Source organism: Mycobacterium sp. (assembly GCF_965277065.1).
Lineage (GTDB): Bacteria > Actinomycetota > Actinomycetes > Mycobacteriales > Mycobacteriaceae > Mycobacterium.
Window position 1 is genome coordinate 228,342 of record NZ_CBDIBT010000014.1, and the last position, 57,423, is coordinate 285,764.

51 protein-coding genes and 4 pseudogenes (1 of these 55 cut by a window edge) are annotated in these 57,423 nt (G+C 65.7%); 24 read left to right on the plus strand and 31 right to left on the minus strand.

The window, feature by feature from the left end; genetic code table 11:
- Nucleotides 1–87: 87 nt before the first annotated feature.
- A complete protein-coding gene (locus ACQY5A_RS03800; RefSeq protein ID WP_428339045.1) occupies nt 88–1,203 on the plus strand; it encodes an adenylate cyclase regulatory domain-containing protein in 1,116 nt (371 codons plus the stop codon).
- Nucleotides 1,204–1,914: 711 nt separating this feature from the next.
- Here ACQY5A_RS03800 and ACQY5A_RS03805 read toward each other — a convergent pair.
- A pseudogene (locus ACQY5A_RS03805) lies at nt 1,915–2,025 on the minus strand (CAP domain-containing protein); the annotation flags it as partial.
- 71 nt (nt 2,026–2,096) lie between these two features.
- Nucleotides 2,097–2,993, minus strand: a complete 897-nt coding sequence (locus ACQY5A_RS03810) for an alpha/beta hydrolase-fold protein (RefSeq protein ID WP_428339046.1) — start codon at nt 2,991–2,993, stop codon at nt 2,097–2,099.
- Nucleotides 2,994–4,189: 1,196 nt separating this feature from the next.
- Between ACQY5A_RS03810 and ACQY5A_RS03815 the strand changes: the two are divergent.
- The 7 genes and pseudogenes from ACQY5A_RS03815 to ACQY5A_RS03845 all read left to right on the plus strand — a co-directional run.
- Nucleotides 4,190–5,188 (plus strand): annotated as a pseudogene (locus tag ACQY5A_RS03815) (lytic transglycosylase domain-containing protein); the annotation flags it as partial.
- A gap of 117 nt (nt 5,189–5,305) precedes the next feature.
- Entirely contained in the window at nt 5,306–5,722 is a 417-nt protein-coding gene (locus ACQY5A_RS03820; RefSeq protein WP_428339047.1) for a hypothetical protein, read from the plus strand.
- Entirely contained in the window at nt 5,719–6,414 is a 696-nt protein-coding gene (locus ACQY5A_RS03825) for a TetR/AcrR family transcriptional regulator (RefSeq protein WP_428339048.1), read from the plus strand. The genes ACQY5A_RS03820 and ACQY5A_RS03825 overlap by 4 nt, the downstream gene beginning before the upstream one ends.
- A gap of 358 nt (nt 6,415–6,772) precedes the next feature.
- Nucleotides 6,773–7,081: a DUF732 domain-containing protein gene (locus tag ACQY5A_RS03830; protein WP_428339049.1), complete on the plus strand. Its 309-nt coding sequence runs from the start codon at nt 6,773–6,775 to the stop codon at nt 7,079–7,081.
- A gap of 173 nt (nt 7,082–7,254) precedes the next feature.
- A complete protein-coding gene (locus ACQY5A_RS03835; RefSeq protein WP_428339050.1) occupies nt 7,255–8,010 on the plus strand; it encodes an alpha/beta hydrolase family protein in 756 nt (251 codons plus the stop codon).
- Between the two features lie 515 nt (nt 8,011–8,525).
- The gene (locus ACQY5A_RS03840) at nt 8,526–8,918 is read left to right on the plus strand and encodes a hypothetical protein (protein WP_428339051.1); all 393 of its coding nucleotides are present in this window, start codon (nt 8,526–8,528) and stop codon (nt 8,916–8,918) included.
- 151 nt (nt 8,919–9,069) lie between these two features.
- A complete protein-coding gene (locus ACQY5A_RS03845) occupies nt 9,070–9,213 on the plus strand; it encodes a hypothetical protein (protein ID WP_428339052.1) in 144 nt (47 codons plus the stop codon).
- 144 nt (nt 9,214–9,357) lie between these two features.
- Here the strand turns inward: ACQY5A_RS03845 and ACQY5A_RS03850 are convergent, their stop codons facing one another.
- On the minus strand, nt 9,358–9,918 hold the full coding sequence (locus tag ACQY5A_RS03850; RefSeq protein ID WP_428339053.1) for a hypothetical protein: 561 nt from the start codon (nt 9,916–9,918) through the stop codon (nt 9,358–9,360).
- 102 nt (nt 9,919–10,020) lie between these two features.
- A complete protein-coding gene (locus ACQY5A_RS03855; protein ID WP_428339054.1) occupies nt 10,021–10,623 on the minus strand; it encodes a hypothetical protein in 603 nt (200 codons plus the stop codon).
- 191 nt (nt 10,624–10,814) lie between these two features.
- Between ACQY5A_RS03855 and ACQY5A_RS03860 the strand changes: the two genes are divergently transcribed.
- The 9 genes from ACQY5A_RS03860 to ACQY5A_RS03900 all read left to right on the plus strand — a co-directional run bounded on the left by ACQY5A_RS03860 (nt 10,815) and on the right by ACQY5A_RS03900 (nt 20,843).
- Entirely contained in the window at nt 10,815–11,486 is a 672-nt protein-coding gene (locus ACQY5A_RS03860; protein ID WP_428339055.1) for a hypothetical protein, read from the plus strand.
- Nucleotides 11,487–11,580: 94 nt separating this feature from the next.
- Nucleotides 11,581–11,913, plus strand: coding sequence for a hypothetical protein (locus tag ACQY5A_RS03865; RefSeq protein ID WP_428339056.1), 333 nt, complete (start codon nt 11,581–11,583; stop codon nt 11,911–11,913).
- On the plus strand, nt 11,900–12,904 hold the full coding sequence (locus ACQY5A_RS03870) for a hypothetical protein (RefSeq protein WP_428339057.1): 1,005 nt from the start codon (nt 11,900–11,902) through the stop codon (nt 12,902–12,904). Before ACQY5A_RS03865 ends, ACQY5A_RS03870 begins: the two co-directional genes overlap by 14 nt.
- An 8-nt stretch (nt 12,905–12,912) precedes the next feature.
- On the plus strand, nt 12,913–13,845 hold the full coding sequence (locus tag ACQY5A_RS03875) for a conjugal transfer protein (RefSeq protein ID WP_428339058.1): 933 nt from the start codon (nt 12,913–12,915) through the stop codon (nt 13,843–13,845).
- Nucleotides 13,846–13,861: 16 nt separating this feature from the next.
- Nucleotides 13,862–14,158, plus strand: a complete 297-nt coding sequence (locus ACQY5A_RS03880; protein ID WP_428339059.1) for a hypothetical protein — start codon at nt 13,862–13,864, stop codon at nt 14,156–14,158.
- Nucleotides 14,158–14,499 carry a hypothetical protein gene (locus tag ACQY5A_RS03885; RefSeq protein WP_428339060.1) on the plus strand — a complete coding sequence of 114 codons (342 nt, stop codon included), beginning with the start codon at nt 14,158–14,160 and terminating at the stop codon, nt 14,497–14,499. Before ACQY5A_RS03880 ends, ACQY5A_RS03885 begins: the two co-directional genes overlap by 1 nt.
- Nucleotides 14,500–14,515: 16 nt before the next feature.
- Nucleotides 14,516–17,101 (plus strand): ATP-binding protein, encoded by a 2,586-nt coding sequence (locus tag ACQY5A_RS03890; protein ID WP_428339061.1) that lies wholly within the window; start codon nt 14,516–14,518, stop codon nt 17,099–17,101.
- Nucleotides 17,098–19,050: a hypothetical protein gene (locus tag ACQY5A_RS03895; protein ID WP_428339062.1), complete on the plus strand. Its 1,953-nt coding sequence runs from the start codon at nt 17,098–17,100 to the stop codon at nt 19,048–19,050. The genes ACQY5A_RS03890 and ACQY5A_RS03895 overlap by 4 nt, the downstream gene beginning before the upstream one ends.
- Nucleotides 19,051–19,064: 14 nt before the next feature.
- Nucleotides 19,065–20,843 carry an AAA family ATPase gene (locus tag ACQY5A_RS03900; RefSeq protein WP_428339063.1) on the plus strand — a complete coding sequence of 593 codons (1,779 nt, stop codon included), beginning with the start codon at nt 19,065–19,067 and terminating at the stop codon, nt 20,841–20,843.
- A gap of 545 nt (nt 20,844–21,388) precedes the next feature.
- Here the strand turns inward: ACQY5A_RS03900 and ACQY5A_RS03905 are convergent.
- Nucleotides 21,389–21,715: a hypothetical protein gene (locus tag ACQY5A_RS03905; RefSeq protein WP_428339064.1), complete on the minus strand. Its 327-nt coding sequence runs from the start codon at nt 21,713–21,715 to the stop codon at nt 21,389–21,391.
- A gap of 129 nt (nt 21,716–21,844) precedes the next feature.
- On the opposite strand from ACQY5A_RS03905, the gene ACQY5A_RS03910 reads away from it, so the two are divergent.
- Genes ACQY5A_RS03910 through ACQY5A_RS03920 form a run of 3 tightly spaced genes read left to right on the plus strand, consistent with a single transcriptional unit; the run spans nt 21,845 to nt 23,485 of the window.
- Nucleotides 21,845–22,069 (plus strand): hypothetical protein, encoded by a 225-nt coding sequence (locus ACQY5A_RS03910; protein ID WP_428339065.1) that lies wholly within the window; start codon nt 21,845–21,847, stop codon nt 22,067–22,069.
- Nucleotides 22,066–22,752 (plus strand): DNA-processing protein DprA, encoded by a 687-nt coding sequence (locus tag ACQY5A_RS03915; RefSeq protein ID WP_428339066.1) that lies wholly within the window; start codon nt 22,066–22,068, stop codon nt 22,750–22,752. The genes ACQY5A_RS03910 and ACQY5A_RS03915 overlap by 4 nt, the downstream gene beginning before the upstream one ends.
- Nucleotides 22,733–23,485, plus strand: coding sequence for a phosphoribosyltransferase (locus ACQY5A_RS03920; RefSeq protein WP_428339067.1), 753 nt, complete (start codon nt 22,733–22,735; stop codon nt 23,483–23,485). The genes ACQY5A_RS03915 and ACQY5A_RS03920 overlap by 20 nt, the downstream gene beginning before the upstream one ends.
- A gap of 7 nt (nt 23,486–23,492) precedes the next feature.
- On the opposite strand, the pseudogene mobF reads toward ACQY5A_RS03920, so the two are convergent.
- From mobF to ACQY5A_RS04010, 18 genes and pseudogenes are all read right to left on the minus strand, one after another.
- Nucleotides 23,493–26,349: pseudogene (gene mobF / locus ACQY5A_RS03925) on the minus strand (MobF family relaxase).
- A 507-nt stretch (nt 26,350–26,856) separates the two neighbouring features.
- The gene (locus tag ACQY5A_RS03930; RefSeq protein WP_428339068.1) at nt 26,857–27,102 is read right to left on the minus strand and encodes a hypothetical protein; all 246 of its coding nucleotides are present in this window, start codon (nt 27,100–27,102) and stop codon (nt 26,857–26,859) included.
- Between the two features lie 405 nt (nt 27,103–27,507).
- Nucleotides 27,508–28,545 (minus strand): DUF932 domain-containing protein, encoded by a 1,038-nt coding sequence (locus ACQY5A_RS03935; protein WP_428339069.1) that lies wholly within the window; start codon nt 28,543–28,545, stop codon nt 27,508–27,510.
- A 343-nt stretch (nt 28,546–28,888) separates the two neighbouring features.
- Nucleotides 28,889–29,569 (minus strand): hypothetical protein, encoded by a 681-nt coding sequence (locus ACQY5A_RS03940; protein WP_428339070.1) that lies wholly within the window; start codon nt 29,567–29,569, stop codon nt 28,889–28,891.
- A 130-nt stretch (nt 29,570–29,699) separates the two neighbouring features.
- Nucleotides 29,700–30,305: a hypothetical protein gene (locus ACQY5A_RS03945; RefSeq protein ID WP_428339071.1), complete on the minus strand. Its 606-nt coding sequence runs from the start codon at nt 30,303–30,305 to the stop codon at nt 29,700–29,702.
- Nucleotides 30,306–30,776: 471 nt separating this feature from the next.
- Complete coding sequence (locus ACQY5A_RS03950; RefSeq protein WP_428339072.1) at nt 30,777–31,091, minus strand: hypothetical protein; 315 nt, start codon at nt 31,089–31,091, stop codon at nt 30,777–30,779.
- Between the two features lie 36 nt (nt 31,092–31,127).
- On the minus strand, nt 31,128–32,030 hold the full coding sequence (locus tag ACQY5A_RS03955; protein ID WP_428339073.1) for a hypothetical protein: 903 nt from the start codon (nt 32,028–32,030) through the stop codon (nt 31,128–31,130).
- 408 nt (nt 32,031–32,438) lie between these two features.
- Nucleotides 32,439–33,089: an HD domain-containing protein gene (locus tag ACQY5A_RS03960; protein WP_428339074.1), complete on the minus strand. Its 651-nt coding sequence runs from the start codon at nt 33,087–33,089 to the stop codon at nt 32,439–32,441.
- A gap of 4 nt (nt 33,090–33,093) precedes the next feature.
- Nucleotides 33,094–33,234, minus strand: coding sequence for a DUF7161 family protein (locus ACQY5A_RS03965; protein ID WP_428339123.1), 141 nt, complete (start codon nt 33,232–33,234; stop codon nt 33,094–33,096).
- The gene (locus ACQY5A_RS03970; RefSeq protein ID WP_428339075.1) at nt 33,231–33,359 is read right to left on the minus strand and encodes a DUF7161 family protein; all 129 of its coding nucleotides are present in this window, start codon (nt 33,357–33,359) and stop codon (nt 33,231–33,233) included. Before ACQY5A_RS03970 ends, ACQY5A_RS03965 begins: the two co-directional genes overlap by 4 nt.
- A gap of 24 nt (nt 33,360–33,383) precedes the next feature.
- Nucleotides 33,384–33,791 (minus strand): hypothetical protein, encoded by a 408-nt coding sequence (locus ACQY5A_RS03975; protein ID WP_428339076.1) that lies wholly within the window; start codon nt 33,789–33,791, stop codon nt 33,384–33,386.
- Between the two features lie 64 nt (nt 33,792–33,855).
- Nucleotides 33,856–34,488, minus strand: a complete 633-nt coding sequence (locus tag ACQY5A_RS03980) for a hypothetical protein (RefSeq protein WP_428339077.1) — start codon at nt 34,486–34,488, stop codon at nt 33,856–33,858.
- Nucleotides 34,488–35,714: a hypothetical protein gene (locus ACQY5A_RS03985; RefSeq protein WP_428339078.1), complete on the minus strand. Its 1,227-nt coding sequence runs from the start codon at nt 35,712–35,714 to the stop codon at nt 34,488–34,490. The genes ACQY5A_RS03980 and ACQY5A_RS03985 overlap by 1 nt, the downstream gene beginning before the upstream one ends.
- Before the next feature lie 76 nt (nt 35,715–35,790).
- Nucleotides 35,791–36,261 carry a hypothetical protein gene (locus ACQY5A_RS03990; protein ID WP_428339079.1) on the minus strand — a complete coding sequence of 157 codons (471 nt, stop codon included), beginning with the start codon at nt 36,259–36,261 and terminating at the stop codon, nt 35,791–35,793.
- A 165-nt stretch (nt 36,262–36,426) separates the two neighbouring features.
- Nucleotides 36,427–37,236, minus strand: coding sequence for a hypothetical protein (locus tag ACQY5A_RS03995; RefSeq protein WP_428339080.1), 810 nt, complete (start codon nt 37,234–37,236; stop codon nt 36,427–36,429).
- A 342-nt stretch (nt 37,237–37,578) separates the two neighbouring features.
- On the minus strand, nt 37,579–38,496 hold the full coding sequence (locus ACQY5A_RS04000) for an SseB family protein (protein ID WP_428339081.1): 918 nt from the start codon (nt 38,494–38,496) through the stop codon (nt 37,579–37,581).
- A gap of 35 nt (nt 38,497–38,531) precedes the next feature.
- A complete protein-coding gene (locus tag ACQY5A_RS04005) occupies nt 38,532–38,990 on the minus strand; it encodes a WhiB family transcriptional regulator (protein WP_428339082.1) in 459 nt (152 codons plus the stop codon).
- A gap of 47 nt (nt 38,991–39,037) precedes the next feature.
- Nucleotides 39,038–39,985, minus strand: coding sequence for a sensor domain-containing protein (locus tag ACQY5A_RS04010; protein WP_428339083.1), 948 nt, complete (start codon nt 39,983–39,985; stop codon nt 39,038–39,040).
- Nucleotides 39,986–40,313: 328 nt separating this feature from the next.
- On the opposite strand from ACQY5A_RS04010, the gene ACQY5A_RS04015 reads away from it, so the two are divergent.
- Together ACQY5A_RS04015 and ACQY5A_RS04020 are read left to right on the plus strand one after the other, a co-directional pair.
- Nucleotides 40,314–41,411, plus strand: coding sequence for an FHA domain-containing protein (locus ACQY5A_RS04015; protein ID WP_428339084.1), 1,098 nt, complete (start codon nt 40,314–40,316; stop codon nt 41,409–41,411).
- A 49-nt stretch (nt 41,412–41,460) separates the two neighbouring features.
- On the plus strand, nt 41,461–41,706 hold the full coding sequence (locus tag ACQY5A_RS04020) for a hypothetical protein (RefSeq protein ID WP_428339085.1): 246 nt from the start codon (nt 41,461–41,463) through the stop codon (nt 41,704–41,706).
- Here the strand turns inward: ACQY5A_RS04020 and ACQY5A_RS04025 are convergent.
- Both ACQY5A_RS04025 and ACQY5A_RS04030 read right to left on the minus strand, forming a co-directional pair.
- A complete protein-coding gene (locus ACQY5A_RS04025) occupies nt 41,692–43,674 on the minus strand; it encodes a DUF5631 domain-containing protein (RefSeq protein WP_428339086.1) in 1,983 nt (660 codons plus the stop codon). The two genes, ACQY5A_RS04020 and ACQY5A_RS04025, sit on opposite strands and share 15 nt — an antisense overlap.
- Before the next feature lie 418 nt (nt 43,675–44,092).
- A pseudogene (locus ACQY5A_RS04030) lies at nt 44,093–45,139 on the minus strand (IS110 family transposase); the annotation flags it as partial.
- Nucleotides 45,140–45,369: 230 nt separating this feature from the next.
- On the opposite strand from ACQY5A_RS04030, the gene ACQY5A_RS04035 reads away from it, so the two are divergent.
- Together ACQY5A_RS04035 and ACQY5A_RS04040 are read left to right on the plus strand one after the other, a co-directional pair.
- Nucleotides 45,370–48,489, plus strand: a complete 3,120-nt coding sequence (locus tag ACQY5A_RS04035; RefSeq protein WP_428339087.1) for a hypothetical protein — start codon at nt 45,370–45,372, stop codon at nt 48,487–48,489.
- A 42-nt stretch (nt 48,490–48,531) separates the two neighbouring features.
- On the plus strand, nt 48,532–49,719 hold the full coding sequence (locus tag ACQY5A_RS04040) for a hemin-binding protein (RefSeq protein WP_428339088.1): 1,188 nt from the start codon (nt 48,532–48,534) through the stop codon (nt 49,717–49,719).
- Nucleotides 49,720–49,958: 239 nt separating this feature from the next.
- On the opposite strand, the gene ACQY5A_RS04045 is transcribed toward ACQY5A_RS04040, so the two are convergent.
- The 6 genes from ACQY5A_RS04045 to ACQY5A_RS04070 all read right to left on the minus strand — a co-directional run.
- Nucleotides 49,959–50,312, minus strand: a complete 354-nt coding sequence (locus ACQY5A_RS04045) for a hypothetical protein (RefSeq protein WP_428339089.1) — start codon at nt 50,310–50,312, stop codon at nt 49,959–49,961.
- Between the two features lie 119 nt (nt 50,313–50,431).
- A complete protein-coding gene (locus tag ACQY5A_RS04050) occupies nt 50,432–50,929 on the minus strand; it encodes a hypothetical protein (RefSeq protein ID WP_428339090.1) in 498 nt (165 codons plus the stop codon).
- A gap of 654 nt (nt 50,930–51,583) precedes the next feature.
- Nucleotides 51,584–52,183, minus strand: coding sequence for a hypothetical protein (locus ACQY5A_RS04055; RefSeq protein ID WP_428339091.1), 600 nt, complete (start codon nt 52,181–52,183; stop codon nt 51,584–51,586).
- Between the two features lie 14 nt (nt 52,184–52,197).
- Entirely contained in the window at nt 52,198–54,864 is a 2,667-nt protein-coding gene (locus tag ACQY5A_RS04060) for a tyrosine-type recombinase/integrase (protein ID WP_428339092.1), read from the minus strand.
- A complete protein-coding gene (locus ACQY5A_RS04065; RefSeq protein ID WP_428339093.1) occupies nt 54,851–56,071 on the minus strand; it encodes a tyrosine-type recombinase/integrase in 1,221 nt (406 codons plus the stop codon). The genes ACQY5A_RS04060 and ACQY5A_RS04065 overlap by 14 nt, the downstream gene beginning before the upstream one ends.
- Before the next feature lie 867 nt (nt 56,072–56,938).
- Nucleotides 56,939–57,423 carry the 3' portion of a hypothetical protein gene (locus ACQY5A_RS04070; protein WP_428339094.1) on the minus strand. The gene runs 343 nt beyond the window's last position, so 485 of the gene's 828 nt are visible here — the last part of the coding sequence; its start codon lies off the right edge, out of view — the gene reads right to left on this strand; it ends in the stop codon at nt 56,939–56,941.

Sequence of the window (57,423 nt, forward strand, 5' to 3'; positions counted from 1 at the left end):
TTCACGCGGGCAATCAGGCGCTGTGCCGTCGGCGTTCGCAGCAGCTCGCTCACGCGGTGCCGGTCGCATCCCGAATGGTGTGGACAGGTGACCAGTGAATTCGACGAGTTCGAGGAGTCAGGCCGGTGCGATGGAGTCGTGAGTCGCGAGGGCCAAGAACGTGAGGAGCTGGTCCGCTCGCTGCATGACCGCGGCTTTCGGATCGAGCAGATCCGCAAGTCTTTGAGCCCCATGATGCTGGCGGCTAACCGAATAATTGGTGACGACGGAACAACCGTGTCGGCGCGCGCGGTCGCGGACGCGAGCGGGTATCCGTTGGAACTCATTCGACGACTACACCTTGCGGCCGGATTGGCCCGTGCTGACGATCCCGCGGAGACGCAGCACTGTCGCGCAGATGCCGAATCGATTCTGCCTGCGGCTGCCTTGGTGACGTTCGGCTTCGACCGCGAAGAAGTGGAACTGGTTGTGCGGCTATTGGTGGACGGTTTGACGCGCGTCGCAGTAGCGATGCGCCAAGCCGGGCTGCATGCCCTCGTACGCCCGGCCTCCACAGAGCTGGAACTTGCCGCCGCCTTGGAACGCCTCGCCCTGCAGGTCGAACCTGTGTTAGATCCCATGATCAATCAGTTGGCGCGACTGACCCTGCGACGCTCACTCGCGACCGAAGCGATCAACGCTGCCGAACGCGCCAACGGCCAGCTTCCCGAGGCTCAGCAGGTAACCGTCGCTTTCGCTGACATGGTGGGATTCACCCGGCTAGGAGAAACCGTGCCGCCGCAAGACCTCATCAGCATTGCCGGTCGGCTGGCTGCCTTGACTCGAAGTTGCATTGTCGAGCCCGTTCAGCTGGTGAAGATTATCGGCGACGCGGTGATGCTGGTCAGCCCCAATGCCGAGAAGCTCGTTGAGGTTGTCCTCGATGTGCTGCACTCTGCAGCGCGGTATGACCTCCCGCAGTTGCGCGCAGGCGTGGCGTTCGGGCACGCGGTAAGCCGAGCCGGCGATTGGTATGGCAGCCCGGTCAATATGGCCAGCCGGGTGACTGGTGTAGCTCCCGCGGGTACGGCGCTGATCACCGAGACGACTCGGCTGGCAATTGGCGATGGTGGTGGTTTCAGTTGGTCGCTTGAAGAGACCACACACCTACGGGGGATACCGGAGGAGGTTCGGTTATTTCGAGCGACGAGGAGTTGGAATTGATGACGGTGCCGATCGATAGCGAAACAGGCAGCGGGTGGCCAACCTGCGATATGTGCGTTTACTCGAGGACGCTCCCGGGGCAATGCCAGACCCGCAAACAGGAGCATGCCGCATCCCACACCGCCGAAACCACCGCCGTTCTGTCACCGCAGAAAAATTCACAGTAGTTTCGGATTGTTAGCAGTTAGGCCGAGTGTCATTGTGGCCCAACTCATTAGGTCATTCTGGGTACCCTAGCGAGCCTCGACGCGGCAGTCTCGATTTTTTTAGGATGACGCTGACCGGCTTCGCCGCTTGTCCAGTAGCCGGGTCGGCGATTACCGAATTGTCGCACACTCGTAGCTAGGTGAGTTCGGGCAGCAGTGCCGCCTGATTGATCTGGCGGTGGCAGTTGTGACGGGTGGCCGCGGTTTCGGAAATATTCTGCCCGCCAGCCGATCACGGGCATCCGGCCTACGGAACAGCCCTCCATCAGCAGGTGTCAGACCTGTCATCGCCGTTGAGTCTGCGACGTCGATCGTATCTGGATCGCGAGAGAGATTCTCTGCCTGGTCAAGTTGCACCGGGCTTCCGCCGCCGGCCCGGTTACGGTCGGTAGGTTCTGCCGCGCAGTGTAGGGCTCACTGTGCTTGGCTACCAATGACCCGGGGGCGGCCACCTCGCCGGCCGGATTTCGCGCGCCCTGCCACCCGTACGCCTGCACGCCGCGTTTCAGTCAGAGCCGTAATACGGTGGTGGGTAGACACCCCTTAAGAGCCATGCGAACGCGGCGATCCCATATTCCAGTTCGTCGCTGGCGTCGTAGTCGGGATTCTGATCCATTTGGCCAACTTCCTCTCAATTCGCGGGCTGCGTCCGTGATCTCGGCGTCTTCGTAGGGGCGCGCCATGCTGCTACCGGATGCTGGCAGCCATATCGGCGGACATTGCCGCAAGCTGCGGTCCCCAAGTCGACCAGCCGTGGTCACCATCAACAGGCATTTCGAAGTGGATGTTATGGCCCCCCACTGCGCGGTACTGCCCGTAGAAATCGTGGTTGGTGCTTTGTGCGATTTCGGAGTCGCCGATCATCGCGGCGGGATCACTGGCCGTCTTGGTTTGCGGACTGAAGACCCACAGCCGGGTGTTGTTGTCGGCCAGCGCCTGCGCGTGCACGTACGGGGAATGACCCACCCAGCCACCAAGCTGCGGCGGCCCCCACATGTTGTCGGTGTCGACGCCGCCGAACGCCAGCATGCCCTTCCTGATGTAGCCGTTCACCGGCGTTCTCTCGGGCGACAAAAAGCCCGACATCGAGCCGGCGTAGCGGAAACGATCCGGATGAAAAGTCCCCAGGGCCAGGGCGGCGTAGCCGCCCTGCGAGGCGCCGACGACGGCGTGACCGCCAGGTGCTAGCCCCTTGTTTGCGGCCAGCCAGTTCGGCAGCTCGCTGGACAGGAAGGTGTCCCACTGCTTGCTGCCGTCATGCCCCCAATCGGTGTACATGCTGTAGGCGCCGCCTGCGGGCGCCACCACCGAGATCCCTTTGCCCGCCAGTGTGTTCATCGCGTTGCCGGCGGTTACCCAGGTGCTCACGTCAGGTCCCGCGTTGAACGGGTCCAGCAGATACACCGCGTGCGGACCGCCGGCCATGAAGCTCACCGGGATATCACGTCCCATCGCCGCTGACGGCACCGTCAGGTTCTCCATACCCGCCGCAGCCGCCCTGCCTGAAAATCCAGATATAGCTGACAACCCAATCGCGAGCACGGCAACGCACAGCATCCGCACCGACGCCGAGAGATGCCTCATATCGACCTCATCTGGCGCGCCTTCCTTGGACGCAATGTGTGCCCATGCTGGGGTGGCGCCCTCGTTCCGCTGTTTGCTCCCGTGGAAAATCATCACGGTATCGACATAGCGCGAAGCTAGCGCTGACATTGTTCCGGCAGACGGAACCGTACATATGGACGCATCCGGCTCGCTAAGTAAGGTTGGGAAGTCAACACTTACGTTTACTAGATATCCGCCTGCCGCTCGACGTTTGCTTAGCGCAAACCCGTTCGATCGGACGTGGGCCCGTCGGCTAGCGTGTTGCATCGCGGGTGGTTGATCTACGGTAACCCACTTCGGCTTGCCGATTTGCCATCGAGCTCCCTGAGGAGACACCCGCAGATGCCGCAACGCAGAACCACACGTTGAAGTATTGACCGCGTACCTTTGCAAAGGTCTGCGCGAAAGCGCTTCATCCGTCGTGCATTGTATTGCTACACATGAACATATCGCATCTAGAGCCTACGGTGCGGCACATCATTCGGAGACTGAATGGCTGTGCGACTCAACGGTTTCGTTGCCTCGTAAATGGAATTCCATTTGTGCTCCAGACTCGGAACCACGATAGCCAAACGCGATGTAACCGCCCACTACGCCAAGACGCCTGCGATTGCAGCGGGAAGGCACAGACGACAATTGTGTTGTGTTAAACGTCGCGTACTTGTAGTGTGTTTTCCACAGTGCTGTTGACTCAATGAGGGCTGTAGATGACAACGATGTCTGGCGGAACCCTTTCGATTGACGCGCCCGCGCACGTGTCGAACTCCGTGCCGTCCGGACCGCAACGTGTTCTGATTTCCGGCGTCGACATGCTCACTGCCACGATCTCGGCCAACCCTTGCGGGGGAGAGATCATCACAACCAGGACCGCGGTACGCATGTCGCCGCAGGGCCAGACAGTTCCGAGATCCGACCCTCGACTCGTTCGCGGGCACCCACAAATACCCCGTCCGCGACCACGAAAGTTCCTCGGTACGACTCCGCGACGCAGACGCCCACATGGCGTCCACTCCAGCAAACGCGCGCACTAGACAATGGCGCGCTACCGCATGTTGGGAAATCCCGTGCAGACGGGTGTGGCGCATAAATCGGCCCCGCCCCCGGCTGTGTGGAGCTTTGACCAGCGCCACCGCAAGAAGCGCCGACAGTGCGCTCTCGGTCCGGCGTGGACCCAAATGCTCAGCGTCGCAACGTTAATTCCGATCGTGCTCGCCTGTGCCGTTAGTGGCGCGGCACGGCAATTCCGTGCACCAACACTGGAGCGGCCCGTCACGTCAGTTGTTCCGGTCGCGATCGTGGCAGCGGCCGCGAGTGATCTGTCTGGGCCAGCCGTGATTGCCGTCGCGCGACCACCACACCGCCTGCTAATCGCTTCGTCCACCGAATGGCCTCCGCCACCGCCCGGGGTCGTCAATTCGATAGGTAACGTGGGTATTCCGCCGACGGCGTTAGCTGCGTACCGGAATGCCGAGCAAAAGATGGCCATTTCTGAACCCGGCTGCGGAATCAGCTGGAATCTCTTGGCCGGTATCGGCCGGATCGAATCCAGGCACGCCGACGGCGGGGCGACCGATGCGCGCGGCACTGCGGTCCGGCCGATATATGGGCCCGCGTTGGACGGCACGCTCCCCGGCAACGAGGTCATTGTGCAGAGCAGCGCCGGCGGTCGAGTCAATTACGCCCGCGCAATGGGTCCTATGCAGTTTCTGCCTGGAACCTGGGCACGTTACTCCTCCGACGGCGATGGCGACGGCGTCGCCGATCCTCAAAACCTTTACGACTCAACGCTGGCCGCTGCGCGGTATATGTGCAGCGGCGGCCTGAACCTACGCGATCAATCGCAGGTAATGACGGCGATTTTGCGGTACAACAACTCGATGCCCTACGCCCGGAATGTGGTGGGCTGGGCCGCGGCGTATGCCACCGGCGTTGTCCCGCTCGATCTGCCATCGGTGACCGGGTCGGCACCACCACTGGCAGATCCGCATCTGGAAAACCCGGAAGGTCTCGGGCCGGGGCTGCCGCTCAACATGCACGGCCTGCCGTCGTCTGACCCGCTGGCCCAGATGCCATTGATCGATTTCAGCCCGACGACGATGCCTGCCCCGCAACCGAACTGGCCATCCCAGCCGGTGGTGCCAGACACTGCCGATTGCACATTGATCTGCATCGGCCGCTAAGCATGCAAATGGCCCACCCAGATCGTCCATGGAGTCCATTCGCCAGCCTCCTGTCGACCGGTGAGGCGCACTTCCAGTGGGTAAGAGAACGATGCACAACGGGAATCGGTCATGAACAGCACCGATGAAGCATTGCTGGCTTGGGCACTGGCCGACTCGGTAGCCGCGTTCCTGAAACCTGCCGACCGCACATGGTTGTGCGTGAAAATTGGTGCTGGAGAGCAAGATAGCGCGATAAGAAATCTTCTCGTCTTCTACGCCAATGCCGACATCGAGTTATCGGGGGAGTTGGCTGCGGCGATACAGGCCTGGATTCAGGGATATTCAGGAACTGACAGCGAGCCGATCCTTTGGCGCATCTACAGCAGGATCAGTGTGTCCGACACTAACAACACCGATGCTCAGCAATCCGACACCGACCACCGCCGCGCATCGACACGCACGACCGAGAAGCTATCGTTAGCGGCGCCATATGGCAGGGTACCGGGCTGTCGCCCTATGCGGAATGTCGGCGGTGGCTCCACGTGACGCGACGCCGACTGAATCCCCAGCAGCGACGCGAACACCTGCTCGATACTGCGGCCGCGATGTTCGCAGAAAGGTCCTATGACGATGTCCTCGTTGAGGATATCGCCGCGAATGCTGGTGTATCGAGAGCATTGGCCTACCAATACTTTTCGAGTAAACCGGACATCGACGTGGCGCTGTTCAAACGTGCCAGTGGACGGTTTTTTGCACGCGTCACTCCTAACCCGGAGCTACCGCTCGCCGAACAGCTTGCCACCGCACTGGAGGCTCACATTGAATCGTCTGTAAACAATCCTATCGACGCCGGCACGATCACCCGAAGTGCTCTGTCGGATGACCCCGCGATCCAGGCGGTCGTCGCCGAACAACTAGACGTCGTGGGCCAGCGACTGGTTGAAAAACTCGTGGCCGAGGGACGTCCGCCCGGTGTCAGCGAGATCGCGGCGGAGGGCTGGTTAGCTTTTGTCCGCGCAGCCTGCGTGAAATGGATTGGTTCGCGGACCATCTCGCACGAGGAGCTCACCGAAATCTGTCTTCAGGCATTCGACTGCACCCTAGGAATCCCAAACCCTAAGAGCCGCAAACGTGCCCGGATTTCCGGCGTTATGCAGTACCCGGGCGATCAGTTTACTGATGCGAAAATTAAAGTTCACAACCGTAACTCGGGGCCCAGATGCAGCTGTCGGTCATGACACAACTCGACTTGGCAGCGCACCGGGCGGCAGTAGATAGACGACGTGAAGGCCAAGGCCAGTGCGCCCTTGTGGCTGCCGACGTCTTTGCCGTCGACACGAAGGCTTAAGGAGTGGAGGAGGGCCGACTATCGCGAAACAGCCACCGGCACAACACCAAAGGCGGCGTTCACGGCGGGTAAACCGCAACGGAGCCAATCAAATTCACATCGAGGAAAAAATTATGATGTCACGCCAGTACTTCAGCCACGGTAACCGATGTGGCCCGTCAGCGGCAGCCTTGCTCCTCCTTAACGCCGCAATGAGCGTAGCCACGCTGTCAGCAACCCCACACGCGCAAGCCGTTCCATCGCCCGACGTGGACTACCTGTATAACGTCACGGTGCGGCGGCACTACAACTTTCCAAATGGCGACGCCATCGGCTATGGCCATGGGATCTGTGACAAAGTCAGCGCGGGCCAAAGTTTTGCCCAGGTGATGGGTAACGTGAAGAATGATGTGACCCCGAACGACGAGTACGCGGCAAATTTCTTGGTCTCATATGCGGTCAGTCAATATTGCCCGGAGCAAATCTGGCAGCTGCGAAATTCCGCGGCTGGGTACCAGGCTCCCCCTGGAACTGAAAGTCCAGTTGGCGGGCTTCAAGGGGACGTTGCCGGGAAGTGATGATCGAAACGGCTGCGCGCAGCGTTGGCAACTGGTTCTCATGGACTTTGGTAGCTGTCCGTGGGTTGCTGCGCTAAAATCGTTCTAGGACAACGTGACTCAGGGAAATCAGCTCCGAGTAGTCCAGTTTCGTCGATCGGCTTCGAGATTGATCCCCGTCAAAGGAGCTTTGAGTGGCCGACCGTGTCCGATTCCCGAGCAGCGCCGGGCCGGAATTGGCCGGCCTAATCGATCTCCCCAGAGGTCACGTACGTGGATGGGGGGTGTTCGCCCACGGGTTCACCTTGGGTAAGGACTGTCCGGCGGCCAGTCGTGTCTGCAAGCAACTGGCCGCCGAGGGCATCGGCATGCTGCGTTTCGACAATCTTGGTTTGGGTGACTCCGACGGTGACTGGGGCGACGGGTCCTTCTCACACAAAGTCGCAGACACCCTGCGGGCAGTGCAGTTTATGAATGAGTCCAACCGCGAGGTGCGAATCCTTATCGGACACTCATTCGGAGGCTCCGCGGTGATCGCCGCTGCACACGCATGCCACACAATCACCGCAGTGGCGAGCATCGGCGCACCGTTCAGCCCAGGCCATGTCGAAAATATCTATGACGCGCTCGTTCAGCGGATCGAGGCCGAGGGAGAAGCAACATTTCTCATCGGCGGCAAGGCACTCACGCTCAAACGCCATTTCATTGAAGATGTTCGTGTCGCCGATCTTCGGGAACGGATCCGCACACTGCGCCGGCCAATTCTCATTCTGCATTCTCCTACCGACGACACCGTAAGTATCCAAAACGCGAGTCACATTTTCAGCGCAGCGCGCCATCCACGTAGCTTCGTCTCTCTGGAAGGCGCCGACCACCTACTCACCGGCAGAGATCAGGCCGCGCGCGCGGCGCGCATTATCAGCGCTTGGGCCGACCCCTACCTGAAGTAGCTAGCCGCCACTAAGTGCGGCTGCTCAAATGCTGGCAATGGTTTTAGTCGTGTTTCCAGTCGCTATGACCACACGGGCCCGGAGGCAGGCGAACCGTCTCACTGACCCCCGGCACCAGCTCGAGGTAGGTGGCGGCTTGTCTTGGCGTCGCAACTCATTGCTGAATACGAGATCGTTTCCAGTTGTGAGGACGAGTGTGTTCTGGCGGGACAGAACCTCTAGATGGGGTGCGGACCACCGTGCGTTGAACAACAGCGACGAATGCGTCTCATGAGTCGCGAGCTGCAAACCTGTTGACGTGCTGCCTGCGCGGCGTTTAGCTACGGTTGATCGGCAGACACTACACGGCTCGCGCGCTCGCACATGGATTTGATCTCTACGACATGAAAGACGAACTGGCCGGCGCACTTCCGTCTGACACCGTCGACCGCACGTTCAACGCCTACGAACGGTGACTTTCTGCGGCCTACGAGGCGCTCGCACAATCGTCGGGCACCCTGTCTTTCGAAATCTGGATGAAGGTGCTGATTCCTTCCATCGCCGGCATCTCTGTCCGCCATCCGACGTATCTTGCAAATGCGCCCGAACCGGTGTCGATCCAGATGTCGCGGCTGTACGACATGACTCGCGTGCTCGCACCACTGATGGCGGCGGGCTGGTACTTGATCGATGCTCCTGACGATGCCAACTTTCTCGTTTCAGACCTCGGTTACATGCCGACATTCGACCCAGTCACCAAACGGCCAGGCCTGTTCGTCCCCGTCGGGTTAAAGGCAGCGCTACAGATCTGGTCGAATCCCACACGCGGAATCGCTCGCAAGACCGACAAAGGCTGGATCACTCCTTTGCCGCGGCGAGTTTTGACCTCCGAGGAGATCACCCGTATCAACGAGGAGATGGCACGTTGACACCGTCGTGGATCGCGGGGCCTACGCAGGCCATCTCGAGGGCGTCCCCTTCGAAGCGACCACGCCGCCGTCCTACCCCGCGTTCGTACCCGGTTGGCCTCCGATCGGCCCCTTAGGCTCCCACGACCGAGCCTGGGACGTCGCGTTAACCATGGCAGGCCTGCAACGAACCGCCGACGACTGGACACCCGTGGGAATCCTGTCATCGATGGTTCCCGGGGTGCGACTCATCGACGACGCCGGTGTCGACGTCATTGCGGTCTCGTTGGAACTTCCAATCAACCCGCCCAACTGAACATTGCTGCCTGTACCAACAGTCGGTGCGGCGTTACCGAAGGGCTTTAGGTAGAGGACTTTCGAATCTTCGTGTTGGTCGATCGAAGGCGGAACGCTGGGGCTGGGTAATCAAATGGGGACAGCCTTCGCTCGGTGCGGAGTCTCACGAAGCGGAGGCACGGTAGTAGGTGCGTCGCCAGGCCGCGAACTCTGCTTCGGCGGCATGGCTGCGGGCCTCCAGGCCTTCCACGATCTGGCCGTGGGCCTTCTTCGACGCATACAGGTCGACCGACCCTCGACTGACTAAGAGGGATACGGTCCTGGGATATCGTTTCCATTTCCGTATCACCGACTTGGCTATCGCCAACAGCAGTGCCTTTAATGCCTGGTTCGCGCGCTGGACTTCAATACCCGTCGGTCGAAATCCCGTGTGAATGATACGGTTTCGTACGTCTGCGATGTGAATGCGCCAATCCATGGCTACACCTGGAGCGTCAACGGCCCACCTGCCGCCAAGCGAATGACAAAGCGACGTCACCATTTTGGTCACACTCGTATCGCGGAAGATGTGGGCCGCTTCCTGTGCTTGAAGACCGTCCTCCCAGGCCAATGCAAGCGTGAGGTTTGTGATCGCGAGTTCACACGCGGTGGCGTAGGCCAACACCGCACCGATGTCGTCGCCGTAGAGAGCCGCCGCGTCGCCACGCCTAACGTGGTCGAGCATGATCGCACTGGGTCTTCCCCAGGTAATCTGTGCGAACGCGTCACCGACGCTGTCAGCGTGGGAACTCGGGATAATCGGTTGCGGCAGAATGCGATTCGTGAGCTACCCATTGATGAGGTCGTGTCGTTCCTGAATCCAGTCGAGCTTCGCTCCTTCAACAACGCTCGCGTATCTGACCGGAATCAGCAGCGGCAAGCGGCTTTGGGTGAGTTCACCGATGGGAGCTCTTGAGGCCATACGGACGGCTCGTAACCAGTCACCGAGGATCCAGTGAACCAGTGTCAACGCGCCGACGGCACCGTCCGTGGGAGATAGGGCTAACTGGCGCGCCTTGACCGGAAGAATGACGATCACCACCGATCGGCGCTGACCAGCTGACTTTTCGAGAAGCGTGCGACTTTGAGCTTCTGCCTCGCCGCCAGTCGTACGATTCAATGTCTCTTCGGCAATCGAATAATCTTCGAACGCCGGCTGCACAGGCCACGGGCCCTGCACCCACTTCGTCATAACGGTGTAGGGACGCACCATCCAGCTGTCGTCGACCTTCGGCGCTCCCGCGCCCCGACCACCGAAAAATTCTTCTACGACTCGGATCGGAAAGGCGCCCTGCAGTGGTACGTAGTCGGGCAGAACGAGGCTCAACGCCAAGCAACCCGAGTAGATGTCGGTGTCAAACCATTCGGCATTCAAGACATCGTCCGGCATGCAGGGACGTACCTAACCTCAATGAAAGGCCGCTGTAGTACAGCGAGCGGTCGCTGAACTGGACTTTTGCAGCGAAGACTAGCAGGCTCTCGCGACACGCCGAAGTCTTGTCAAGTAGGCTGGCGTGTCTTGTCAATCGGTGGCGCCAAATAGTGCACGAACCACGCTGCTGACGACTTTAGGCTCGATGCATGATCTTTGCTGTCGGCCCAGACAGGTTCGACGAGATACGGCGATCCTGGATCGCCAAACATCAGGGATGGTCGACGATTCAGCGTCGCCGGGCTGAACGGTTGGGCCGGCGGGTACGGGCGCGACAGCGTCACCGCGCATCGGCGGTTCCCGATCCGCACGATGACACCGTGCTGCCGCCGATATGGTTGCGGACCGCGAAATCATCTGCTGCACAGTTCGAACTGGTTGTCGTCACAATTTTCGGACTGCTAGTTCCGCTGGGGTGGCTGGGTGGTTGGGCGGTCAAAACCATTCTTGTCCAGTCGATTCCAGCGAGGCTGCGGGGCTTTCCGATCGCGGCGCTGCTGTGCTCGGGTGCCGGATTGGGTCTGCTGACGCTGGTGCTCAGCTATGCGGCATACGACCCGGAGGGATCATTGGGGGAGGTCGCGCTGCTGCCGTGGGGATGCCTTCAGTTGGCCGCGGTGCCCGCGGCAGCCGGGGTTTACGGTGTCGCCGATGGGTGGCTGGCGGTGTCTGGGTCTCGGCAGTGGTGGCCGCTGACACCGGCCCGACGCCCACTGTCATCGCAGGATGCCGCCGAGATTTTGGCGGGCTACGACTTGACTGGCCCCGGACTGGTGGATGCGCGGCGGCTTAACGAGCCGGGAGAGCGGACGCGCGCATGATCATCGATACAGGTTGGTGCACAACCGGATTAGCCGGAATGACGCGGTGCATTCAGTCCGGATCTGTGTCGTACCCGCTCGTTAGGGTGGCCCTATGAAGCTACTTGGTGCGTTATTCGCGATGGTGCTGATCGTGACGGGGCTGGCCGTTGCGACCCTCGTTCAGCTGGTGATCACGCTGGCGCCGTTCCTGATGGTGGTGCTGGTGGTCGTGCTGGTGCTGCGGGCGCGCAGACCCGCTCGGTCTTCGCCGCCGGTCACCGGATGGCCGGATGGCGGCTATTCCCAACGGGTGGCACCACAGCCGCAGTATCGGGTCGGCGCGCCGGCCGCCGCACCCGGGGGCTGGGTGATGGTGCCGGTGTGGATTGCTCCGACGCCGGGCCCGCCGGTCATCGATGCCGAGGTAATCCGTGACCGAGACTGAAGCCGCCGCCAACGACAAGTGGGTGATCGATCGGCTCTTCGGCGAGGATCCGGTACCGGGCGCTCCGGAACCGGAGCTGGTGGACCGCGACTCCGTTGATGCGGAACAAATCTCACCAGATCCAGTCGGGGCGGACCAGTCTTCCGACGACGCCTTGGACACGGCGGCAGAAAACGACGACGGCAACGTCAACGCCGGCGCTAAACGCACCGCGGTGTGGTTGGGGGCCGCCGTGTTCGCGGCGTCGGTGCTGATCGTGGGCGCGTTCACGTTGTGCAGCAGGCCATCTCGTCCGGTAGACCAGACAGCAGCACTGCCGGCATGGCACCCGGCGGCGGTCTCGGCGGCGCCCCGCACCAGCGCCGCGCCTGCGCCACCTGATCAGGCGATCCCGTTCACCGCCGCCGCCCCGGGCTGCAAGAGTGGATCGACGTCGGCACAGTCGCTGTCGGCGAGTACCGGTGACGCGCCGTGGGTGTGTGTGCGTGGCACTCCCGATGAGCAGGCCGACGGCCAAGTCCTGCACGTTGATTTTCGCTGCGATGCAGTACGTACGGCGTCGGTGTGCAGCTATCTGGTCACCTCGGTGTCGGTGACACCGGGTTCGGTCCCCGCGACGGCGGGTTCCCACGATGGCTGGCTGGCGCACCGGGTGGTGAGCAGGTTGCAGTACAACTTCTACAACGGCAACGAGCTGGCCGACATCCTCACTCAGGACACCGGCAACGTGCACGGCCCGGCCAGCGCCGGGCTGCGTCGTCCGGTGCTGGCCTCGCGGGTGGTGGTGATCGTGCTGCAGACCGCGCGCCCACCTGTCTCGCCGCTGCCTGGAACCAATACCGCCGCCGGGCCACCGCAACCGGGTCTGGTCGATCCGGAACCGGACACCTCGGACGCTACCGTGCCAACGCTGCCGTCGACGGCCACCGATCCGGTGGACGCGGCTTTCGCGGTGAGCGGGATGCAGTTCTTCGGGCACCAGCCGAACTGAGGGTCTTCGTGGCGTTATCGAAGACGTGGCGGCGGCGCCTGGTCCAGGCCGCTGGGTATGCGCGTCGGGCTGGCGCGGCGGTGGTGGTGTGCGCGGCACTGCTCGGCGGCCTGGCGGCCGTGAAAGTCTTTGTGCTGCCGGTGCACCCCGACACCGCCGATGTGGCGGCGATCGTCGGGCGGGTCGGTAATCAGCGTGCTGCGGCCGGGGATTTCGCCGCGGACTTCGTCGCCGCGGTCTTGACCACCCCGGCCACCCAGCGGGCCTCCCTGCGGCGCTTCCTCTCAATATCGCCCGACAGCACTGCGCAAGCGCATCTTTCGTCGGCGATCCCGGCGGTCATCAACGCCCCGCAGGTGTGGTCGGCGGTACCGTCGGGCGTCGTGGGTGACGCCACTCTGTACTCGGTGACCGTCACCGTGCAGGAACGCCCTTACGCCTCGGCGAACCCGGTGCGCGCGTTCTACCGGGTGCCGGTGTCGATCTGGCACTATCAGCCCCGCGCCCTGGACATGCCGGCCCGCATCAGCGACCCGGGGCCCGGCGCCGATGTGGCGCTCACCTACGGCCACCCGTTGGACTCCACCAGCGAAATCTACGCGGTGGTCGGCGGATTCATCAGCAGCTACCTGACCGCGTCGGCGCCGCTGGATCGCTACGTGCTGGCCGGTTCGTGGCTCGCCCCGGTCGGCGGTTACCACAGCGCGGTGGTCACGACCGCCGAGACCGATCACGAGGTGCCCGACCATCCAGGGCCGGGCACGCGGGTGCGGGTGCGGGCCGCGGTCGCCGCGCAGACCTCCCAGTTCGCCACCGTTAATCTCTGCTACCCGTTGACCGTTGAAAATAGCGGCGGGACCTGGATGGTGGCCGACATAGACTTGATCCCACAGACCAGCACCGAAACCCAGCCGGCTCCGGTCGGCGCAGTACATCACTGAACTGCAGGAGCACAACGTGTTTGAATCCACCGTGACGATCCAGGCGGCCAACGATCTGTTCACTTCGGGGACCTCCCTGGCCTACTCGGTGGAGGGTTTCCTGGCGGTGCTGTCGCTGGTGATGGGCACCATCACGGCGATCCGTGCCCACACCCGCGAAGGCGTGGGCTCCGGGATCACCTCGCAGATCGGGACGATCGTGTTCGCGGTGCTGATCTTTCTGTCCTCCGGGATCGCCGCGGTGGTGACGCACGAATTCAACAGCCACGGCATCCGCAACACCGTGCCGGTGCCCAACCCGTGGGGGCAGTGATGGCCGACGACGCCCCAGCCAAGGTCTACTCCGATCAGCGCGACCTGCCGATCTATCTTGGCGATTCCGGCGACGGTTTCACGTTGCCGTTGAGAGACAAGTGGCGCGCCCCAGATGCGTTCGCCGCGGTTATCGGTTTCGTGGCGACCGGGGCGGCCGTCACCGCCCATCTCACCAGCGGCGACGCCCTGACCATCCTGGTGAGCGGGGCCGCGCTCACCGTGGCAGCGGTGGCGGTGCTGTCCCGGCTGCCGCGTGGCCGCCCGTCGCTGAGCACCCGGGCCCGCTGGTGGCTGGCCAATCTCCGCCCAGGAGTGTGGTGTTCGCATCCCCGCCGGTGACGGCATCGAGTGTGCCGTGCCCGCACCGGTAGCAGCGCCGCTGGCGGTGGCCGGCAACCTGCGCTTCACCGCCCGCGGTGTCTACGCCGACTATCTGGTCTCCGGGCTGCCGTTCATCTTCCTGGCCCACGACTGGCAGGACCGGGTCGCCGCTGCGCACGTTGAGCTGCTGCGCACCCTGCCGTCGGGGGCGATGCTGAGCGGCCTGACCACGCCGGTGGCCACCCGCAACATCACCCGCCGGATGCTGTCTGCGCATCCAGACCTGCACCCGGACAACGGATCTTCCCCGCCACCACTGGCTCCGGGCACGCGGGACTGGGCGGCGCACTGCCAGCTGTGGGAGCCGGCCGTGGCGCGGGCGGGTGCTCGGCGGCGGGTGCACTGGCTGAGCCTGCCGCTGACCTACGGACCGGCCGGGCGCACCCCGGCGGGTACCTGGCGACGCACGCTGGAGGTGATCGCCGGACGCGACCACGACACCGAGGCGACGATCGCCGACTACCGCGGCGTGGCCGCGGCCGTGGTCGCGGCGCTGCCGCCCGCGTTGTTCGTCAAACCCGCTAGCGCAGAACAGATCTGGTGGCACTGGAACTACACCGCCAGCCGGGGTGTGTGGCCGCATCCGCTGCCCGCGGGACCGCATCACCCGGATGCGCGACTGCCCGCCGCGGCGTTCACCCCGGTGTGGCTCGATGAGTCCGCCGCGGCGTTGCGTGGCAGGCGGTGGCGGGCAGCGCGCCGCGAGGCCGACGTCTTCGTCCGCACCTACCGCGCGCCCGACGACGGAGTGCCCGACTCGTATCAGGCCGTGGTGGGCATCGACAGCTTCCCCGACACCGGGATCGCCTGGCCACGCGCCACCCTGTTCAAGGTGCTCGACGACCTGACCACCCCGGCCACCACACTGGACTGGACCATCCACGTCACCTTTGACACCGCCGAGGCGGCCGTGTCGGTCGCGCACAACGTCATCACCAACATCAAAGACCAGGGTCGCCAGCGGGGCCGGCACGCACTCTCCGATGACGAGCTGGTCCGAAAGTTGGCCTCGGGCCGGGAATTGGCATCGGAGCTCAAGCGGGGCAGCGCCGAGCGCGGTGTCAACCCCGCGGTGCTGATAACCGCGGCCGGTGCGGACCCCGACGCGGTCAACGCCGCCCTGGGCGACGTGCTGCGCTGCTACCGCGGGCAGAACCTCGGTCTGACCCGGCGCCGCGGCAGCCAGGTCATTCTGTGGCGCGGCTTCAACCCGGGCAGCGAGATGGCCGCGGGTCTGCACGAGCTGCGCAACCCCAGCACCACCGCGCGGTTCGCGAAATTCGTTCCGCTGCTGGCTCATCGGCTCGGCAATCATGTCGGTGTCCCGCTGGGTGTCGATGTGACCAGCCCGGGGCTGCGTGATGTGGTGCTGCTGGATCTGCTCAACGCGCCGGCCCGGGAGAATCCGGCGAACCTGGTGATCTGCGGTTCCCCGGGGCGCGGCAAATCGTCGTGCAGCAAAAACTTGATCCGGTCGTGGCTGGCGCTGGGCGCCGGTGTGCACATCTTCGACCCCACCGAAGCCCGCGAGCACGAGCGGGCGCTGGGCGACGTCGACACGGTGGTGATCGACCCGACACGACCGCACTTCAGCCTGGACGGGCTGCGGATCTTTCGGTTCGAGGCCGCCGCCGAGCACACTGCCGACCATCTGCTGCCCCAGCTGGGGTTCTCCCCGCTGAGCCCGCAGGCCCAGCGTCTGCACGCGCACCTGGCCCCGGAATGCCGGGCCGCCAACGGGATCGGCAGCCACCGCGGGCTGATCGGTTATCTCCGCGAGCTGCGGGAGGGTCGGGTCAGCGCCGACGACGACCTGCTGGTCGGTTTGGAGGGGCTGGCCACTCAGCGGCTGCTCCGCCCGCTGTTCGATGAGTCGCTGCCCGCTCCGGATCTGACCGCGGCGGCGTGCGTGATCTGGAATTTCGGTGGCCTCGAATTGCCCACCGTGGGTGAGGAGTACACCGCGCATCTGCATCAGCAGTCCACGCCCGGGCAACGCGCCGCCCAAGCGTTGTACGGGCTGGGTGCGGCGTTGGCGCAGTCGCTGTGCTTCGCCCGGCCAGAGCGGCCCGACATGTTGGTCGTGGAGGAGTGCGCGGCCTGGACGCATTCGGCGGGCGGGCAGAAATGCGCGAATACGGTGATCCGCCAAGGCCGTAAAGCGTGGACCGGGTTCCTCGGCATCAGCCAGCAGCCGATCAAGGACTTTCACAACGTGCTGGAGGACGAATTCATCGACCAGCGGCTATGTCTGGGCTTCCGCGACACCGAGTTGGCCGCGGCGACGTTGCGGTGGTGCGGCCGCGACGTGGATCGCCACCCCGAACTGCTGGCCGACTACGTGACCAACACCAGCCCGGTGCAGGTGATGGACCATGGCGATGACGCGATCCACCCCGGGCACGGCAAGGTGGTGCCGGGGCGGGAGGGAGAAGCCTGGTACCTCGATGAGTTCGGCGGGTTCGGCAAGGTCCGGCTGTTCGCCGCCCCGACCCGGGACTTGGCTCGCCGCTACGACACCAACCCGCACCGAAACCGGCACGCGGGCCGCCGCACGTGACCGCCTGCCTGCACCGCTGGCTGCGCCGACATCCCCACTGCGGCAGGCCTGTTGCGCTGCTGGCCGGGGTGCAGGTGATGGCGCTGGCCGCGGTGTGGGCGGCCCCGCGGGCCGCCGCGTCGACCAATGCGGCGGTGCTGAACTGGACCGGGCTCACCGACAGCTACGGGGTGCCGATCGGGGACTACTGCCTGGCGCTCGCGTCGGTCCCGGAGCAGATCACCCAGGCCGGGCCCGGGGTCGGCTGGGATCCGGCGAGTTGGGCGCAGTGGAGCCTGCACGCGCTGGCGGTGGTCGCCGCGAACCTCACCACGGCGCACATCTTGACTGCGGAGGCCGGCTGCTTCGTCGGGGTGATCGCGGTGGCGCTGTGGGTCATGAAGACCACCGTCAGTGCGTATTGGCTGGCGGTGGTGGGGGAGGTGGCCCGCGCCGTCGCCGGTGGGGTGGTGCATGCGACCGCCGCGCTGGGGGTGCTGCTGGCGGTGATCCCGATCGGGGTGTTCGCCGGGGTGCTCGCGATCCGGCGGGGCGAGTCCGGGCGGGGCACGACGATGATCCTGAGCGCGCTGGGGATGCCGGCGCTGTCGGTGGCGGTGTTCGCGGATCCGGCGGGCGAGATGTACGGCCCGCACGGCTTGTTGGCGTTCGGCCGCCGGGTCGGGTTCTCGGTCGCGCAGGCCGCCCGTCCGGGCGGGGCGCTGCCCGGCACCGGAGTGGGCGGGCAGGTGCAGTCGCTGACCGCCAGCCTGATCACCCACACGGTGCGAGAACCGTTGCAGCTGTGGAATTTCGGTCACGTCGTCGACCACGTGGGCGGGTGCGGGGCGGCGTGGTCGGCGGCGGTGCGCAGCGCTATATCCGACGCGCCGATCCGCGCCATGCGGCGCTGCGGTGACCTGGGCGCGCTGGCCTACGCCCAGCATCTGGACGGCACCAACATCTGGGTCGGCGTGGTGTTCGTCGTCGCCGCGCTGCTGTTGGGCGGGTTCATGGCGGTGTCGGGGTGGGCGGTGCTGCGGGTGTCGGTGCAGGCGATCTGGACGACGGCGATGCTGCTGCCGGCGCTGTGGCTGGGTGCGGTTCCCGGCGCCCCGCGCCGCCGCGCGATGGCGGTGGTGTGGCAGTTCTTCCGGCACGGCATCGAGGTGACCGTCTACATCGTGCTGGTCAGTGTGATCGGTCTGGCGGTGGAAAGCCTGGTGTCGCGCCCACTTCCGGCCGAACTAGGTGGGGTGAACCCGTTCGCGCACGTGCTGATGATGGGTGCGGTGTCCTACGCGGCATTCAGCTTGCTGCGCCACGTCCGGGCGGACCTGACCGGGCGTCCCCACGGCGGCGGGCTGTTCGGCCGGGTCGGCGATGTGGCGGTAGGCATGGGGCTACGCGCGGGGGTGGGTGGTGCGGGCGCGGCGGCGGCCGGCGGTCTGCGCGGGCTGCGCACCTGGTCAGGCTCGCGGGGCCAAACACCGTGGGAGCACATCGATGCCGCGGCCGCCGGCGCTGACCCGGCGGACGTGCTCGGCACGCCACGGCAGGGCTTCGAGCCGGTGCACGCCGGCGTGGGTGGTCGTAGCGGTCCAGCCCCGGGCGGCGTCGATGCGGTCACCCGCATATCGGGCACGGTGGGGCGCGGCACCGATTCGGCAGGCGGACGGGGCGCGGCGGCGGATCAGGGGGTGCAGCACCCGCCGCAGTCGGGGCCGGGTCGAGGCCGCTCACGCATCGCCACCGCACCGCCGGCACCGTTATCTGATCCCGATCACGGGTCACTGTTCGAGCCGGGCCAGCAGCCGGGCGCGCTGAACCCGATCACGGCGGCGGCCGGCGCCGGTCACGAGCCGGATATCCCGCCGCCGCCCGAGCCGCCACCGCCTGAGGACGAGCCTCCCCCTGACGGCGAAGATAGGCCGATACCGGCTACCGTCGATCCCATCACCGGCCGCTGACCCTGGAGAACCCGATGACCTCGCCGACCGAACAGCGTCGCGCGTTCGACGTGGCGATCAACCGCTACAAAGCCGGGGACACTGCCGGGGCGCTGGGCGCGTTCCGGCGCATCACCGCCGACAACCCCGCGATGACCGACGCCTGGATGGGCCGGCTGGCATGCGGCGATCGCGACCTCGATGCGCTGGCCGGGGCGCACCTCAACTCCCGCGCGCTCTACCGCGAAACCCGCCGGATCGGCCAGCAGGACGGCGCGTTGCAGGGCATGGTCAACGCACCGCTGTATCTGACGCTGCCGGTGTGGTCGCGGGCCACCATCGGGCTGGGCTACGCCAGTGCGCTGATCCTGGCGGGCCGCTACGACGACGCGCTGGCGGTGCTCAACGATCCGACTGTCACCGGCGATACCCAGGCCAGCCAGCTACGCCAGTTCGTCGCCGCCGCGCTGTATCACCGGACCCACCGTTGGGCCGACGTGGGCACGGTGACCGCGGTGTGCCCGCCCGCTGACGCCACCTACGTCACCGAGGAGGTGTCTGCGGCCACGGTGGCGCTGAAAGCTTCGGCTGCGGCCAGCCTGGGGGAGATCCAGCCGGCGCTGGACCTGCTCGACAACGTCAGCACCACTAACGCCTACGTCGCCGCCGACATCGCCCTGACCAAAGGGTGGTGTCTACGCGAGCTCGGCGACGTCGAGGCCGCCACCGCGGCGTTTCGGTCCGCCCGGGTGAATGGTGAGCTGCTCGAGGCGGCCCGCCAGGCCATCGATGATCCGCAGTACCGGCTGATCGTCACCGACGCCGACACCATCGCCACCCGCACCGACAAGTGGGATCCGGCCACCGAAACCAGCCGGCAATCGCGCGCCGCGGCTGATCTGGTCAATGAGCAGGAAGAAGTGCTGGCCCGCGCGCAAGCCCGCCTCGACGAGCTGATCGGTCTGGACGGCCCCAAAGAGCAGATCGCGGTGTGGCGCACCGAGATTCAGATCGACCAGCTGCTGGCCGACCAGGGTGTGGAAACCTCAAGCACCAACGAAAACCACATCGTGCTGGAAGGACCACCGGGCACGGCGAAAACCACGTTCGCTCGCATCGCCGCCGAAATCCTGTTCGGGCTGGGCAAGATTCAGCGCCCCGACGTCAAAGAGGTCACCGAAGAAGACCTGGTGGTCGGCTACGTGTCGCAGACCGCGGAGCGGATGAAAACGGTCTGCGAGGAAGCGCTCGGCGGGGTGCTGTTCATCGACGAGGCCTATCGGCTGGTCCCCGAGCAGGAAGGCCACTCGTTCGGCAAGGACGCGATCAACACGCTGCTGAAGTACATGGAGGACTTCCGCGACCAGTTGGTGGTGATCGTCGCGGGCTACCCCACCGAAATGCGGCGCTTCCTGGGCGCCAACCCGGGTTTGGCGTCACGCTTCCACTTCACTCTGACCTTCTCCAGCTACTCACCCGAGGAGATCGCCGCGATCGGCCGCCACATCGCCGAGCAGGAGAAGATCGCGATCGTCGAGTCGGCGTGGGATCTGTTGCGCGACGAGGCCGCTCGGCTGCGTAGCACCCCGCACGAGGTGGGCACACTGCTCGACGTGGCGGGCAACGGGCGTTATGCCCGCAAGGTGATCATCGCGTGCAAACGCGAACGCGCGCGGCGACTGCACACCGTGGCGCCGTCAGACTTGGCAGCGCTGGCGAAAGCCGATCCGACCTTATTGACCGTCAACGACGAGGACATGCAGCGGGCGTTGGAGTCTGCGCTGGCCGCCGGGGGAGGGGCGGCGGCGGGGTGAGTCAGACGTTCGCGGGGTTCGCGCGCGCAGCCGCTCCGAAAAGAGCATCTGATCGGGCTGGTAAGCGGAGATGACGTGATCAGGTTTGACGAAGCACGGGCGAATCTTGCTGCAGCCACTGGGAAGCTGGCCGCTGAACATGGCTGGGAAAACGCCGATGTCTGCGTCGTCGTGAATGACTACGGCGACGCGATGCCCCGTTCGATGAGCCGGACTATCTGGTAGATAAGGCGACGGGTGAACTGCGGGAGGTCTACGGAATGCTCGGGGACCACCCTGTGCCCGGCCTGCAACCCACCAATAACCCACCGGATGCGTAAGCCTCTCTGTGGGTTTGACGCCGGTGGACACTTTCGGATGTTGCGCCCCAGCTAGGCTATACAGGGCCCCATCTAACGAGATCAGCTGAATCACGATATGAGCATTATCCGTGTGAATTTTTGCCTGAGTTCTACTACGGAGATGATGCGGTGCTGCTCACCTTGGACGGTGCCGGGCTCGACGTTTTCCGAGTTTGAGTCGGTCGTTGAGAAACTGGTGAACGGTCAGCCGCGGCAACTGCCTTCGGCGTTGTCGTCTTTCACCGCGGCGATGTGGGCCGCGTTGTCGGCGTCTCGGGTCTGTAGACCAGTTGATGCGCCGGCGGCCAGCCCGCTGAATGTCGGACCCTTGTTGGCCAGTCCAACTGCTGCAGCGGCGATTTTCTTCTGCAGGATTTCGTCCACGCCGGCGGCCGCTAGGTCGGCCGGGGACGGCGCCAACGCGGGCGGCAGCGCGCCCGCAGGCGGGACGGCAGCGTTCACCAAATGATCGGCCACCGTAGCCGCGGCCTGAATTAGTTTGTCAGGATTGATGTTAACCATTTCAGCCATATCTCAAGCCTAGGTTGCCGCGGTAGTGCCTCCTGCACAATTTCGCACCACCTGGGGATAAGTCGCGGGTTGGGGATAACTGGGCTCGAGGGTCGCGGCATGTCGGTCGGCGGCTTTACGTTGCGACGCATGCCATGTGAAGGACCGGATCGAGTCGAGCGCGCCGCGCTGATCGCCCTGCTCCAGGAGTGGGATGACGTCGATCCGCGGCGTCGCTACCACGGCTGGTCGGCCATCGCCAAGGAAGTGGCGCGGCGCGGGTCGGCGCTGGCGGTGTGGAATGAACGCCACCGCTCACTCTGGATGACGCGGCGGATCTGGAGGCCGCGCTGCGGCGGGCTCGCGCTGACTTGACTGCTTGGCAGACTGCGGGTTTCAAGATGGTGACCGTACTGGATCGGCAGTATCCGCTGTCGCTCAGACAGATTGAGCCAATCTCGCCGGTGTTGTTCGTAACCGGAGCCTTGCGGGCCGATGAAGTCGGCGTGGCGGTGGTCGGTTCGCGGGACGCGTCGGCGCGCGGCCGGCAGTTCGCCGCCGAAGTCGCCGAAGGCCTCACCAAGCGGGGGATCGCCGTTATTTCTGGTCTCGCCAAGGGGATCGACACCGCCGCGCATTGCGCCACCGTAGCCTCCGCAGGCCGGGCGATCGGGGTGCTCGGCACCGGGGTCGCCCGCGTCTATCCCGCGGCGAACCGCGCACTGCACGAGCACGGGGCCGCCGCAGGAGTGCTGGTGTCCCCGTTCTGGCCGGACTGCCCGCCCGACCGGCACACCTTGGTGTTGCGCAACACGACGATGGCGGGCCTGGCCCGGGCTTCGGTAGTGGTGGAAGCCGGTGAGTACAGCGGATCCCGAGTACACGCCCGTTACGCGCTCACCTTCGCCCGCCCGCTGATTCTGAGCGACCTGGTGGTCTCCTCCACCCGATGGGGCCGCAAATTGGCTGGTCGGACAGGGGTTTACGTGGCCAGCGGCGTCGCCGAGGTACTCGGGGTGCTGAATCAGGTGGTGTCAGGTGTCGACACCGGCGCGTGAGCGCTCACCGTCGACACCGCTGTCGGCGACCGCTCTCGCGCTCCGCAATACGATTCGCCGGCCAGGCATTACCTGCGCGGTGTGCACCGCCCCGGTGCGCGGATTTGACCGCTGCTGGCGCTGCGAACAGACACGGCACCTCGTGGGGGCTGCCGACATCGTGGCGCCGCTGATCTACGCCGTCACGGCCACGCCCTCGGCCGCATTGCTGTACGACTACAAGAACCACCCGGCACGCAGTGTGCGGGAAAGCTGCGGCGAGCGGGTCAAAGAACTTGTGTTGCAGGGTGTTACCCGCCACGAGCGCTGCCTTGGCCGCGTCACGGGAACCCCGGTCTCGCATCGGCTGGTGATTCCATCTCTGACCAACCGTCCCGGGCGGCACCCGTTCGCCGAGCTGGTCGACTGCGTGACGTCCGGTGACCCCGCGACGCTGACGCCACGTCTCGACGCGTGGTGTGATCGTGCCGTCAACAACAAGTTCGCTGTGCAGCCCGCGATTCGGCTGGACGGGCAGCATGTGCTGATCCTCGACGATGTCTGGACCACCGGGTCGAACGCCCAATCGGCGGCGCTCGCGGTGCGCCGAGCCGGAGCTGCCGCAGTCAGCGTCCTCGTGGTGGGCCGCTGGTTGAGCCCGCGCCGCCGCCTGAGCGTGGAGTTCATCTCGTCGCGGCTGACCCGGGCGTACGACCCTGGCATTTGCCCGGTGACCGGCGGGAAGTGTCCGTGAGGGCGAGTTATAGCTCGAGCGTGTCACCGTGGGAGGAGCGGCTTTGTCTAGCGTGCTGAGCTGAGTATGTGGCCATCCGTTCGTATGCGCGGGCGCGGCCTCGGGATTGAGCGTCACTGTTGCGCAGCTGTTCTCGACGCTGTGCACGGCGTTGCTCGTTGCGCGCCAGCAGGTCGGCGATCACCGGCGGCAACAGATGTGCCGGGGTGCGTTCGGCTTCGGTGTGCATGGTGCGCGGGCGGTCGTCGTTGGCCAGGATCATCTTCAGGTAGTGCGCGGCGGCGTGCTTGTTGCCGCGGCGCAGCCGGTGGATCTCCAACCCAGCCACCGGGGCGGCGTGTTCGTGATCGGCCTCCCCGGTGATCGGCTGATAGATGAACGCGTGGTTCTCGTCCTTACCGCGGGTCATCGCCACGTACGCCATCGCCCGGGTGGCCCGCTCGCTGAGAATCGCCAGGCACACGCCGGCGGTATCGGAGTCGCCGACGGTGATGCCCTGCGCGGAATGCACCGTGGTGGCGTAACCCAGGGTGATGTGATCGCTGAGGTAGTCGTGCTCGAACACCGCGCGGGCGTTGTCGGTGAGGCGTTCGGCAGCGATGCGGCCCCCGGCGGTGTCGATGCCGGCCACCCGCCACCGGTTGCCGTTGCGCACCTGATCCGCCTCGTCCCGTCGGTGTTTCGGGCCGGGCCGCACGTCAACGTCGACGTCGTTGAGGGCGGCTCACGATCAGGTCCCCGACCCGCACCTCCTGATCGCGGGCGACCCGCACGCTGGGATCCCCGGCCGCGGTGTAGACGTCGTGCAGGCGAAGATTGATGGCATCCGCGATATCCCAGGTGTCGCAGATGATCGCCGCGTCCTTGCCGCCGGCCCGCGCCTCGAGATAGGCCTGCATCGCGTCGGCGGCCATCGCGACCGGGTCACCGGTGTGCAGCCGGTCATGCACCCGATACCAGCCCACCGCGGAGCGCAGCCGGTTGCCGTGCCCGGACCGCAGCGCCAGGGACGCGTCGCGCTCATCGCGGCTACGCATCCGCCAGACTTCGCTGAGCCGCTGCGACCAGGGCAGGTCCGCGCACAGCTGCTCGAACATGCCGCCGCGGGCCCGCACCGGCGCCAGCTGATAGCAGTCCCCGACGAGCACCATCTTCGCCTGACCGACTGCGGCGCAGGACAACAGCTTCTTGAGCTCGGGCGTGCCGACCATGGAGGCCTCGTCGACGACGACCACCGTGGAACGGTCGACGGCGAGCTCGTCGTTCGCGATCAGCGCGAGGGCTTTGGCGACGGTCATACCCCGGTCACCGGCCCCGTCGCGCATGGCTTCGTCGACCGCCTTGCCGGTCGGGGCCAACACCAGCACATCGTTGTGCGCGCGGTGCGCGGCGGCGCGCAACGCCTTGAGCGAGTGCGTTTTACCCGCACCCGCCGGGGCCTGCAGCGGCTGCACCAGAAACGGTGACACCGCGATGTTGCGGATCGCGCGGGCCTGATCGCCCGACAGGTCACCGAGATCCTCGTCGCGCAACCACAGCCGCGCATGGTCGGCGGCCGCGTCGACCATCTCGAGGACGCGCTCCTCCTCGGCGATCACCGCGTCGACGGTGAACTTCTCGTGCCCTTCGCGGTGGTGTGCGGCGCGCTCGGCGCTGACCCGCACACTCACCACATCCACGATGTCCTCGATCAGGGCACGCGGGTCGCCGGGCGCATCGACCGGCAGCTGCGCGCCGATCAACTCGACCACGTCCGCGCGGGTGAGCGCGGCCTTCGCGGTGCGCGCCGCCATCTGCGCCAACCGCGGCCGATCCAGCGCAGTGCGCGCACCCGAACGGCTGCGCACCGCCGCAGCGCGCCGCACACGCCGCGCCTCGAAGTGCGCACCGCGATCAAGCTGCAGACCGCGGGCATCGGCGCGCCACTGCTCTTTGAGCGCGGCCCAGGCCAGCGACTCGGGCTTGGCCGGGCGGGTGGCCTTCTGCGCCGTCGCCAGCTGCGCGGCGGTCGGTTCGCCGTCGACCACAACCAGGTTGTGCCGCGCCCACTCCCGCAGCCGGGTCGAGCGCTGCGACCACGCCTTGATGCACGCCCTGGTCACCCCGGCGATCTCCGCCATCCCGGAAAGCGCGCCCACCTCATCCCATTCGAAGCCGCGCTCAGTGTGCAGTTCGTGCCGCAACACCGCCTGATAGACAATGCCGGCCGCTTTCGCCTCGTGGTGCAGCGATTTGGAGTCCAGCGACACCAGCTGCCCGTCGGCGCGGGGTTGCCGGTTGGGCACCACGACGTGGGTGTGCAGATGCGGGTCGCCGCACCGCGACGTCTCATGCTGGTAGGCGATACCGACCAGGCCGGGTAGCCGCTGCAGGTCCTTATTGCCGGTATGCGGGTTGTGCACCCGGGTGTAGCCGGCGTGCTGATGCAGGTAGGTCAGCGCGGCCTGCACCGCGACCAGATGCGCCTGTGCGACGGCCTTTTCCGCGACGTCGTTGGTCAGCGCACGCAGCAGCGACACACTCTTGGGCGCGGCGAACACCAGGTCGAAACCGTGCACGCTGTCCTTACCGAACGCACGCCCCGACGCCCCGTTGGGCGCGACGCCGTCATCGAGCCAGCGCGCCGCGGCCGCCGTGTCGGCGGAGCCGCCGTCCAGCGCCGCACCGCCCAGCCCGCAGAGAGTCCCGACCGCGGCCTTGTCGCCGGCGACCATCCACGTCGGCGCCCGCGTGTCACTCTCCGAGTAGTACTCGCCCAGCCCACCGCCGGCCGCCTGACGGTTCATCGCCGACTGGGCCGCGGCATCGGCGGTCTCGTTGTAGTAGCTGATGCTCCACCGGCGCAACCGCGATACGGTCAACAACCCGACCACCTCCCACCGCGGCCTGAGCCAATCCAGCTGGGGGACCGGCGTTTCGGGCGCGTTCAGCGCCCGAAACCATTCTTGCACCCCTTGTGCCAATGTGCCGACGTCATTTTTACGGGGGTGGTGAGGTGCTGGGGTTGGTGATGAGAGGTGCTGCGGGGATGGGGATTTGGTGTAGGGGGCATGGGTGGGGGTGGCTTACAATGGGGGCCTGTTGTGGTCGGTGGTTAGTGGCTGGAGGGTAGATCGTCTTTCCGGCAGCGTGTTTCGCGCCGTTGTGGTGGATGTTGTTGGTCGGGACTGAATCTGGCTGATGTTGGCTGAGCGGGATGATGGAGCGGCGTGGTGGGCAAGATTTGGCTCGCCCTGGCGGTGCTGGGGCTCGAGGTGTCGCTGTGGGTGTGGCTGGTGGGCGGGCATGTGCTGCAGTGGGCGGCCGCCGGCCTGTCCGCCCGGTAGCCGGTCGACGCTGCGGGGGCGCCGACCGGCTGGGGCGTGGGGTTTCTAGATCGGGTGGACGGTCAGGATCAGGCCCAGGTCGTGTTCGCGGCTGGCGGTGATGCGGTACCAGCCGCGGAACGGGTGGTGCAGCGCGGGGATGGCGGCGGCGTCCTGGGTGTGGTTGGTGCAGAACCGTTCCCGGTCCCAGGTGTCGGCGATGATGGCGGCGGGTTGGTGGCAGCCGTCGACGTCGCAGGTGGCTGTTCCGCTGTCGAGCCAGGTTTCGTTGCTGGTGGTGTGGATGCTCATGGTGGTGCTCCGTTCTGGAGTGGGTGGTGCGCCGGTCGGCGTGGGGGTGGGCGGACCGGCGGGGTGGCGCGGTCAACCCCGAAGAGCCCGGCGGTCACGCTGGAGGCGGATTTTCGGCCCGCGAGCCCTGGCGCGCGGCGCCGTTGGGGCGAGCTGGTTCGGGCCGATAAATGCCGCCGGAGCCGCCCGGCGCAGCGCCAGCGGAGACGGGCGAGCCCGCCGGGCGTGGGTTGACGGCGACGGGCCCCCGTCGGTCACACTGGGCGCCCGCTGACGGCTAGAAGGTGAGGGGCTACGGACGATGGCCGCTGGCGGCCAATCGCGCGAAGCGCCTCGCTGACGGAAGAAAAAAGGGGCCCGGCCAGCCACCCGCGGTGGGAGCTGACCGGGCCCGGTGTGGTGCCGTCAGAGGGTCTGCAGCATTTTGAACGCCTGGGCTTTCAGCGATCCGGTGCTGCCGTGGACGCCGCGTAGCGCGCGGGCGGCGCTGGCCTCGGTCAAGGTGCGGGCGCCGCGGACGGGGACGACGTGGTCGAGATATTCGGTGACGGCGTTGTAGGCGGCCCACCGTGTTCCGGCAATCGGGGTGATCGTCGGTGAGGACGTCCACAGCGTCACTATGCCGTGGGCCCGTTCGCGGCGGTGCCGGGCGGTGGCCGCGGTGCCCGCCGCGTCGACCTCGAGCAGGGTGTGGGCGAAGTGCCGCATCTGCTCGGTGTCCATCGGCTGGGCGTAGAGGGCCGCGGCTTCGGCTTCGAAGGCCTCGATGTAGCGCCGGGTCAGCTTGAGCGCGGCGCGTGCCTCGCTGATCGAGGCGCGGGCTCCGCCGGTGTGGCGGATGGCGAAACTTGCCTTGGCTGAACCGATCGCGGCGCTTTGGGTGTTGGCGCACACGATGCGCACCGGGGTGACGAGGAACCGGAAGGCTGAGGATCCGTCGTGGGAGTTCAGCGCGGCGAGGTAGAACTCGGTCCGGTCTGTCGAGCCGTCGCGGCCGTCGAAGACCATCGACTCGGGCAGCTTCATGGTGAGGAACGTTTCGCGGCCGCCGCGCAGGGCTCCGGCGGTCTCGAAGTGGGCGCCGCTCTCGTCGACGAGCGCGTCGAGCAGGTCGCAGGTGTCCTCGTTCTGGACGGGCTCGTACTTGCTGCCCACCACACCCAGGACGTCGATCCCGCCGTGGATGGGGTTGGTGCGCACGGTGGCGAAGTAGTCCGGCACGGCCAGCGGGGCGGGTGTGGTGATCCCGTGGTCGCTGATGATCGGCTGCTGGGGGACCTGGAGTGCCATCTTGCGGACGTTCCAGCCGGCCAAATGCGCGGCCTGGAGGGCTTCGCGCGCGGACATGGTATGGCCGACGGATTGACCGAGGCGGTGCCAGGCGTCGCTGCGCGAGTCGGCGAAGGAAACGTGTCCGACGGTGGTGTCGAGTTCGTGTGCCATGGTGAATGTCCTTTTCGGTAAAGGTGATTGATGGCGCCGGTCGGCGCTGGTGTTTCTCAGGACCGGCGGGGTGGTGCGGTCAACCCCGCAGAGTCCGGGGCGGGCGTAGGCGGGTTTTCGGCCCGGGCTCGCCGGCGCGCCAGCGCCTCGGCGAGCGGCCGTAGGGCCGGAAACAGTCACTCGGCACGCCTGGGACCGCCCCCGGGCGTGGGTTGAGCGCGACGGGCCCCTGCCGGTCACACTGGACACCCGCTGACGGATAAAAAGTGTGAGGGGCTACGGATTTCGCGGCTGGGCGCGGCGGGCGCGCTACGGCTCGATCACGGGCTGGCGACGGGTGCCGCTACCTGCCGGCGTCGCCGTCTGCGGCGTTGAGCTTGTCGGCGGCGTCGAACATCACTGTGGTGGAGGTGATGACACTGCGCGCCATGAGGAGGTTCCCGCTGGCGCCGATGACGAGTCCGATCCCGAAGGGCGCCACTTTGCCGATCGCGACGATCCCGCGTTTGGTGCCGTACTTGGTGACGAAGTCCGCCCCCAGGGTGCGGTTGACGGACCGAATCGTGCTGAGCGGCACCGCGTTGGTGACGATGTTGCCCAGATGCGATCCGGTGCGCGCGGCGGCGCGGCTGAAGAATGTCGATCCGCCTCCGCCGGCCAACACCATCAGGACCAAGGCGCGCTGGTGTTCGAAGTCGCGGGCGTGCACGCCTCGAAGCTCCGCGACGGCGAGCACATAGCCGGCCGCTGCGGTCAGGAACCAGGACGCATCCCCGCCCGCGGCGACGAGACCTACCAAGGTGCCGACGCCGGGGGCGGCGGCCACTGCGCCGGTGGCCGCCCCGGTACTGGTCACCGACGAGCCGAACGCGACGTTGATCTTCTTGAGCAGCTGGGCGTCGGTCAGGTGCGGGTTGGCGCGACGCAGGGCATTCACCCGATTTCTCGCGAGCTTCCCGGCCGCCGCGATCGCCATGTCGAGTGCCTGCAGCGCTCTGCCCGGCGCGTCGCCGTCCTGCTCCATGCCGCGATCCTTGCATTACCGGCCGACACGCCCGTTCATGGGCCGAACCTTGCGCGCGCCGCGGGCCGGACGATGAACAAGCCCGACCAGCCCCCGCGAGTGGCGGGAACTGGCCGGGCCGGCAACCGGGCTAGGCGGTCGCGCGTGCGGCGGCGCGCCGGGGTGCCCGCCGTGGTCGCTTGGTCGGGGTGGGGCTGGGGCCGGGTTGGTAGCCGGGGCTGGTGGGGTCGGCCGCGTACTGGTCGCCGTCGTCGAAGACCGCGATGGCGGTCTGGTGCACCTGGGTGAGCAGCGCGATGGTGGACAGCAGGGCAATCTGGTCGCGGATCTGCCAGGTGATCGGGCCGGTGTAGAGGTCGATCCAGTGGAGTTGGGCGCTGCCCAGTTTGTTGCGCCCGGTTTGGGCGACGACGGCGTAGCGGGGGCGACGCGTCCATTCGATCGAGGTAGCGACCCGGGTGTCGGGGGCGGGCAGATCTGCTGGCGGAGCGGGGATCTCGCGGGGCACGGTGCTGATGTGGCCGCCGGCGGCGGCGAATGCCTCGAGTAGTCCTTGGGCGGCTTGGCAGCTGTAGATCACCATCAGGACGCCGCTGAAGGTGATGGCGATGCGGGCGTCGCTGGTGCGGGCGTGGTGGACGGAGATGTCGCCGTCGTGTCGGCCACGGATGCTGGCCGTGCAGTGGGTGATCAGTGCCGGGGGAGTGTGGCTGTTGGCTGCCGCGGTGGTGGTCATGGTGGTGCTCCGTCCTGGTGAGGTGTTGTGCGCCGGTCGGCGTGGGGTGGCCGGGACCGGCGGGGTGGTGCGGTCAACCCCGCAGAGTCCGGTGGGCGCAGGCGGGTTTTCGTCCCGGGCTCGCCGGCGCGTCAGCGCTTCGGCGGGCGGCCGTAGGGTCGAAAACAGTCACTCGGCACGCCGAGCCCAGCCGTGGGCGTGGGTTGACCGCGACGGGCCCCCGCCGGTCACACTGGACACCCGCTGACGGCTAAAAATGTTGTGGAGGTCCGGATCTCACAGCAACCGACGGACAGCCGAGCTCGTGGGTTGACCGCGGCGGGTGATCACCGTTCCCACTCGGCTCGCGGCGTTCCACCAGGGTGCGGATTGCCACCCGTCGGCGTCGGCGGTGACGGCCCGGAAGCGTTCGTCGAGGCGCTGCACCGCAACTCTGAGCCCGTGTGCGCGCCGGCCGCCTGGTGTTCGGCGCTAGTCGAGGCCGGCCTCGTGGATGCGGCGGCGGATCTGGGCGAGGTTGATGGTGTCGGGGGTCAGCTCGGCCCAGTCCTGCCAGCCATCGAGGACGGCTTCCACGTCGGCGCGCGCCACGCCTGCTCGGCTGATCGCCACGATGTCGCCGTCATCGGTGCGCCCGGCGTCGGCGATCACCGCGATGAGTTGACCGGTGCCGTCGAATGTTTCGGTCGAGCCGGCCGGCGCCCAGTTGCGCCGGAACCGCAGCTGCAGCGGGCGCCCGTCGCGGTCGTCGATGAAATCGAGCGCCAGCCCGTAGTCGATGTCCATGCCTGCCTTCCTTGTTGGTGCTGAGGATGGGCCCGGTCATGGGCCCGCCTCCAGCTCGTCGCGGGAGATGACGATGAGTCCGCCGAAGACGTGGGTGGGCTGCCAGAGTCCGGCCTCGACGTGATCGGTGAGATCGGACTTGGCCGTGGTGGTGGCCGGCAGCAGCAGCACGCGCTCCCGGGCCTGGCTCTGCAGCTGGTCGTGCAGAGTGCGGGCACGCTGGTAGCCGGCCGGGTCACGGTCGATCACGACCGCAACCTTGCGGCCGGCCAACTCGGCCAGCAGGGTCGCTGGGAAGCTCTGTGCGCCTTGGGCGTTGGTGGCCGACACCCGGTCGAGTGCGGCGGCGGTGTCAGCATCCTTCTCGCCTTCGGTGAGCCAGATCCACTGGTCGGGGTCGGCGGCGGCCAGGGCCGGTGCCCGGTACAGCACCGGGGTGAAGCCTTCGGGTTTGTGCCAGACCCAGCGGCGGCCGTCGCGGTAGCGCTGCAGGAACCGCTTGTGCGGGGCGCCGTGGGCGCGGCATTCCTGGCGGATCACCTGTTGCACCGGCCTGCCGGTCGCGGTGGTGTAGGTGTAGACCCGGATCCGCTGCCAGCGGTGTGCCGGGTCGTGGGCCAGACGCGGGGCGGGCCGAGACGGTTGGGGCCTGACCGCGATGGCGTGGGATTGCGTTGACTCGTCGAACAAGTCGGACATTCGCAGCCCGAACCCGGCGGCGATGGTGGCGGCGTGCGCACCGCAAGAAAAGCAGTGCAGCAGCACCGCGCCGCCGCCGGGTGTGCGCGGTTTCCAGGTCACCGACAACGACGGGTTGGTGTCTTCGTGCAAGGGGCACGACGTCATCAGAGCGTGGTCGCCGCGTGGGCGGATGGGCGTCCCGCTGGCTTCGATTGCGGCGCAGATGATGTCGAAGGCGCGCCGGGTGGTCGTGGTCATGGTTGGTCTCCGTTCTCCTGTGGTGACCGGGCTGCGTGCCGGTCGGTTCAGGTGACGGGGAACCGGTGGGGTGGCGTGGTCAACCCCGTAGAGCCCGGACCGGGCGCAGGCGGGTTTTCGGCCCGGGCTCGCCGGCGCGCCAGCGCCTCGGCGAGTGATCCGTGGGGCCGGAAACAGTCACTCGGAACGCCGAGCCCGGCGGCGGGCGTGGGTTGACCGCGACGGGGTCCTACCGGTTATTCTTCGAGCACCTGCCGACGGCTAAAAGTATTGGTATGCAGCAGATCTGCCATAACTCCAATTATCGGTCTCTGGAACCGGCCGCGCTGACAGTAAATGTCGCGAGATCGCCATCGCGGTGATCGGGTGATGCTGTGATCGGGTGATCGCAGGTTATGAAGTGGGTCGTCAGTCGCCGGCACGGCGGAATTGAGCCAGCTCGGTACGAATGTTGCTGCGAGCTTGCGGTTCCCAGTGTTGACGCGAGTGCGGTGTGCGATAGATGGCCGGCGCGTCCAGCAAGGTCAGCAGCAGGGTTGCGCGTCCCGCGGTGAACGCCGCGTCGGGGACGTGGGCGTATTCGGCGCGCACCGCGGCGGTGTAGGCGGTGTAGCGGTCGGTGGGGGCGGCCAGGATGGCCAGGTCGGCGTCGGAGAGGGTTTCGCCGTTGCGATCCCCGGATGCCGGGTCATGCGTCGCGGTCAGCCGCACCAGCCGGGTCACCTCAGCGACCAGGTCGGGTGCGAGTTGTAGTGCGGTGAGGTCGTGTTCGGCGCGCTGGGCGCTGAGCTCTTCGTCGTCCGGTGTGCCCTGGTAGACGGCGTCGTGATACCAGGCGGCCAGCCGGACAGCGGTCACATCGGTGGCGTGCGCGGCCAACTGGTCGACTCCATCGAGGACGTCACGCAGGTGGGCCAGGGTGTGGTAGCGCCGGGCGGGTTCGGCCCACGACTGGATCAACGCTTGGCCGACAGCAAGGGCCTGCGGGCCGGTCGTCACCGAGGCGGTCAGCTCCAGCCACGCCCGGCGCAGGTCGTCGTCCTCGATGTGCGCGCTCACGCTGTCACTGCTGGTCGTTGTAGAGAGCGAGCTGAGTGAATTCCACCAGGGCCACAGTGTCGGGTTGGTCTACCGGGTGTACCCGCAGGTTGTGCAGCACGCTCGGGGGGTCGTCGAGGCAGATGACGTCGGTGAGTCCGATCAGTGCTGCTGCGGGCGGCCGGCGTCGCTGGTGGGAAGGTCGTCCATCAACCGCATCCGCTTGCCGCGCAGGCCAACGGCGTCGTAGCGGAAGTGGTGAACCTCTGGCGGGCCGGGCTTGTCGGACATCGTTGTAACCCCCTCGAGAGATGCTCAGGCGCGGGTCATCGGGTCGTAGTCCTCGGAGCAGAACAGGCACGGGTCGTCGTGCTCGCTGCCGTAGTTGACGTAGCCCGACACGGTCTGCACCACCGCGGCGGCGGTGTCGGCGTCGAGGTGCGGCTCCGCGGCGCTCGGGTCGGCAGGTGTGAGGGCGGCCACGCTGACGGCCAATGGTGATGGGTTCTCGCCGCTGGCGGTGATGTCGGCGGCGGCGGCGCCGTCGACGAACAGCGTGTAGAGGTCATGTTCAGGGAATCCGTGGTTAAGTCGCAGCACCCACCACTGGCCGGATTGCTGTGCGGCGTAAGGGAAGAACTTGTATCCGGTGCGCTGCCAGTCGGGTCGTGCGGTGGTGTCGATAGCGGTGGCTGTCACATGAGTTCCTCTGGTGCGGGCCATGTTTCGATTCTACGCCGTCCGGATGGCTGTGGCGATGGGCTAAGAGTATGCCGCGCAGCACATGTCATGATGCGGCTCCGCCGGTGTGCGATGTCGCGGCGTAGCCAACGGCGGCCAGGTAGGCGTGGTGGACGGCGTTGCTGAGTTGGGTGATGTCGTCGCGCAGCGCGGCGTAGCAGTCGGCGTCGGTGATGACGCTGTGCTCGAGCAGCAGGCCGGGAGCCGTCGGTGTCGGGTTGGCGAGGTAGGTGCTGAATTGGGCCCAGTAGCGGCGCCCGGCCGCGATGAAGTGCCCGCTGCTGCGGACCGCGATCGCCGCGGGTGCCGGTGGTGCGGCCAGCATTTCGGCGGTGACCTGCTGGGCGGCCAGCCCGCGCAGGGTGCAGTCGGCGTTGCTGTGCAGCACCTCGGCGGGTAATGCGCCGGTGAAGGAGAACGCGCGGATCGTGTCACAGCCGTCCCAGCTGTCGTCGGGGTGCGGGCCGGACACGATCATGCGGGCCGCCGCTGCCGGGCTGGTGGTCAGGTCCGCTCGCCGCCAACCCGCCGGTGCACCCAGCTGCCGCAGCGATTCGGGCAGACCGTCGGCGCGCAGCTCGGCGAGCTCGTTGACGTAGGGGGCGGCGATCGTCATCAGTGAGGGCACCGCTGCCAGCCGTTGGTGCTCGGCGGTGGTCGCGCCGTCGGTGCCGGTCATCAGCCGCCGCCTGCGAACAGACCCCTGGGGCCCTCGGCCAAGAAGGCGCCGAGGGCGGCCAGCGCGGCGAGCAGTGTGGCGCCGGCGCCCGCCGCCTGCTGCGGACTGATGTCCGGAGTCGGGATGGTGATCGGCGGGCCGGCCGGCGGCGGCATCGGCGCGGGTAGCGGCGGCGGATCGGGTGTGGACCAGCCGAAGATCGGCGGGCTTTGGGTGGGGGAAATCTGAAAACCCGGCGGGGAGGGGTCGGCCAGCCAGGGCGGCAGCGGCGGGTGGTCGAGCACCGTGGGTGGCAGCGCGGTAGTGGGGGGATGGCCGAACGTTGTGGGAGGCAACGGATTCGGCATGGGATGCTGCCCGATCGGCGGTAGGTTCGGAGGGGCGCTGATGATGGGTGAGGTGCCCGGCGGCCCGGTGGCCGATGGCGGGAGGATGGGAGGCAGCGGCGGCGGATGGTTGGGATCCAGGCCGAGGCCGTCGTTGACGCTGGGGCGGCTGCGGCTGGCGCTGTTGATCGCCTCGTTCCACAAGTCCTCGCCGGACAGGCCGCGGCCGCGCAATTTGTCGAGCAGCTGGTCCCAGGTCAGGTTCTTGTCGGTGTTGTTGAGCTGGTCGGCGAGTCCGCGGTCGCTCATCAGGTCGCGGGTCCAGGAGCGCAGTGCGTTGCGTTGGTCGAACATGATTTTCGCGCGGTCTTCAGCGCTGACGCCTTGTCGGGCGAGCTGGTCATTGAGGTCGCGCATGCGCTGCTCGCCCTGTAGATACACCCCGCGGGTCTGATCGGTGGACAGGCTGCCCGGGTTGTAGTTCGGCAGGTGCAGCTTGCTGACCGGGTCGGGTGGCGGCGGGGGTGTAGGCGGCGCTGTTTTGAAAGTGGTGTCGAGTGCCTGGATCCGGGGTGTGGACACCGACGGCGCCGAGGGCGGGCTGGGCACCGACGGAAGTTTGTTGGCGTTGGCGGCGTCCTGGGCGGCCAGGGAGGCCGCGGCGGTGGCCCCGGTCTGCTGCATCTGCGGACCCTTGGGGGCCAGTTCGCCGGACATCGTGGCCATTTTGGTGCGGATGGCCCCGGCGGCGCTGTGCGCGGCGGCGTCGACCGGTGACGCGGCGGGGTGCGGGGTTGGTGCGGCCGCGGCGGCGGGTTTGGCGGCGGTCTCGATGTGCTGGGCCACCACCGCGGCCGCCTTCTCGAGGTTGGGCGCTGTGACGTTGACTACCGCGGCCATGCGTAGGTCACTTTCAGGAGTGCCGACCGGGACAGGTGTCGGGGCGTCGGGCGGTGCGGCACGGTCGGGTCGGCGATCACACGGCGGTGGCGGCGGCCTCGCCGGCGATGGTGGCCGAGTGGCTGGCGATCGCGGCGGCGGCGACGGTGTGTTTCTCGGTCGCGGCCGCCCGGGCCTGGGCGACGACGGCGTTGAGCATCGCGGTCTGGGCCGCGGCGGTCAACGCGCCGCCGCCGGAGGACAGGATGCGCTGGATCTCGTCGTTGGCTTGTTGGTCGATCTGGTCGAGGTCCTGACGCAGGCCGTCGATCAGGCGGGCGATCTCGTGCGCCGAATCGGCCATGTCGAAGTACTGGTCGGCGTGTGAGGTGACGGTGCGGGCGTTGCGGTGGCAGGCGTCGACGAACCCGTTGATGGTGTGGCCCGATTGTCCGTCGGAGATCACATTGTTGGCCGAATGGCGGATCCCGTCGGCCGAGGACAGCAGTTCCTGGCCCTTCTGTTGCAGGGCCGACCCGGACTGCACCCAGGATTGCGGGTCACTCATCGGCCACAATCCACCGACGATCAACGCCGAATAGGGCCGCGACGGCATGGCCGCCGCTACCACGGAGCCACCGGCTGGTGCCGAAGATCGCGCATCGCACTCATGCCCCTAGTTTAGGGCTGTGCGCGGCTGGTGGCAGACAGTTTTACAGCAGCCCCGCCTGTTTCAGCGGGCCGCCACGTCGTCGGTGATGCCGCGGGCCACCTCGCCGTAGGGCGGCAGCGGCCCGCACATGCGCCGAATCGCGGCCACGATGTTGGCGAACGACTCTGCGGCGGAGCGTCCTGCGGCCGGTCCACCGCTCGCCGAGGGGAATGCCTTCGCCATCAGCTCTTCGCGGCTGTCGCGCCGGCGAAAGGTATGGGCGGAGGGGATCAGGCCGAAGGAACTCAGGTCGAGCGGGCTATGGCTGCCGGGGCGGGCGACGAACTCGACGTTGTATTGGCCCCAATAGTCCCAGGAGGTGATGGCGTCGTTGACGATCGTCGGTGTGCCGTCGCGGGCCTGCAGCGAATACACCACGATCACTTGTCCACCGCTCTGGTGGGCGAACTCCGCGCCGGGGGTGTCGAGCGCCCGCACTGCCAGCGGCCACGACCCGGGGTCGATGCCGTTGCGCTCCACTACCTGGGCGCTGGTGGTGACCTCGTCGACCTGCATCCAGACGCTGGCCTGACGGCGCACCGCCATCCAGAGCTGCTCGATCTCGGCGCGCAGCTCCCAATCCGGGACACCGTCAGCCGCCGGGTCGGGGTGCTCGGCCGCCTCAGTGACAGCGTCGGCGTCCAGGTCGAGCAACCTGCCGATGTGGCCGTCCGCCAGGCCGCGCTGCCGCAGCGCCGCGATCGCTACGGCGGTGACGGCGAGCTTCACCTGATGTGCGCGGTCGAGTTGACGTTGGGCGTCGTCGATCGCTCCACGCATGGCGTCGACAGCGGTGCGCAACTCGGGTGAGTGGTCGAGGCTGCTGCTCACTGTCGGCCTCCCCACGTGCACACGACGGCACCCGGTTTCTCGTTGACCGTGCCACTTCTCACCGACTCTAACCAGAGCGCTGCCGGTCCTCGGCAATGGCTCAGCTCAGCTACGGTGAGGGCCCGTGAAGTTCGCGGGCAGCTGACCTCGAGGCGCCTCGGGCAATGGGTCTCGCTGGGTTCGCGAGCCGTAGCGAATCGTCGAGCGCTTGCCCGAGATAGTCTCCAGCCACGCTCCGGCGATCGATTTCACCTCGTCGTAGCGGTGCAGGAAGCCGGCCGAATCGAGTCCCGTTGAGCGGGTCCTGCGGGCACACGTGCGTGATCGGCGCGAAGATCGCGGTCAAGAACGCCACGGTGGCGGTGACGATGGACGGCCTCGAGCTGGACGTCTTGCCGGCGGCGTTGATCGAAGCCGCGCGCACCGGGTCGGGCCGGTTGACCGCGGGCAAAGAGCCGATCTTCGGCGGCGACGACCCGGACTGAGCGCACCCGACCACGCGGCGATCTGGTTGAGCGACAACTGGATTGACGGGCCGGCCGGGTTGATGACGATCCCGCTGTGACCGCCGCGGCGGGCGGTGTCGAGAACCTGCTCGGTGGTCAGGGCGGTGACCGCGTCGGCGGGGCTGAAAGCCAGCACCTCGGGGGCGCTGGTGAACGCGAGGATGCTGGTGTGGCCGTCGGGGTGGGTGAGTGTGCGGATGCGGGAGGAGTCGAAGACGGCCACCAGTAGCGGGCTGTCCGGGCGCAGCAGGGCCGCGACCGTGGCCCGGTCGGTGTCCCCGGCGCCGTGGCGGGCCAAGGCCTCTTTGAGCGCGGCGTGGTTGGGGTTGCGCAGGGCGAAGTCGATCTCGGCGGCTGACAGCGCGCACCTCGGGCCGGCCGGGTCGGGGTAGAGCCACGCGTGTTCCTGCCGGCGGGCCAGTTCGAGCGCCCCGACCGCCGGGGTCGCCAGCGACTGGGTGGGGGTGCCTGGCGGGTGCAGCCGGCCGATCTCGGTGTTGCGGGTGAAGGCGAGCAGCGCCGATCGGCCGTCGGGTCCGGTGCCGGTGCGGATCTGCAGCCGTGACCCCGGGGCGAACGCGTCGCCGGTGACGGCGTCGGAGCCGGTGATGTCGAGCAGCAACTCGCCATACATGCACTCCCGCAACACATCCAGAGCGCCTCGGGGACCGGGCTGGGCGGCGAACTTCCCGACCGCGTCTCTGAGTGTGACGTGGTCGACCAGTGCGCCGCGGTCCGGGCTTGGGGTGGCCATCAGAGCGGATTCCTTTGTCCTGGAGAGTGATTCGGCTAGGCGGTGCGCGCTGTGATCAGCGGCCACTGTCGGACGTGCTGGCTGGGGCGCGGGGCCGGCCAGCGATCATCATCGTCGTCGGCCTCGGGCAGCGGGGCGACCGGGGCGTCGCCGAGCTCAAGATGGCGGCGCTGCTCGAACTGTGCGGCCAGGCGCGCGTAGACGGGCCGCAGCCGGTTGGGGATGTCACCGGGCAGGTTGATCCCGCCCCAGATGCCGTGCGTGGCGCCCATCGCGACCGCGTTGTAGCCGCAGCGCCCGAGAAATGGGCAGTCTGCGCAGAATGTTCGGGCCGTGCGCTTCTGTTCCGGGTCGAAGAACAGGTCGGGGTCGGTCTGGCAGGCCAGGTCCTGGTCGGTGTGGAAGAGCCGGACCTCGGCGCGCATCTGGAAGCCGCGCGGGACGGGGTGGCCGAACGCGGTATCTGGGCTCTCGGCGGTGGCGTTGGTGCTCATTGGGTGGTCCTTGGCGGTGTCGGGCGTCGCGGGTGGGCGTGGGCGCGCTAAAGGGTTCGGGTGATCTGCTCGGCGATGCGGGCGGCGATGGTCGAGCCCTGGTGGGCGACGTCCCAGCCGCAGGCTTCGGCGTCGATGACGACGTTGTTGCGCGCGGTCAGCGCGTGCTGGCAGGTGTAGCCGCTGGAGCCTTCGCGCTTGGACACCGACGTGAGCACATCGCCGTCCTGGCTGACCCCGGTGATCAACCAGGTCTGTGCCGCCATGTTGGGGTTGGTGGTGGTCAGCGAGGTGTTGGTGCACAGCGGCCAGCGCTGGCCCTCTTTGGCGACGAAGTCTTTCGCGGCGTTGGCGCTGGGGAAGCTGACCACCGACTGGTAGACCTCGTGCTGCGGGTGGTCTCGCTCACGCAGGGCCTGGGTTTGCACCGCCTGCCAGCCGCTGCCGGTGTAGGCGCCCTCGTTGGCGTTGGCCCACACCCCGCCGCATTCGGGTTTGTCGGTGGTATCGATGAACAAGTTGGCGCTGCTCAATTTCGGGTAGACCGCCATGTCGGTGGTGACCATCACCGCGTTGACCGTGGCCGTGTCGAGCAGCAGCACCGGCAGCGATTCGTCGCGCACCAGTGCCGGCGGTGGCGGCGCGCCGGGGGTGGAGGGCGCCGACGCGATCACCGGACGGTCGGCCGCGGCGCTGTCGGACTGGTGCGTGACCACTAGAGCGGCAACCAGGCCCGCAGCGGCCAACGCCACCGCCGATGCCGCCGTCGCGACCGGCAGCCAGCGGCGGCGCTGGCCTGCGTTCAGGGGCGGCATCGGCGGGGCCCATCCCGACGCCATCGGCGTCGGGGCCACCGCCCAGGGGGTGCTCTGGTGGGCCGGTTGCGGTGACGCGGCCCACGGCTGTGGCGCGCGGGCCGGGGCCCAGGGGTCGACCGGCAACGGCCGCTGACTCCACAGGTAGCCCGGCATCGTGGGCTCGGTGTTGATCAACATGGTGACTACCTTCCGTGGTGATGTTTCAACTTGGTTGTCGCGAATCAGAGCACACTTTCCGTATCAGTGCAACAACTTTGCTTCAACTTCATGCCGGAGCGCGGCCGGAAGCGAACCGACGGCCGGTGGCTCCCCAGCCATCGTTTATGCCACTGAGCTGGGCTCGACATTGATTTCCGGTGCGAATCGGCGTGGATGGCTGTTCGCAGATCTCATTGAGCATCGCTTCATAAGCGCTTCATCCACAGTCCACTTCTGTGATCTGACTGCGGAAGTGGGTGTGTTACTTTTCCGTAGTGGTGGTCCATGAACGTGTGGAGGGTGATTGATGACGACGCAGCAGGTCGGGCCCGGGTCAGATCCAGCGCCATGGGATCGGCGTCCTGCAGTCACCGTGCGGACCGGGAACCGGACGTACTTGTTTGACGACTCTCAGGCGCCCATCGTGGTGGGCCGCGACAGCAGCGCTCAGGTGCGTGTCGTCGATGAGCACATATCGGGGCAACACCTGCGCCTGGAGTACACCGCGGACGGCTGGGCCGCGGTGGACTCCAGCTTGAACGGGACCTACATCCACGGCGCGCGGCACTCCCACGTCCCCATCCGGGGTGCCACCACCGTGAACCTGGGACACCCGAACGGGGTCGCGCTGACCATTGCCGAGGACACCGCGGCGCCGCGCCCGCTGCCACCGCTGGTGGATGAGGACGACGACGAGATCACCACGCTGACCGAGGTCACCGATCCGGGGGTGGCGCGCGCCGGGGCGGCGGTGGCGGCGCGCCGAAAAGAGCTCGACCTGGCCCAGCGCTACCTGGCGTCCAGCGGCATCATCAGCGCGGGCTCGCTGATCGACTTCGAAAAGGGCCGGCGCTGGCCGCGGACCGCCACCCGGGCCAAACTGGAGGAGGCGCTGGGCTGGCCGCAGGGCCGTATCGTTTCCCTTCGCAACCAGGACATCGAGCCCGACGAGGCGCTGACCGAGGCGCTGACCGGCGCTGACCGCGCGCCACTGATGGCCGAGGTGATGGAGATCGCGCTGAGTAACATCGCCATGACCGTCGAGGCGCTGCCCGAGCCGGTGGATCCGGATTTCACCGCACGGGCCGCCCGCGTGCTGGCTGATCTGCGGACGCTCGAGGCCTCGGCAACGGCGGCGGCGCGCGCCGCCGGCAACTCCTCGATGGCCAGAATCCTCGGCACGGTCCGCAAGACCTACCGGGAGCTAATGTTGCAGGCCGCCCGCACACCCGGCGCCACCCTGGGTCAGCAACTGTTCGCCGCACGTCACCGCAGTGAACTCAGCGTCGAGGAGTTCGCCAACGCCGCCGGCGTGCCGGTGGAGGCGATTAGGGCCGCCGAAGGTGAGGCGGCGCTGCCACCGGGAACCGTCGCGGCGCTGACGGCCGCGCTGTCGAACCTGTGACATCGGGTTGCCGTTGAGGGGGGCAGCGAGGAGTGATGGGCGCACACCGGTGACGATTGAGCTGTCCGCTGATGAGGCGTTGGTGCTGTTCGACTGGCTTGGGCGGGCATCGGCTGCCGATCAGCCGGCGCCGTTTGTCGACAAAGCCGAGCAGGTGGCGCGTTGCACCCTGGAGTGCCTGCTCGAACGCGTCCCGGTGGAGCCCTTCGACCCGGACTACGCGGCCCTGGTCGAGGAAGCCCTTTTCACCTCGTCGCCGCGAGCGCGGCCGGGTGATCAGTCAGCGTTCGGATGAGCTGAGCTTCAGAAACCACGCGAGGTGATAGTTCGCGGTCAGCCATTCGTTGCCGGCAAGGCCTTCGGTGGCGGCGAGCAGCTGGCAGTTCAACAGCAGGCCGGCATCGACGGCAGGGTACTGCGCGAATACTTGATACCGCGCGGTGTCGAGGTAGGAACGCAGCACGTCGAGCTCGGGGCCGGCGACACCCATGCCCCGGGCAGCCGCTTTGGCCAGCGTGCTGACCATGCGCGGCAACCCGTCGCGCCAGTGCGTCGCGTCGCTGAGCACCCAGCCCAGATCGTCGACGGCGGGCAGGCCGCGTGGCTGCGGAGACGTGGTGGTGATGGCGTCGTCGGCGGACCAGCCGAGCGGATCACCCGGTGCGTAGATCGCCGAGGCCTCGGTCTGGCCGAGTAGAGCGTCCACGGTGCCGTAGCGCCGGCCCGGCTCCAGGAGGTGGACGTCGGCGGGCAGATTGATGCCGGGCGGGATCCAGCCGTGCGCGAAGTCGGTCACCAGCAGTGTGGTGCCGTCGTGCCGGATTCCGGCCGCCCAGTACAGCCCGGGTTCTTGCCGCGCAACGAACAGCATCAAGCGTTGCAGCCGTTCGACAGGGGTTTCTGAGGGCGGCGGCAGGATAGCGTGGCGCGCGGCCCGGGCGTCGTCGCGCGGCGGCTCAAGGTCGACGGGGGTGGGGCGAGGCGGGGCGAGTATCGGCTCCGGCGGCAGCGGATTCGCCGGCTGCGGCGGCTCGGGGGGCGGCAGGCTCAACGCGGCCGAGAATTCCTGCACCAGGTTCGCGATCTCTTCGAGCGCCTGAGTGTCGTCGGGCGCGAGCGAGCTCTCCGGTGCCGCCGCACGATCCGTATTCGTATCACGCACGGGCGGCGCGACGCTCTCGATCGGGTCCAGCGAGCGCGGCACTTCGATCTCGGTCGTCTCGTCGGAATCCGGCGCGGCAGCGTAACCCTGCCTATCCTCAGTGGACGGCGCGGCGTCCTCTGGGTAATCCGGGGAGGCAGGCGTCGCGATCTCGATGGTCTCGTCGGAATCCAGCGCGGCAGCGTAACCCTGCCTATCCTCAGCGGACGGCTCTGCGGCCTGCCGGTAATCCAGCGAACTCGGCGTCGACATCTCGGTCGTCTCGTCGGAATCCGTTGGGTCGATGGATATCCGCACGTCGGGAGCGGCCGGCTCGTCGGCCTGCGGGTAATCCGGGGAGGCAGGCGTCGCGATTTCGGTCGTCTCGTCGGAATCCAGCGCGGCAGCGTAACCCTGCCTATCCTCAGCGGACGGCTCTGCGGCCTGCCGGTAATCCAGCGAACTCGGCGTCGACATCTCGGTCGTCTCGTCGGAATCCGTTGAGGCGGTGGATATCCGCACGTCGGGGGCGGCCGGCTCGTCGGCCTCCGGGTAATCCGGGGAGGCAGGCGTCTCGATCTCCATCGTCTCGTCGGAGTCGAATGGATCCGACGTTGCGGTTGCGTGCGTCGGGCGATATGCCTCGACCTCGCCAGATTCTTCTGGCTGCGCCGGAGTGGAGTCCTGATAAGGAGCATCGACCGCCGGCGCCGGTCCGCGGCCGCCAGATACTTCCGCAAGCTCAAAGTCCGTTGTTGAAGTCGGGGTTTCGGGAGTGTCTGGGATATCTGGCTGCGGGGGAGCGAGTTGGAAACGCGGGGACGTGTCCGCCTCGGCGTTGCGGTTGGCAGTCGGCAGGGGCGCGGGCGATTTCGTCGTCCTGTTGCGCAGGTGCCGTACTGAGGACTCGACCCGCCTGACGGCGAAAGCGCGTGCGTCGTCGATAACACGAGCCTCCTGTGCGCGCCGTTCAGATTCAACGAGCCCGGCGCAACGAATCTTTTTGAGTTCCTCGTTCGCCGAGGTGACGATCCGGTGCAGGTCGGCTTTCAGATACTTCACCAGCGGCGCCGTCTCGGCGGTCACGGTCGACAATTCGGCGGGCCACACTCCGCCGGTCACCCAGGGTGCGCAATCGACGGCGGAAGTCTTAAAAGCCGGGATGCTCAGCGATTCTTCGGCAGCCCTTCGGAGGCGCTGTCGCGCCGTATTTCTACCGAAGATCGCCACCGCAGAAGCGTACCGTCATGAGCCTTTCTGCATTCGCGTCGCGGGCGGTGCGCCTGGCCGGGCGCGGCAAGTTAGACCAGGCTCAACGCACATGAGCGTCTGGAGCCATCTCGTACAGCAGAGTGGCCCACTCGTCGTTGATCCGGATCAAGTCGGCCAATCTTGGATCCGTGTCAGGCAGGGGAGAGGAGCCCGCAACGCGGCCGCGCAGCGGTTCGAGTGGGGCAGGGTCAGTATCGAGTTCACGGATGCGGGCTTCCCACTCATCGAGGCGTCGACCCAGCGCGCTGATGACGGCCTCCGACGGCAGCTGCTGATCGGCCCGTAGCCGGTTGAAGACGGTGCGCGCGACGCGGCGTTTGACGCCGCTGATGGCGTAGCCGTGCTCGTCGCGTTCGGCGCGCCGGCGCCGGTAGTACAGCTCGGCCGGACCACCCTTTTTGATCTGGGTCATCGCGATCTGATGCAGCGCCGCGTTGAGTTGGCGGTTGCCGCCGCGGTAGGAACGCATCCGACCCCGGGTAGATCCCGACCAATGCGGTACCGGCGCAAGCCCGGCGTAACGTGCATACGCGGCTTCGCTCGAGAAACGGCCCACGTCAGCGGTTTCCCCGACAATGCGAGCCGCAGTCACCGCGCCGCAGCCGTACAACTCCAGTAGCGAGGGAGCCGCCGTTCGGACTCGGTCAGCGAGCCGTTTTTCCAACCCGTTGATGATCGGGGTCAGGTGCACGACCTCAGCCAGCTCATCGCACGCCAGCTCGGCGACCAACCCGAGGTGCCCGGCCAGTATGTGCGCCAACGCGTGCTGATGCGGCCGCCAGATCAATGCTCCCGGCTTGATCTGGTACGCGGGGTCGAGCTCGTGAATCCGCCACAGCAGCCTCTGCATTGTTGCGGTGCGCTGCTGGATGAGGTCGTCGCGGCGATCGATCAGCAGCTTGAGCTCCCGTGACAGCGGATGGTGGCGCGCGACGGGAAGATTGGGTTCACGCTGCGCGGCGCGGGCGGTGGCCAGCGCGTCGATCGGATCGGACTTGCCCCAGCCCCGCACGCTGGTGCGGGTGCGGGCCATCAGCTGGGTGGGCACCCGCAGGACCGTCTGGCCGCCGGCGTTGAGCAGGTCGCGCTCGAGGCGCGCTGTCATGGCGCGCGAATCTTCCACCGCCCACACCACATCGCGGCCGAATTCGGTTTGGGCCCAGCGCAAAGCGGCGAGATGACCGGGAGTGGTGGCCTCGACGGTTTTTTCGCCGAGTTTTCGCCCGCCCGCGTCGATCGCCACCATGGTGTGGGTGCGTTTGTGGGCATCGACGCCAATCACAGTGCCCCGGTAACCACTATTGGTTGTGTTCATGCACGAAATTATGTCGAGAACGCGTTCGCGACATGCCGGGATTCTTGACGAGATTTGTCGTAGCGGAGGCGCACCATTGACGTGAGGCGCGCGGGACTGCATTTTTGCGGGTGCGGGTCACGTGTCACGGAGCGGCCCCTGCAGGGCCAGGCTTCGACCGCTGGTTGTGTGCGCGCCGGACCCCTCTGGGTTGGGATCCGGCGCCAGAATTCTTGAGAGGCCGCTACGCAATGCAAGACAATGACAGTTTCGACGACTCCGACCTCCATGCGATTGAGCTCGACGACCCACTGTTGAGGCCGCCAGACGCCGTCGTCGAGGAGGCCTTGGACCCGCAGATGGAATATCTGCCGACAGACAAGCTGTCGCCGGACAGATTTGAACAACTGCTTCTTCGGGTGGCGGAAGACGTTCGCGGTTTGCGGAATGTACGGCGATTTGGGAACCCGGGTCAAGCGCAGAAAGGTCTCGACGTCATCGGGATCAACAGCAACGGTAAGGCGGAGGGTATTCAGGCCAAGCGCAGAGACACCTTCACGACAGGCGATCTCGATGAAGCTGTTGAGAAGTACACGGGCTCGAAGTTCTCGTTTCCCTTTGCTCGGCTGGCGATCGGGGTGAGCAAGCGGCTCGCCGAACGGAAGTTCGTCGAGCACCTTATCGGTGTGAACGTTGCTCTGGCCCCACTGGAAGTCGAGGTTTGGGACCAGGACGCGTTGTCGCGCATACTACGACCAAACCCCCAGATAGTCACCGAATTTTTTGGGCCGACGATCGCCACTCGCTTCTGTGGTGAGTACTCCGTGATCGGTGTCGAGATTGCCGGGGAGGATGCGGTCGCAACCGCTGATGCTGTGATGCGCGGGCCGCTGACGACAGTCGGCGGATACGAGAAAATCAAGGCAGCCGAAGAACTAGCTGGTGATGACCCGGCGGGGGCACTCGCGTTGTATCGGGATGTCCAGGAGCGATTGATTGCTGCCGGATTCCCGGCACACGCCGCGGAATTCGACGAGCCGATAGCGCGGTTGCTTGTCGCCACGGGGTCAAACGGCGATGCCGTTGCGGTCGTTATGGAACGTCTCTGGGTCGCTGAACGTGCCGATGATTCGATGAGTGCCCAGATCGCTGCCCGGACGCTGAGATCGCTAGCGGGATTACCCGAGTTCGGGCCCGTGGGTGCCGCAGATAGAGCTTCGCCACTTCTGGTCGCCGCTGCGCGGGTCGCGGAGTTCGTTGCCGACCACTTGCATCAGCCAGTCCCGGTGAAACTCGATCTGCTGACAGCTGAGTTGGCGCAACTCTCACAAGGCGACAGCGCGCAGGCGGTGCTTTTCGCGGCCGAGCGGGCCCTGTGTGACGACGACCTCGACTGGCTCACATCCCATTTGCAATTGTTGGCGGACTGCGCATCTGAAGTGCGGTCCACACACGAAGATGTGGCTCTCAGGATCGACCTGGTCGTAGCCGACGTGACGGGCGATTGGAACGCGCTGCTGCATAAGGCACGGACGACCGCTCGGCGCGACCTTGGTGCCCTGACTCTCGCTAGGTACGCGCGTTTCTCGACGTGGCGGGGAGCCTATATCGAAGCCAACCAGGTGTGGGCTGAGGCGATCAATCACGCCTGCCTGGCGCACCGCCACGAAGACGCCGCGGACTGGCTATACAGCCAACGGTTCGTGATGACTCGCCACGAGCCGGTTTTTGGAGATAGGTGGCATCCTGTCGCCCGCTCCCTGGCGGACTTGCCCTCACGTCCCCGCCTGGTTACGTCGACATCGACATCACGAGAAAGCGCGCTCTCAGCGCTGCGGCAGGACAGAAAGCGGCTTGCCGCAATGCATCTGCGCCGCTACCTCTGTGATGCGATCCGCTCGGGCAGCCTCAACGATGAAATCGATGCACGCATCCTGCTGGGTGGTCTTTACGCTGAGACCAATCAACCGAAGCTGGCCGCCCGCCAGTTGATCTTGGGCCACGATTACGAAGCGGCGCGATCGGTTGCGCAGAGTCTCGGTGATGCGTACTTCGACGTATCCGACTTAATCGCTAGCCCCGTGTCATGGGTAGCCGCAAGCGCTTTCGAGTTCGTGGCCGCAGAGGCCGACCTCGTCCCCGATACCGAGGTTGGCGCCCTCGTTCAGTCGGCTCTCGCGGCTATCGAGGATGTGAACTCGGAAAAACGCGCCGATTCGCCGATCTACAGTCCGCGGATAATCCTCTCCGCGTACAAGATGATTGCCGAGCTCGCCGAGCGTCTGAGCGATCGTGACGCGGCAACCGTACTGGAGGGTCTCCGGGATAAGATCACTGCTGAGGAGCATCATTACCGGCTGACCGACGACAGTCATATACGCATCGCCGCCGGCATCGCCATAACCGGCATCGACGGGAGCGCCTCAGCGGCGCTTGATCATCTGGTCGGGCTGTACGCCCGCGAGGCGCATTCGTTCGATAGTCACGCAAGGGAGGCGTTGATGCAGAACTTGGAGTTAGTACAGGCGCGCCTCCAGGAACTCGCTAAGGCCGGCCACCATGACGCGCGCGCGCTGCTCGCCGCCGCAGACGAGCCGCGTATCGAACCGGAGCAAGCAGCTGAGGCCGCGGAACGTCTACTGAAGCCCACCGCGAATACTCGCGGACGCTACGGTGTGGGAACACGCTCAATCGACGACTCCTTATTGGCGCGTTCGCTTCCGGCGGAGCAGCGCATTCGTTGTATCGACATGCTGCTCCAAAATGCCCGCTCACCTTTTGAAGGCTCAAGTAATAGGCAGACCTATTTCCTTGCGGCGGCCAACCTTTCGGAGCGTCTTCCAGAGGGCGATCGCCAACGATTCTTCGCCGATGTCATCGATTTCATCGGTAATCCCCCGCTGTCGCAGCCGGACATTCTTAACGCGTCGATGACCAATCCGCTGGGCGGGATGCGTTGGGATGGAAGCTTGGATAGCAGGCTCGCAGCAGTACTCACGGCCGCCTTCTTCGCGGACACCCCAAGTGACAAGCGCCAAGTTCGAGATCTGGCAATCCGCTTGATAAGCGTTGCCGGAGAACAAGATCACCATCTCGCGCATGCCCTGCAAGTAGTCGAGGCTGACCTGAAAGAAATCGCGCCGCTCCTGTCACAAGCCGGTTGGGCAATGCGTTGCATTGCAGCAATCGCATGGGCCAGATCGTCCTCGCTCCCGCCCGAGTTTGGTGAGCGGCTGAGTAAAGACTCCGATCCCCGCGTACGCCGCACTCTGGCAACAGAAATTAAAGCTCACCCGAGCCCGCATTCCGATGAAGTCCGCGCAGCTTTGCAATCGGATCCGCGATGGTCGGTGCGATCAATCCTGTTGTGAAAGAGTCAGTTAGCGACTTGTCTGATATCGAGTCTCTCCGTGATGCTGAACAGTCCTGAAGTGGGAGGGTCGGCCGGGCTCTTCGACCGAAAAGCGCTGTACGGTGGGCCGGCGCTTGCCTCAGAGAGTTCGTTCGCGTTCCTCAGTCGGGCATCCGGTGACTTTTGGCGTCGAACCCGGGAGTTGGCCGAAGCTTGGTACGCGCACTACCCCGATACAAACGGCGATCTTCGTGCGCGTTTCCGTAAGGACGAGTTGCGCCAGCACGTCGCAGCGTGGTTTGAACTGTACGTGTTCTCGCTGTTTCGTCTCCTCGGCTATCAGGTTGAGGTGCACCCGGCCCTCCGTGGAACATCGAAACGACCGGACTTTCTCGTCACCCGAGATTCCCACTCCGCTTACATCGAATGCACAGCCCTGGTCGACAGCAGCGAGTGGACAGATTCAGACTGTGGCGCGTGGCTGCTGGACTGCCTCAATGGCGCGCATAACCCTGACTTCATGGTCGATCTCTCTGTCGAGCAGATCGGGACACAGCGACCACGGGCCCGGGAGATCGCCGGACCCGTCGAACAGTGGTTGGCGAAGCTGAACTGGGGCGATGTTTCGTCGCAAATCGCGGCCGGTATGGATGCGCCGACCAACCCGTTCGAGTTCCGGGATTGGAAAATACGTCTCGAGGCGTGGCCTGTTGTTGCCGATCGGAGAGGCAAGCCCGGCAGACTGGTCGGGTCGCACCTCATCGGAAACGAAAACCCTCGGCACGACGAAGATGACGTTCGTCGTCTTCTTGCCAAGAAGGGCTCGTACTACGGACTACAAGCTCGACCACTTGTGCTGGCAGTCCTGAACTGGTCGGGCTTCATCGATGAGCACGACGTGACAAACGCATTATTTGGCTCGGTCGTTGTTCGCTACTACCAGGGCGGTGTGAACATGCCGCCTCCGAAACAAGTGCGGCTTCAGGATGGGTACTGGCGCCCCCGTGGATCCACGCGCGGAAGTCGAGTCGCTGGAGTACTTTTTAGCGACCGTTTACTGAAACCTTGGAATCCAACGAGCGCATTGCCGCTGCTGTGGGTGAACCCGTGGGCACCAGAACGACTTCCAACGATGCCACCGTTCGGAGTTCGAACCGCGGGCGAAAGTGGTCGAATACAGTCCACGGCTCCGCTGCGAACCGCCGCGGATGTCCTGAAAATCCGATGGGATTCGGACGGCGAAGAATGAGCTGGCCTGAGAGCAACCCCAGGGCCGTTCCCGTCCGCGCGGAACCCCACACTCCCGTGGCCCGGGCACATGGTGGGCCACCACTCGGATGGCTTCCCCGGCCACGGGCCACCATCCGCGCGGCGACTGCTGGGCCCCATCCGCGCCGCAACCGTTGCGGCACTGCTTCATCCGCGGTGACCACGACCACTCCCAGCCCAATGCTAAAGACCGTCCAGCGCGCTCATTCCGTGTGCTCACTAGGGAACAACAGCGATGTGGCGGCTCGCGGCGCGCCAGAACAGGTCCAACTCGGACACAGCAGTGTCGTGAGTGATCAACCAGTGCCCGCCCTGATCGACCAGCACGATGGGCCTGGGGTTAGTGCGTTGATAAGCATTTCCCATGGTGGCCACGGAAGCTCCGGCAAGGTCATTAGCTGCAGGTTGGATGTCGGTCACGACGAAGTTAAGAGGCAACGAGCGGTGCCGCATGCGGTTCAGATGATCATCAATTGTCCCGGCCTCGTCGGGGCTGAATCCGGGGGTGACGATGTTGGTTTTGTTCGCAGCGGGAATGTCCGGGTCAGTCAACTCAGCCAGGATGACGACCACTTGATCGACGGTGGGGACGGGTCCGGTACACGCGGGTCGGTCGGGGTCTCCGCAGTCCGCGTGGGCAATTGCGGGGCCAGCCAGTGATGCGGCGAGCAGCAGCGCAACGACGGCGATTTTCATGCCCGGAATTTAGCGTTGTTTGCTGTCAAAAATCTGAACGCAGTGAAGCCGGCACGATGGCGGGTACTGCTCCACATCTGGTTCAAAAACGCCGTAGCGGCGTCGGTGGTGACCAGCCAGTGTCGGCTCTGGTTGACCAGCACAATCGGCACTGGGCGGATGGAGTAGTAGGGATAGTCTCTCGGGGCGGCCACGGTGGCTCCCGCGAAGTTGCCGGGTGCAGGTTGAATGTCGGTGACGACGAAGTTGAACGGGATGTACCCACGCCCGTTAAGCGAATTCAGATGATCGTCGATGGTCCCGGCGTCGTCAGGTGCGAATCCGGGGGTGACGATGTCGCTCTTGTTCATGGCAGGGATTCCGGGGTCGGTCAGCTTGGCCATGACGGCAACCACCTGATCGACGGTGGGCACGGGTTCGTCCGCATGAGCCGTTGCGGGCGAAGCGATCAACGCCGCCGCTGCGGTGATTGTCGCGATGACAGCAAGATTCATGGAGCATCATCCGGCGGCGGTGAAGCATCGCCCGGCGGCGGTAACAGCCCCTTAAACGCACCCCGGTTCGCGCATCCCGGTGGAATCGGGGTATCCGGGTTGATGCGGTAAAGCTGTGCAACTTTATTGCAGTAACCAATCCCAGTCGTCTGGATACGCGGTTGTGCTGAAACCCACCACGGGGCGACGAGCTGACCCGGCATCGCGGGACCGACGATCAAAGCCGCAGGTGCGGCCACACCAGCCAGGGATACAGCGAGCAACATGACTCTGACGGCCGCCTTCATGCTCACACGTTAGCTCTGCTGCCTGTTAACGATCTGTACGCAGTGAACTGTCGCTCAGCTTAGAAAAGCTGTTGTCGTTACCGTCGACCGTGGTCTGGCCGTTAGGCTCCACGCGATATTCCACGCAGGTTGCACGGTTTCGTATATGGCCTGCTCAAGCTGTGCCCCCGGCAGGGATTCAAACCTGCTGAAGGCCTGCGACATCCGGTGTGGGGAATACCGTCATTTCGTTTAATGCATCTCCGCCAATGAACTGGATTAATAATGTTGCGCCACAACGCAGTTCAGCCCGGCAAGCAGATTCGACGTTTGTCGCCGAGGTGGTGCTCACAGCGTTACCCACACCAGAGGCCCAGCTCAGCGTCCATCAATCTACGGATAAGCCACCGAAGATCTGCGCTACGTTGCGCTCCCGTTCCCGCTTGACGTTGGCGCGAGCTGCATTCAACGATCGCCGCAACTGATTGTTCTCGGTCATGGCTTGATGCATATTCTTGTTAAGCTCCCCGATCAGGCCGCGGAGCTTTGAGTTTTCCTCCAATAAGTGGTTGCCCTCGGGGTCGTAGAGTTGGCCGATGAGGTCGCTGATTTGCGCGTCCCGGTCCTTCAGCGCTGTTCGCAGGCCCTTTGCGAAAGCTTCGGCATTCATGGCGCGCTCGCGCCACGAGGCCGTGTCTTTCTGTGGCTTGTCCGTGCTTCGAGTGGGGCTTCCGGCCTGAGAGGCATCCCGAGCAGCGAGCACAGCGGCTTTTAGCTCTGGACGGCGTTCATCGTAAAGGAATGTCTTGCCGACCCGGGCGAGAGTGCAGACGTCCTCCACGGTGAAGGCATTGCCGGTCTTGACGAGTCGTGTCAGAGCCTTTTGTACTCGGCGTTCGCAGTCGTTGCTCCGCTGGACGCGTTGCTCGATCGCCTCGACCGGTCGTCGACGCGGCACTTGCGTCGCCTGTATGCCTTGGTTACTCAATGCATTTCTCCTGTCTACGCGGAGCCGCGCGGTACTCCTGCCGTATTACTAGGGGGGATTTCCACGATCTCGTTGAGGTGCGGCAGTGTCCAACCCATCGAGAACAGCGGGTCGAAGTAGTCGTGTGCAGGGACTCTTAAATCGAGCTCCTCGGCAGCCTCAAGGAGGCCTAGGTCGTCGAGCGCCTGGCGTAAGCCGGCGAGCACGGGCTCCCATGGCTGCCATTGGCTCAGGATGTAGTCGCGGGCCTCGTCAGACGGTGCGCCTTCGGCGAAGTGGAAAGCGGTGTCGCGCTTGCGTTCCCAGTAGCCCAGGTCTGCACCGGTTAGAACGAAGTGCTCGCAGGCGCCTTTTGCTCCGCCAGTGCAGTTCTTATTGAAGGGACAGCTGTGGCCGCCGACGACTGGGCCATACCGGCAGAGTCCGTGCTCGACGGGAATCACGGATAAGTCGATAGGTGCTGGACCACCGTTGTTCGTTGTCAGGATGTCGGTTGGCTTCAACACGATCGTTCCGGGTTTGTCCGTTCCCGGGCCAGCAGCCCATACCTTTTGGAGGTGACGCACCATGTTGTCGTCGTTATAGCGCGCGTAGTGGGCTAACGCGTCTTCGGAGAAGTGACCGAGGACCTGGCGGACTAGCGCCGGCGGCGCGCCGTTATTCAACAAAGACGTGGCCAGCGTTGCACGTGTCTGGTGGGTCGTGATCCGCGACAGACCGAGTTCTGTGAACCATTCGTTCCAGGCAAACCGAAACCACGAGTAGGACATACAGACTGTGAGGTCGGGATTCTTTTTCATGCTCGGAAAAAGCGGCATTGTTCGGTCCCACTGGGCTTCTAATGCAGCCCGACCAGCCTCGTTGAGCTGAGCCAAATCGTCGGCGTAGCGGGCACGGAGCCTTGCCCGGGTGAGTTGTTGTCTACGAAGGAGCCGCTGGTACACCGGTAGGTGGCACGGCACTCCAAAGTCGAGCACATTTACTTTGGTGATGTCCCGCCATAGGTAGGGTTGAGCCGCCCCGATGATCCCTACACAGCCAAGTCGAAGGCTGATCGTCTCACCGACACGGCCACCCTGGAATGCCTGCGTGAGCCATACATCAGCCAGGCCCACGTCGTCGGTGTCGACGTCTTCGAGCTTGCGCAGATTCTCCTCGCTGATGAGCTTCTGGAAATCGCCGAAGCTCAGCGGTCGGGGGCGTGGCGCGCTGGCCTTTGCCGCGTACTCCGGGATGTTGAGAATAAACAGCTCGAGACCGGACGGCAGAGCGGCCCGGGCGCGGTAGCTGTGGAGCACTGCGCGCACGTTAGACATGTATGTGTGCCTCGTTCGCTCGTTAAGTACGACTGGTGATGCGGCGTCTGAACCTGTTGAGATTGGCAGCTTTTCGCGATGCCAGAGGTCCCAGGTGTCTTTGACGATTGCTGCGTCGTGTTGGTTGAGAGCATCGGGGTCCTCGCCGTGGTCGGCGCGGCTCTGGCGCAGGATCAGGGAAAGCATCGCGATGCCCTTGATGCGTGTGTACACGCGCGTGGCCGCAATACGTCTGCCGGCAGGCTTGGTGGCCTCCTCGCGTAGGTGGTCCCAGAGCACATCCCGTAGCCATCGCTGCGAAACCGCTGTCAGCGTCCACACTTTGCGCCGGTTCTGTTGGCCTTGGGTGCCTGAAAAGGGCGGAGCACCGACGATGGCGGGATCGAACCAGCCTTCACTTTTGGCGTCCGCTGGGTTCACGCTCAGCGCACGCGCCGCGATTGGCAGTCCTTCCCATACCCGGGCTTCCCAAATCGACGCTGGGCGGCTCACCGTAGCCATTGTGGGGTCCGACAATGTCATCACACCCGCATCGGCAATGGCATCGACAACCTTCTGGATTTCCAGCGGCCGCCACTGCGTTCGCCGAGCTGTGCCGCCATGCTTGTGCAATGCATACCGGATCTCATGCTGTAGGCGAAGCGGCAGGTGGGCTAGCCTCAGTTGGCCGCGCCGATTCTCAGGTGTAACGGAGTTAGTCACCTGCGGCGAGGTCAGCCATTGATTCCAGCCGCGCTCGTTATCGGCGCTACCGCGTTTCTTCCATCGATTCCAGTGCCAGTGATGATTGCGGCACAGCCGTTTTGAAAGACATCCATCCAAGTGTGCAGGCACGGCTCCGTCGTGGACACAGTCGGGAACCGAGCATGCGGCGAGCGGCGGGAGGGGGCGCTGGGAGTCTGACCAGTCTGATGTACCGATTCCCTTGTCTTGTAGATGGTTTACGCGTGCAAGATGGGTTTGGCAGTAGCCGGCCGACGTCTCGGCTTCGCGGTTGGGGCCGCAAATCTGACAGTTCGGCCGTCGGTTCAACGCCCATTCGAGTTTCTGTAGCCTAAGCGGTGTTGCGTCACGCACGAAGTCATCGAGACTCACCGTTGCCTTCACTGCGTTGAAGCGTTTGGAGTGCTGAACGCACAGCCAGTTCGTGGCGTATGGGCTTAGGCACGAGCGGCATCCTTCGACGCGGCATCCCCATCCGTACGTGTGGTGGTTCACGGGAAATTCGACCGGCTCGGCGATAAGCCACTGCGGAAACTGCTGACTCACAAGGTCGTAGCGTTGTTCAAAGTCAAGACCTGCCGAGTCGGTGATGACCTCGAGGCCGTCTGCTGACAGCGCAATCGGTCCGTTAGCCCTGTTCACCAGCGACTCCCATCTCGGTGGGCAGCGCTAAGTAGGGCTCGATAGCGGGTCGGGCTGTCGTACCCCAAGCCTGCTTTAGATGTTCGGTTGCCTGCCGGTGAGCGGAACGGCCGTAGAGTCCCGTAACCATCTCGGGACTGGACCACCCGAATTCTTGGGCGACCATCTCGGCGTTGAAGTCCGATGCCTCATAAAGGGCGGCGGCAGCCTTATGCCGGAGCGCATGGGGTGTTATGTAGCCGTCGACACCTGCTCTGGTACAAGACTTTCGAAGCATTTTGCGCACGGCGGACGTCGAAAGGGCCTGGCCAATAGTGTTCCCCGCAGTGTGAACGAGCACTTGCTCATGGCGAGCGAGATGCTGGATCGGAACGTATTCGTCGAGGAGATAGGCGTGGTAAGTGCTGACCATGTCAGGACTCACTGCGCGGATAACCCCGTCGATCACATGGCCGTCCCGGCTGACACTCGTGGGTCCGTAAGCCTTCGCGCGAGCACCGTTGGGATTGTCGTCGCGGCCAACAATATGAAGATGCGGTACTTCACGTTGCCCGCATGGGTGGTGCCTCGTTAGGTGAAGATCGCAGAATCGCAGACCACACAGGCCTCCCACTCTCAACCCGCCGTCGTGCAGCCAGGTGACGATCATGACGTCGCGGGCGGTCGTCAACACTCCTGGTGAAAACAACGCTTCAACAAGCTCATTCGGGACAAACCGGGGACGTCGAGAACCCTTCTTCGGCGCAAGTGGGTTGCCTTTTGAAGACTCGTGGCCACGGTGCTTTCGGCTCCCTGCGGGGGTTGCAGACAAAGCGTCGATTAGCTCGTCGCTCACTCCTTCACAGGCCGGCAGGGACAGGTAATAGGCCTTCAGGACCGTTGCTACATTGCATGCTGTTGAGGAACTTAAAGGTGGTCGCCCGGGTCTCCAGTAGGCAGCACCATAGATTCCATCAGACCCGGTGAGGCCATTCATGTACCGAAGTAGGTCATCGATCGTGATGGTGTTGGGCGCCTTGCGATGCATCGCCATCCACGTCAGGTGATCGACCAAATTGTAGGCATAGGTCTGCTGCGTGGAGGTTGCATACTTCTTGAGCAGGTTCAGCGATGGACGGTGCAGTTCGCCTTCCGGAGTGAAGATCCACCAGGACTGCCGTCCGCTGGGGTGACGGATTTTACGTACCGAGAAGCCAGCTTGGGCCAAGTTCGAGCTCCTGAGTGCTGTCGCGATCACTCACTCCACCACGCGTTCGCCACATTGCCAGCGAGGCACGCCGCGAACGTAACGAACGTGCTTATAGGAGGGCGCTAAAACCAATCACGATCATCGTGTCCGCCCTCCTTCCGGACTGGCCGTCGACCGTCGAGTGCCCGTGACACCCGGGCGGATACGATGTGATCAAGCCAGCCGGGCGGCGGCACCATACTCCCGAGCCGGCCCGGGTGTCAGGCACAGCAACCCCGCCGGGGAGCGGGGTATACGGCGCGGCCGTGGGTCGAGCCGGTCCCGGCTCGCCCACGCCGACATCATGTGGGTCGGCACCCGCGTCGGCGGGGCATGGTCCTCGCAGCCAGGCGTGAGAGGCCGAGACATCTTGAGGTTAGCTCCGCCGTCGAGATTGCGCCGACTTCGCGGATATGGGTCACCCCGGTTTCGAGCCTCGTTGACCCGCTCCCAGCACGCGTGGGCCCGTCCTCGGGCGAACGACGACACGGCCGCGATCGGGGCGTGGCTGCTCCTCGTTGTCGTCATCGTCCTTACCCGTGCCGGGATCACTGCTATCTCGCCCGCAGGAAAGGGCTCAACGCGTGGGCGTGGTTCGTGCTCGGGTTGGTGCTGCCGTGGGCGCCGCTGTTCATGGTGGTCGTGAAACGGCGTCGTCAAGACCTGCGCCGCAAGGTGTGGCGCGAAAATTGGGGTGCCGCGCAGCGGATTTCACCGGTTTACCGCTGATCGATCTTCGTCGAGATCGGTCGGCGATGAATTCATTCAATAGTTATGTATGCCATTGTGGTGCAGCGGTTTCGGTACCGCATCGCGCTCGGTTGGACATCGGCGAGTTGGTGACGGTTACCCGCAGAGCACCACGTCGAGACCGTCGGCTGTCGTCAAGGCTGTGATCAGCTCAGTGGGTCCGCTGACGCGGGTCGCGGACAGGTCATGGTCGGTGTAGACCAGCCAGGACCGGTCCGCGGGCCAGATGTTATTCGGGCTATAGCCGAAGTCGTCGACCAGAGGCTGCACCTCGTCGAGGTGCCCGGTGAACATCCGCGGACAGTCGCGCAGCGGCGGGCAGCCGAAGTAGAAGTCGCACAACGCTAGCGCGGCAGGGGAAGTGTGCCGGCCGAGCACGACCATCAGAGCGTTCAGGGTGTCCTCGTCCAGTGATCCTTCTGTCGGCGGGAGCAGGGCGACCGGCCAACTCGACTGCTCGGTGGGCCCGATCCGCGGGCCGCTGGCCGGCGGGAAGATTGCGGCATCTTCCCATTCGTCCTGAGGGGTGTAGCGCAGGTCGGGCCATCGGCCGGATACCGCCCAGAATTCGAACCCGGGTC

What these genes read in the sequence shown, in the direction of transcription:
- ACQY5A_RS03810 (WP_428339046.1), bottom strand. Translation starts at nt 2,993, where the DNA reads ATGAGGCATCTCTCGGCGTCGGTGCGGATGCTGTGCGTTGCCGTGCTC.
- ACQY5A_RS03820 (WP_428339047.1), top strand. Translation starts at nt 5,306, where the DNA reads ATGAACAGCACCGATGAAGCATTGCTGGCTTGGGCACTGGCCGACTCG.
- ACQY5A_RS03840 (WP_428339051.1), top strand. Translation starts at nt 8,526, where the DNA reads ATGAAGGTGCTGATTCCTTCCATCGCCGGCATCTCTGTCCGCCATCCG.
- ACQY5A_RS03845 (WP_428339052.1), top strand. Translation starts at nt 9,070, where the DNA reads ATGGCAGGCCTGCAACGAACCGCCGACGACTGGACACCCGTGGGAATC.
- ACQY5A_RS03850 (WP_428339053.1), bottom strand. Translation starts at nt 9,918, where the DNA reads ATGCTCGACCACGTTAGGCGTGGCGACGCGGCGGCTCTCTACGGCGAC.
- ACQY5A_RS03855 (WP_428339054.1), bottom strand. Translation starts at nt 10,623, where the DNA reads ATGCCGGACGATGTCTTGAATGCCGAATGGTTTGACACCGACATCTAC.
- ACQY5A_RS03860 (WP_428339055.1), top strand. Translation starts at nt 10,815, where the DNA reads ATGATCTTTGCTGTCGGCCCAGACAGGTTCGACGAGATACGGCGATCC.
- ACQY5A_RS03865 (WP_428339056.1), top strand. Translation starts at nt 11,581, where the DNA reads ATGAAGCTACTTGGTGCGTTATTCGCGATGGTGCTGATCGTGACGGGG.
- ACQY5A_RS03885 (WP_428339060.1), top strand. Translation starts at nt 14,158, where the DNA reads ATGGCCGACGACGCCCCAGCCAAGGTCTACTCCGATCAGCGCGACCTG.
- ACQY5A_RS03900 (WP_428339063.1), top strand. Translation starts at nt 19,065, where the DNA reads ATGACCTCGCCGACCGAACAGCGTCGCGCGTTCGACGTGGCGATCAAC.
- ACQY5A_RS03905 (WP_428339064.1), bottom strand. Translation starts at nt 21,715, where the DNA reads ATGGCTGAAATGGTTAACATCAATCCTGACAAACTAATTCAGGCCGCG.
- ACQY5A_RS03910 (WP_428339065.1), top strand. Translation starts at nt 21,845, where the DNA reads ATGCCATGTGAAGGACCGGATCGAGTCGAGCGCGCCGCGCTGATCGCC.
- ACQY5A_RS03930 (WP_428339068.1), bottom strand. Translation starts at nt 27,102, where the DNA reads ATGAGCATCCACACCACCAGCAACGAAACCTGGCTCGACAGCGGAACA.
- ACQY5A_RS03935 (WP_428339069.1), bottom strand. Translation starts at nt 28,545, where the DNA reads ATGGCACACGAACTCGACACCACCGTCGGACACGTTTCCTTCGCCGAC.
- ACQY5A_RS03940 (WP_428339070.1), bottom strand. Translation starts at nt 29,569, where the DNA reads ATGGAGCAGGACGGCGACGCGCCGGGCAGAGCGCTGCAGGCACTCGAC.
- ACQY5A_RS03945 (WP_428339071.1), bottom strand. Translation starts at nt 30,305, where the DNA reads ATGACCACCACCGCGGCAGCCAACAGCCACACTCCCCCGGCACTGATC.
- ACQY5A_RS03950 (WP_428339072.1), bottom strand. Translation starts at nt 31,091, where the DNA reads ATGGACATCGACTACGGGCTGGCGCTCGATTTCATCGACGACCGCGAC.
- ACQY5A_RS03955 (WP_428339073.1), bottom strand. Translation starts at nt 32,030, where the DNA reads ATGACCACGACCACCCGGCGCGCCTTCGACATCATCTGCGCCGCAATC.
- ACQY5A_RS03970 (WP_428339075.1), bottom strand. Translation starts at nt 33,359, where the DNA reads ATGTCCGACAAGCCCGGCCCGCCAGAGGTTCACCACTTCCGCTACGAC.
- ACQY5A_RS03975 (WP_428339076.1), bottom strand. Translation starts at nt 33,791, where the DNA reads ATGGCCCGCACCAGAGGAACTCATGTGACAGCCACCGCTATCGACACC.
- ACQY5A_RS03980 (WP_428339077.1), bottom strand. Translation starts at nt 34,488, where the DNA reads ATGACCGGCACCGACGGCGCGACCACCGCCGAGCACCAACGGCTGGCA.
- ACQY5A_RS03985 (WP_428339078.1), bottom strand. Translation starts at nt 35,714, where the DNA reads ATGGCCGCGGTAGTCAACGTCACAGCGCCCAACCTCGAGAAGGCGGCC.
- ACQY5A_RS03990 (WP_428339079.1), bottom strand. Translation starts at nt 36,261, where the DNA reads ATGAGTGACCCGCAATCCTGGGTGCAGTCCGGGTCGGCCCTGCAACAG.
- ACQY5A_RS04000 (WP_428339081.1), bottom strand. Translation starts at nt 38,496, where the DNA reads ATGGCCACCCCAAGCCCGGACCGCGGCGCACTGGTCGACCACGTCACA.
- ACQY5A_RS04005 (WP_428339082.1), bottom strand. Translation starts at nt 38,990, where the DNA reads ATGAGCACCAACGCCACCGCCGAGAGCCCAGATACCGCGTTCGGCCAC.
- ACQY5A_RS04010 (WP_428339083.1), bottom strand. Translation starts at nt 39,985, where the DNA reads ATGTTGATCAACACCGAGCCCACGATGCCGGGCTACCTGTGGAGTCAG.
- ACQY5A_RS04015 (WP_428339084.1), top strand. Translation starts at nt 40,314, where the DNA reads ATGACGACGCAGCAGGTCGGGCCCGGGTCAGATCCAGCGCCATGGGAT.
- ACQY5A_RS04035 (WP_428339087.1), top strand. Translation starts at nt 45,370, where the DNA reads ATGCAAGACAATGACAGTTTCGACGACTCCGACCTCCATGCGATTGAG.
- ACQY5A_RS04040 (WP_428339088.1), top strand. Translation starts at nt 48,532, where the DNA reads ATGCTGAACAGTCCTGAAGTGGGAGGGTCGGCCGGGCTCTTCGACCGA.
- ACQY5A_RS04050 (WP_428339090.1), bottom strand. Translation starts at nt 50,929, where the DNA reads ATGAATCTTGCTGTCATCGCGACAATCACCGCAGCGGCGGCGTTGATC.